This is a genomic window from Bradyrhizobium sp. BRP56, from assembly GCF_020194035.1.
In the GTDB taxonomy this organism is placed as follows: domain Bacteria; phylum Pseudomonadota; class Alphaproteobacteria; order Rhizobiales; family Xanthobacteraceae; genus Bradyrhizobium; species Bradyrhizobium australafricanum.
This window is the reverse complement of record NZ_JADYVV010000047.1, coordinates 1-56,203: the sequence shown is the minus strand read 5'-3', so window position 1 is coordinate 56,203 and position 56,203 is coordinate 1. Positions and strand designations below refer to the sequence as shown.

53 protein-coding genes (1 of these 53 cut by a window edge) are annotated in these 56,203 nt (G+C 65.3%); 28 read left to right on the top strand and 25 right to left on the bottom strand.

Translation table 11 applies throughout. The features are described 5' to 3' along the window. Together I6F38_RS28585 and I6F38_RS28580 are read right to left on the bottom strand one after the other, a co-directional pair. Positions 1–480: the beginning of a substrate-binding domain-containing protein gene (locus tag I6F38_RS28585; protein WP_225162728.1), read on the bottom strand. It extends 705 nt beyond the left edge of the window; only the first 480 of its 1,185 coding nucleotides appear in the window; its start codon is at positions 478–480; its stop codon lies beyond the left edge, outside the window. A 79-nt stretch (positions 481–559) separates the two neighbouring features. After that, entirely contained in the window at positions 560–1,741 is a 1,182-nt protein-coding gene (locus tag I6F38_RS28580) for a substrate-binding domain-containing protein (protein ID WP_225162717.1), read from the bottom strand. A gap of 178 nt (positions 1,742–1,919) precedes the next feature. Between I6F38_RS28580 and I6F38_RS28575 the strand changes: the two genes are divergently transcribed. Beyond that, entirely contained in the window at positions 1,920–2,363 is a 444-nt protein-coding gene (locus I6F38_RS28575) for a MarR family transcriptional regulator (protein WP_016847408.1), read from the top strand. 165 nt (positions 2,364–2,528) lie between these two features. Next, positions 2,529–2,963, top strand: coding sequence for a VOC family protein (locus I6F38_RS28570; protein WP_225162716.1), 435 nt, complete (start codon positions 2,529–2,531; stop codon positions 2,961–2,963). Between the two features lie 57 nt (positions 2,964–3,020). Here I6F38_RS28570 and secA read toward each other — a convergent pair whose 3' ends face one another. Then, complete coding sequence (gene secA / locus I6F38_RS28565) at positions 3,021–5,885, bottom strand: preprotein translocase subunit SecA (RefSeq protein WP_225162715.1); 2,865 nt, start codon at positions 5,883–5,885, stop codon at positions 3,021–3,023. Positions 5,886–6,277: 392 nt separating this feature from the next. On the opposite strand from secA, the gene I6F38_RS28560 reads away from it, so the two are divergent. Then, positions 6,278–7,204, top strand: coding sequence for a peptidylprolyl isomerase (locus I6F38_RS28560; RefSeq protein ID WP_225162714.1), 927 nt, complete (start codon positions 6,278–6,280; stop codon positions 7,202–7,204). Positions 7,205–7,486: 282 nt separating this feature from the next. After that, positions 7,487–8,746 carry a bifunctional glutamate N-acetyltransferase/amino-acid acetyltransferase ArgJ gene (argJ, locus tag I6F38_RS28555; protein ID WP_225162713.1) on the top strand — a complete coding sequence of 420 codons (1,260 nt, stop codon included), beginning with the start codon at positions 7,487–7,489 and terminating at the stop codon, positions 8,744–8,746. 297 nt (positions 8,747–9,043) lie between these two features. Here the strand turns inward: argJ and I6F38_RS28550 are convergent, their stop codons facing one another. Next, positions 9,044–10,372: a TadE/TadG family type IV pilus assembly protein gene (locus I6F38_RS28550; RefSeq protein WP_225162712.1), complete on the bottom strand. Its 1,329-nt coding sequence runs from the start codon at positions 10,370–10,372 to the stop codon at positions 9,044–9,046. A 174-nt stretch (positions 10,373–10,546) separates the two neighbouring features. Here I6F38_RS28550 and I6F38_RS28545 point away from each other — a divergent pair, with 174 nt between their 5' ends. Both I6F38_RS28545 and I6F38_RS28540 read left to right on the top strand, forming a co-directional pair. Then, positions 10,547–10,957, top strand: a complete 411-nt coding sequence (locus I6F38_RS28545) for a (deoxy)nucleoside triphosphate pyrophosphohydrolase (RefSeq protein ID WP_028337314.1) — start codon at positions 10,547–10,549, stop codon at positions 10,955–10,957. Between the two features lie 395 nt (positions 10,958–11,352). Next, positions 11,353–12,528: an IS481 family transposase gene (locus tag I6F38_RS28540; RefSeq protein ID WP_225162711.1), complete on the top strand. Its 1,176-nt coding sequence runs from the start codon at positions 11,353–11,355 to the stop codon at positions 12,526–12,528. 98 nt (positions 12,529–12,626) lie between these two features. Here I6F38_RS28540 and I6F38_RS28535 read toward each other — a convergent pair whose 3' ends face one another. Continuing rightward, positions 12,627–13,469 (bottom strand): methyltransferase domain-containing protein, encoded by an 843-nt coding sequence (locus tag I6F38_RS28535; protein ID WP_225162710.1) that lies wholly within the window; start codon positions 13,467–13,469, stop codon positions 12,627–12,629. A 77-nt stretch (positions 13,470–13,546) separates the two neighbouring features. On the opposite strand from I6F38_RS28535, the gene I6F38_RS28530 reads away from it, so the two are divergent. From I6F38_RS28530 to I6F38_RS28510, 5 genes are all read left to right on the top strand, one after another. Continuing rightward, entirely contained in the window at positions 13,547–14,356 is an 810-nt protein-coding gene (locus tag I6F38_RS28530; RefSeq protein WP_225162709.1) for a ComF family protein, read from the top strand. 29 nt (positions 14,357–14,385) lie between these two features. Beyond that, positions 14,386–14,658, top strand: a complete 273-nt coding sequence (grxC, locus tag I6F38_RS28525) for a glutaredoxin 3 (protein ID WP_057015554.1) — start codon at positions 14,386–14,388, stop codon at positions 14,656–14,658. After that, positions 14,658–15,533 carry a carbon-nitrogen hydrolase family protein gene (locus I6F38_RS28520; protein WP_225162708.1) on the top strand — a complete coding sequence of 292 codons (876 nt, stop codon included), beginning with the start codon at positions 14,658–14,660 and terminating at the stop codon, positions 15,531–15,533. Before grxC ends, I6F38_RS28520 begins: the two co-directional genes overlap by 1 nt. Further along, positions 15,530–16,000 carry a DUF1178 family protein gene (locus I6F38_RS28515; RefSeq protein WP_225162707.1) on the top strand — a complete coding sequence of 157 codons (471 nt, stop codon included), beginning with the start codon at positions 15,530–15,532 and terminating at the stop codon, positions 15,998–16,000. Before I6F38_RS28520 ends, I6F38_RS28515 begins: the two co-directional genes overlap by 4 nt. A 113-nt stretch (positions 16,001–16,113) precedes the next feature. Continuing rightward, positions 16,114–16,554, top strand: coding sequence for an EamA family transporter (locus I6F38_RS28510; RefSeq protein WP_225162706.1), 441 nt, complete (start codon positions 16,114–16,116; stop codon positions 16,552–16,554). A gap of 59 nt (positions 16,555–16,613) precedes the next feature. Here I6F38_RS28510 and I6F38_RS28505 read toward each other — a convergent pair whose 3' ends face one another. The 3 genes from I6F38_RS28505 to I6F38_RS28495 all read right to left on the bottom strand — a co-directional run bounded on the left by I6F38_RS28505 (position 16,614) and on the right by I6F38_RS28495 (position 19,022). Continuing rightward, positions 16,614–17,513 carry a DMT family transporter gene (locus I6F38_RS28505; RefSeq protein ID WP_092083108.1) on the bottom strand — a complete coding sequence of 300 codons (900 nt, stop codon included), beginning with the start codon at positions 17,511–17,513 and terminating at the stop codon, positions 16,614–16,616. 256 nt (positions 17,514–17,769) lie between these two features. Further along, complete coding sequence (gene ubiG, locus I6F38_RS28500; RefSeq protein ID WP_225162705.1) at positions 17,770–18,540, bottom strand: bifunctional 2-polyprenyl-6-hydroxyphenol methylase/3-demethylubiquinol 3-O-methyltransferase UbiG; 771 nt, start codon at positions 18,538–18,540, stop codon at positions 17,770–17,772. Between the two features lie 14 nt (positions 18,541–18,554). Then, positions 18,555–19,022 (bottom strand): PH domain-containing protein, encoded by a 468-nt coding sequence (locus tag I6F38_RS28495; RefSeq protein WP_057015559.1) that lies wholly within the window; start codon positions 19,020–19,022, stop codon positions 18,555–18,557. Positions 19,023–19,231: 209 nt separating this feature from the next. On the opposite strand from I6F38_RS28495, the gene I6F38_RS28490 reads away from it, so the two are divergent. From I6F38_RS28490 to prfA, 3 genes are all read left to right on the top strand, one after another. Then, a complete protein-coding gene (locus I6F38_RS28490; protein WP_225162704.1) occupies positions 19,232–20,488 on the top strand; it encodes an aspartate kinase in 1,257 nt (418 codons plus the stop codon). A gap of 495 nt (positions 20,489–20,983) precedes the next feature. Then, positions 20,984–23,251, top strand: a complete 2,268-nt coding sequence (gene ptsP / locus I6F38_RS28485; RefSeq protein WP_028343590.1) for a phosphoenolpyruvate--protein phosphotransferase — start codon at positions 20,984–20,986, stop codon at positions 23,249–23,251. Positions 23,252–23,308: 57 nt separating this feature from the next. Then, entirely contained in the window at positions 23,309–24,388 is a 1,080-nt protein-coding gene (gene prfA / locus I6F38_RS28480; RefSeq protein ID WP_225162703.1) for a peptide chain release factor 1, read from the top strand. Positions 24,389–24,422: 34 nt separating this feature from the next. Here prfA and I6F38_RS28475 read toward each other — a convergent pair whose 3' ends face one another. Beyond that, a complete protein-coding gene (locus tag I6F38_RS28475; protein ID WP_225162702.1) occupies positions 24,423–24,893 on the bottom strand; it encodes a helix-turn-helix domain-containing protein in 471 nt (156 codons plus the stop codon). Between the two features lie 145 nt (positions 24,894–25,038). Next, positions 25,039–25,479, bottom strand: coding sequence for a hypothetical protein (locus I6F38_RS28470; protein ID WP_225162701.1), 441 nt, complete (start codon positions 25,477–25,479; stop codon positions 25,039–25,041). Between the two features lie 292 nt (positions 25,480–25,771). Between I6F38_RS28470 and I6F38_RS28465 the strand changes: the two genes are divergently transcribed. The 4 genes from I6F38_RS28465 to I6F38_RS28450 all read left to right on the top strand — a co-directional run bounded on the left by I6F38_RS28465 (position 25,772) and on the right by I6F38_RS28450 (position 30,683). After that, entirely contained in the window at positions 25,772–27,127 is a 1,356-nt protein-coding gene (locus tag I6F38_RS28465) for a substrate-binding protein (RefSeq protein ID WP_225162700.1), read from the top strand. Between the two features lie 114 nt (positions 27,128–27,241). Beyond that, positions 27,242–28,117: a branched-chain amino acid ABC transporter permease gene (locus I6F38_RS28460; protein ID WP_225162699.1), complete on the top strand. Its 876-nt coding sequence runs from the start codon at positions 27,242–27,244 to the stop codon at positions 28,115–28,117. A gap of 14 nt (positions 28,118–28,131) precedes the next feature. After that, positions 28,132–29,988 carry a branched-chain amino acid ABC transporter ATP-binding protein/permease gene (locus I6F38_RS28455; protein ID WP_225162698.1) on the top strand — a complete coding sequence of 619 codons (1,857 nt, stop codon included), beginning with the start codon at positions 28,132–28,134 and terminating at the stop codon, positions 29,986–29,988. Then, complete coding sequence (locus I6F38_RS28450) at positions 29,985–30,683, top strand: ABC transporter ATP-binding protein (protein WP_038387064.1); 699 nt, start codon at positions 29,985–29,987, stop codon at positions 30,681–30,683. Before I6F38_RS28455 ends, I6F38_RS28450 begins: the two co-directional genes overlap by 4 nt. A gap of 239 nt (positions 30,684–30,922) precedes the next feature. On the opposite strand, the gene I6F38_RS28445 is transcribed toward I6F38_RS28450, so the two are convergent. Next, the gene (locus tag I6F38_RS28445) at positions 30,923–31,348 is read right to left on the bottom strand and encodes an HIT domain-containing protein (protein WP_225162697.1); all 426 of its coding nucleotides are present in this window, start codon (positions 31,346–31,348) and stop codon (positions 30,923–30,925) included. A gap of 105 nt (positions 31,349–31,453) precedes the next feature. Here I6F38_RS28445 and prmC point away from each other — a divergent pair, with 105 nt between their 5' ends. Further along, on the top strand, positions 31,454–32,341 hold the full coding sequence (prmC, locus tag I6F38_RS28440) for a peptide chain release factor N(5)-glutamine methyltransferase (RefSeq protein WP_225162696.1): 888 nt from the start codon (positions 31,454–31,456) through the stop codon (positions 32,339–32,341). Positions 32,342–32,854: 513 nt separating this feature from the next. After that, positions 32,855–33,625: a DUF4167 domain-containing protein gene (locus I6F38_RS28435; RefSeq protein WP_076824705.1), complete on the top strand. Its 771-nt coding sequence runs from the start codon at positions 32,855–32,857 to the stop codon at positions 33,623–33,625. A 219-nt stretch (positions 33,626–33,844) separates the two neighbouring features. Here I6F38_RS28435 and I6F38_RS28430 read toward each other — a convergent pair whose 3' ends face one another. Next, complete coding sequence (locus I6F38_RS28430) at positions 33,845–34,597, bottom strand: class I SAM-dependent methyltransferase (protein WP_028343579.1); 753 nt, start codon at positions 34,595–34,597, stop codon at positions 33,845–33,847. Between the two features lie 185 nt (positions 34,598–34,782). Between I6F38_RS28430 and gloB the strand changes: the two genes are divergently transcribed. Beyond that, the gene (gloB, locus tag I6F38_RS28425; RefSeq protein ID WP_225162695.1) at positions 34,783–35,550 is read left to right on the top strand and encodes a hydroxyacylglutathione hydrolase; all 768 of its coding nucleotides are present in this window, start codon (positions 34,783–34,785) and stop codon (positions 35,548–35,550) included. Then, positions 35,547–35,981, top strand: a complete 435-nt coding sequence (locus tag I6F38_RS28420) for a cupin domain-containing protein (RefSeq protein WP_225162694.1) — start codon at positions 35,547–35,549, stop codon at positions 35,979–35,981. Before gloB ends, I6F38_RS28420 begins: the two co-directional genes overlap by 4 nt. Positions 35,982–36,248: 267 nt before the next feature. On the opposite strand, the gene I6F38_RS28415 is transcribed toward I6F38_RS28420, so the two are convergent. The 3 genes from I6F38_RS28415 to I6F38_RS28405 form a co-directional block, all read right to left on the bottom strand. Next, positions 36,249–37,121: an EamA family transporter gene (locus I6F38_RS28415; protein ID WP_225162693.1), complete on the bottom strand. Its 873-nt coding sequence runs from the start codon at positions 37,119–37,121 to the stop codon at positions 36,249–36,251. A gap of 187 nt (positions 37,122–37,308) precedes the next feature. Next, on the bottom strand, positions 37,309–38,034 hold the full coding sequence (gene phbB, locus I6F38_RS28410; protein WP_016841131.1) for an acetoacetyl-CoA reductase: 726 nt from the start codon (positions 38,032–38,034) through the stop codon (positions 37,309–37,311). A gap of 169 nt (positions 38,035–38,203) precedes the next feature. Continuing rightward, positions 38,204–39,382: an acetyl-CoA C-acetyltransferase gene (locus I6F38_RS28405; protein ID WP_092083091.1), complete on the bottom strand. Its 1,179-nt coding sequence runs from the start codon at positions 39,380–39,382 to the stop codon at positions 38,204–38,206. 312 nt (positions 39,383–39,694) lie between these two features. Between I6F38_RS28405 and phaR the strand changes: the two genes are divergently transcribed. Continuing rightward, complete coding sequence (gene phaR / locus I6F38_RS28400; protein WP_016841133.1) at positions 39,695–40,285, top strand: polyhydroxyalkanoate synthesis repressor PhaR; 591 nt, start codon at positions 39,695–39,697, stop codon at positions 40,283–40,285. Between the two features lie 125 nt (positions 40,286–40,410). Here phaR and I6F38_RS28395 read toward each other — a convergent pair whose 3' ends face one another. From I6F38_RS28395 to I6F38_RS28370, 6 genes are all read right to left on the bottom strand, one after another. After that, positions 40,411–40,797 (bottom strand): RidA family protein, encoded by a 387-nt coding sequence (locus tag I6F38_RS28395; RefSeq protein WP_225162692.1) that lies wholly within the window; start codon positions 40,795–40,797, stop codon positions 40,411–40,413. A gap of 96 nt (positions 40,798–40,893) precedes the next feature. Continuing rightward, positions 40,894–43,230 (bottom strand): acetamidase/formamidase family protein, encoded by a 2,337-nt coding sequence (locus I6F38_RS28390; protein WP_225162691.1) that lies wholly within the window; start codon positions 43,228–43,230, stop codon positions 40,894–40,896. An 82-nt stretch (positions 43,231–43,312) separates the two neighbouring features. Continuing rightward, entirely contained in the window at positions 43,313–44,554 is a 1,242-nt protein-coding gene (locus I6F38_RS28385) for an acetamidase/formamidase family protein (RefSeq protein ID WP_225162690.1), read from the bottom strand. 40 nt (positions 44,555–44,594) lie between these two features. Continuing rightward, entirely contained in the window at positions 44,595–46,205 is a 1,611-nt protein-coding gene (locus I6F38_RS28380) for an amino acid ABC transporter permease/ATP-binding protein (protein WP_225162689.1), read from the bottom strand. A 33-nt stretch (positions 46,206–46,238) separates the two neighbouring features. Next, the gene (locus I6F38_RS28375) at positions 46,239–47,132 is read right to left on the bottom strand and encodes an ABC transporter substrate-binding protein (RefSeq protein ID WP_076824695.1); all 894 of its coding nucleotides are present in this window, start codon (positions 47,130–47,132) and stop codon (positions 46,239–46,241) included. A gap of 204 nt (positions 47,133–47,336) precedes the next feature. Further along, positions 47,337–49,028 (bottom strand): bifunctional diguanylate cyclase/phosphodiesterase, encoded by a 1,692-nt coding sequence (locus tag I6F38_RS28370; RefSeq protein ID WP_225162688.1) that lies wholly within the window; start codon positions 49,026–49,028, stop codon positions 47,337–47,339. A 219-nt stretch (positions 49,029–49,247) separates the two neighbouring features. On the opposite strand from I6F38_RS28370, the gene I6F38_RS28365 reads away from it, so the two are divergent. Further along, a complete protein-coding gene (locus I6F38_RS28365; protein WP_092090498.1) occupies positions 49,248–49,532 on the top strand; it encodes a hypothetical protein in 285 nt (94 codons plus the stop codon). Positions 49,533–49,539: 7 nt separating this feature from the next. Here the strand turns inward: I6F38_RS28365 and I6F38_RS28360 are convergent, their stop codons facing one another. The 3 genes from I6F38_RS28360 to mtgA form a co-directional block, all read right to left on the bottom strand. Beyond that, positions 49,540–50,175 carry a hypothetical protein gene (locus tag I6F38_RS28360; RefSeq protein ID WP_225162687.1) on the bottom strand — a complete coding sequence of 212 codons (636 nt, stop codon included), beginning with the start codon at positions 50,173–50,175 and terminating at the stop codon, positions 49,540–49,542. A gap of 143 nt (positions 50,176–50,318) precedes the next feature. After that, positions 50,319–50,504: a 50S ribosomal protein L32 gene (rpmF, locus tag I6F38_RS28355; RefSeq protein ID WP_021077536.1), complete on the bottom strand. Its 186-nt coding sequence runs from the start codon at positions 50,502–50,504 to the stop codon at positions 50,319–50,321. 157 nt (positions 50,505–50,661) lie between these two features. Continuing rightward, entirely contained in the window at positions 50,662–51,333 is a 672-nt protein-coding gene (gene mtgA, locus I6F38_RS28350; protein WP_225162727.1) for a monofunctional biosynthetic peptidoglycan transglycosylase, read from the bottom strand. A gap of 199 nt (positions 51,334–51,532) precedes the next feature. On the opposite strand from mtgA, the gene I6F38_RS28345 reads away from it, so the two are divergent. Next, positions 51,533–52,453 (top strand): polyprenyl synthetase family protein, encoded by a 921-nt coding sequence (locus tag I6F38_RS28345; RefSeq protein WP_076824685.1) that lies wholly within the window; start codon positions 51,533–51,535, stop codon positions 52,451–52,453. Between the two features lie 18 nt (positions 52,454–52,471). Next, positions 52,472–53,152 (top strand): DUF1345 domain-containing protein, encoded by a 681-nt coding sequence (locus I6F38_RS28340; protein ID WP_225162686.1) that lies wholly within the window; start codon positions 52,472–52,474, stop codon positions 53,150–53,152. Positions 53,153–53,230: 78 nt separating this feature from the next. Here the strand turns inward: I6F38_RS28340 and I6F38_RS28335 are convergent, their stop codons facing one another. Next, positions 53,231–53,665 carry a GFA family protein gene (locus I6F38_RS28335; protein WP_225162685.1) on the bottom strand — a complete coding sequence of 145 codons (435 nt, stop codon included), beginning with the start codon at positions 53,663–53,665 and terminating at the stop codon, positions 53,231–53,233. Between the two features lie 201 nt (positions 53,666–53,866). Here I6F38_RS28335 and I6F38_RS28330 point away from each other — a divergent pair, with 201 nt between their 5' ends. Further along, positions 53,867–54,241, top strand: a complete 375-nt coding sequence (locus tag I6F38_RS28330; RefSeq protein WP_016847513.1) for a nuclear transport factor 2 family protein — start codon at positions 53,867–53,869, stop codon at positions 54,239–54,241. A gap of 108 nt (positions 54,242–54,349) precedes the next feature. Beyond that, the gene (locus I6F38_RS28325; protein ID WP_225162684.1) at positions 54,350–55,957 is read left to right on the top strand and encodes a Na+/H+ antiporter; all 1,608 of its coding nucleotides are present in this window, start codon (positions 54,350–54,352) and stop codon (positions 55,955–55,957) included. The last annotated feature ends 246 nt before the right edge of the window (positions 55,958–56,203 follow it).

The following is a 56,203-nucleotide window of genomic DNA, read 5'->3' as shown; positions in this document are numbered from 1 at the left end:
CGCTATGACGCCCGGCGTCCGTTCGCCGCCCTCATAGACCGGCGTGTAGATGTAGGGGATCTTGCTGCGGGTGATGAGGCCGCGCAGCGCGACGCGCACCGCGCTGGTGTGCATACCCATGATGAGATCGACATCGTCGGATGCGATCGCCTGCTCGGCGCGATCGAGCACCTCCTCGATCGGTCCGCCGGCGTCGTAGACCGAGAACTCGATCTCGCGGCCGAGGATGCCGCCGCGCCGGTTGATGTCGGCGACTGCGAGCTGCGCGCTCGAGGTCGCAGCCGGCCCCCACATCCCGGGCGAGCCGGTGCAGCAGACGAAGCCGGCGATCCGCAGCCGGCTGCGCGCGCCGCGCGGACCGAAACCGTCCCGATCCATCGGGGAAAATACCCGATCGGACCGCACCGACGTCAGGTTCCGGAACAGCAGGGATGGCGGGCATGGAAGGCCGCCATACCTGTTGCTCGAGGTTCGGGCCATGACGTAGGGCGTCGAATGCACACCTGCTCCTGTCTGGCACCGGCAAGCCGCGCGGCGAGCGCGGCATCGCCCGGTCCATCTAGATCGTCCTGATCACATTGAAGTCGAGACCGTCGGCCTCGGCAAGATAGATCGGCATCTCGGCGCGGCCGTCGCGGATGGTGACGGTGCCGCGCGCGCCGCTGTAGACGAGGTTGTGCGCTGCGGCGGACAACGGTCCGATCGACAGCGAGCGCGCCTGATTGGCCGCCGCCTCGAGAAAGCGCATCCCCTCATAATTGGACTGCCCGACCGAGCCGATCGGCGGCGCATGCGCCCCGAACATCGCACGGTAGCTGGTCCGGAAGTCGTCATTGGCGCGCGAATCGACGCAGCCGAAATAGCCGGAGGCGCAGAACAGGTTTTGGGTCGAGTCGGGGCCGATGCCGAGCATCACGGTCTCGTCCATCGCGCCGGCGTAACGCAGCGTGGTCGCGGCAAGCCCTGCCTCGGCGAAGGCGCGGTTGAAGGTGATGCTGTCGGTGCCGATCAGGGTGATCAGCACGACATCGGGCCGTGCGGCGCGAATCCGCGCCAGATGCGGCTCGTGATTGTCCTCGCCGAGCGGGACGAATTCCTCGCCGACGACATGGCCGCCGGCCTCCTTGATGTAGCGCTTCACCGCGCGATGCGACTGCCAGGGCCAGACGTAGTCGCTGCCGATCAAATACCAGCGCTGCGCCTTCTTGACCTCGGTGAGCCAGTGGATCGCCGGCCGGCTTTCCGCGCGCGGCGTCTCGCCGATCGCCATCACCCCGGGCGTTCGCTCGCCGCCCTCATAGACCGGCGTATAGACATAGGGGATGCGGCCGGCCGTGACCTTGCGCAGCGCGAGGCGCACTGCCGAGATATGCGAGCCCATGATCACGTCGATCTCGTCGAACGCGATCGCCCGCTCGGCGCGGCGCACCACCTCCTCGATCGGGCCGCCGGCGTCGTACATCGACAATTCGACCTCGCGGCCGCGGATGCCGCCGCGCCGGTTGATCTCGGCCACCGCGAGCATGACGCTGTTGGCGGAGATCGGCCCCCAGATCCCGGGCGCGCCGGAGAAGGTGATGAAATTGCCGATTCGAAGCTTGCTGTCGGTGCCGCGACGGCGCGACGAGCCGGGCTTGAGGGTCAAAGCGAGATCGGCCGCGCAGGACGACGGATTTCGAAACAGCAGCGGCGGCGGGACGGGCATGCCGCCATACGCCTGGAAAGAGACCGTCGAGAGCACGCCAACTCCTGTCTGGGAAGCAGTACGCAACGCAGCCAGCGGGCGGTCGCGGCATCCGCCCCTTGGTTGGGGGAATATCCTAGGTGAAAATATTGAATATTCAACAATTGAAGTGCATATAGAAACGGCATGAGTTGCCGGACATTCATTCACCGGGTCAGGAACCAGGTCTCACGCCGTGGCTAAACCGCCGAAAGAAAATTCCCCGATCACCGAACATCTCGCCTACCTGCTGGCGCAAGCCAACCGGGAGATCAACCGGCAGTTGGAGACGCGGCTCGCCAAGGAAGGCGTGCCGGTCGAGCAGTGGCGCATCCTGAAGGTGCTGTCCGACGGCAACGGCCACTCGATGGGCGAGCTTGCGGATGCTGTGCTGCTCAACCATCCGACGCTGACCAAGATGATCGACCGCATGGTGTCGGACGCCCTGGTCTACCGCGTCCAGGACCCGAAGGATCGCCGCAAGGTGCTGATGTTCGTCTCCGACCGCGGCAAGGCGCTGTGCCGCCGGCTCAACTCGCTGGCGGTGAGCCAGGAGGAGCACATCGTCGAGAGCTATGGCGACAAGTCGACCACCGAGCTCAAGCGCCTGCTGGAAAGCCTGATCGGCAGCGCCAATTAAGGCCGCGCCGGCCCGGCGCGCTCCTACCGAAACCATCGAAAAAAGACCGGCAGGAAATGTCGGGATGCAGCGGTTTGGTGCGTCCTCGGGGCGCGCCCAGCGGCGCAGCCTTCGCGCTTGGCCGCGCAGGTCCACCCGATTACTCGTTAGCGAGGATTTCCCGTCATGACTTCGATCACGCCGTTCCTCTGGCTCGATAACAACGTCCGCGATGCCGTCGCCTTCTACCAATCGGTGTTTCCGAACGCCAAGATCGAGACCGTCAGCGATTTCATGGCGACCATCGAGCTCGAGGGGCAGCGGTTCCACGCGCTCAATGGCGGGCCGCAGCACAAGTTCAACGAGGCGGTGTCGTTCTTCCTGAGCGTCGAGACCCAGGAGCAGGTGGACTACTTCTGGGAGAAGCTCACCGACGGCGGCCAGGAATCGCGCTGCGGCTGGCTCAAGGACAAATTCGGCCTGTCCTGGCAGGTGATCCCATCAGCGCTCGGCCGCTATCTCAGCGCCCCCGATCGCAAGGCAGCCGACCGCGCGATGCAGGCGATGCTGAAGATGCAGAAGATCGTGATCGCCGATCTCGACAAGGCGTTCGCTGGCTGAGAGCGATGCGGCTCGACGGGCGGGCCAGTCGCCCGCCGCCTCAGCGCGTGCGACGGCTTACGCGTACCGGCCGTGGCAGTGCTTGTACTTCTTGCCTGACCCGCAGGGGCAGTCCTCGTTGCGGCCGACCTTGCCCCAGCTCGCCGGGTCGTTCGGATTGCGGTCGGTGGCAATCATCCCGGGCGCCAGCGAGGCCTGGGCGTAGGTGGCCTCGGTCAGGCGCGCCTGCGCGAACTCGTCCTCGCCGGTGTTGGGATCGAGCTTGTGCGCCTCCATCAGCGGCAGCGGCTCCGGCGGCTCCTCCGGCGGCACGATCTCAACCCGCATCAGCTGCGCGGTGACGGCCTCGCGCAGATGCGCGCTCATCTCCTGGAACAGGTTGAAAGCCTCGGTCTTGTACTCCTGCAACGGATCGCGCTGGCCATAGCCGCGCAGGCCGATCACCTGGCGCAGATGGTCGAGCATGATCAGGTGCTCGCGCCAGAGATGGTCGAGCGTCTGCAGCAGGATGGTCTTCTCGACGTAACGCATCACGTCGGGACCCCATTGCGCGACCTTGGCCGCCATGCGCTCGTCGACATGGGTCTCGATGCGGGTCAGCAGTTCCTCGTCGGCGATGCCCTCTTCCTTCGCCCATTCGTCGACCGGCAGATCGACATCGAGCACGCGCTTCAGCTCGTCCTTGAGGCCCGCGGTGTCCCACTGTTCGGCATAGGCGTGCTCGGGAATGTATTTGGTGACCACGTCCTCGACGAAGGCATGGCGCATGTCGGTGACGGTCTCGACGACGCTGTCGTCCTTCATCAGGTCGACGCGCTGGTCGAAGATCACCTTGCGCTGGTCGTTCTGGACGTTGTCGAACTTCAAGAGGTTCTTGCGGATGTCGAAGTTGCGCGCCTCGACCTTCTGCTGCGCCTTCTCGAGCGCCTTGTTGATCCAGGGATGGATGATGGCTTCGCCTTCCTGCAGGCCGAGCCGCTGCAGCATGCTGTCGAGCCGGTCGGAGCCGAAGATGCGCATCAGATCGTCTTCCAGCGACAGGAAGAACTTCGAGCGGCCGGGGTCGCCCTGACGGCCGGATCGGCCGCGCAGCTGGTTGTCGATACGGCGGGATTCGTGACGTTCGGAGCCGATGATGTAGAGGCCGCCCGGCTTCTTCACGGTCTTCGCGGGCTTGTTGCCCTTGGCGGGCTCGACCTCGAAATCCTCTTCCGCCTTCAGCACGATCTCGCGGAAGCGCTCGATGTCGGCCTTGATCTGCTCGATCTTCTTGGCCTTCTCGGCCTCATCCGTGATCCCGGCGGTCTCCTGCTGAATCCGCATCTCGAGCGAGCCGCCGAGCTTGATGTCGGTGCCGCGGCCGGCCATGTTGGTCGCGATCGTGATCGCGCCCGGCACGCCGGCTTCCGCGACGATATAAGCTTCCTGCTCGTGGAAGCGCGCGTTCAGCACCGCGAACAGCTTTGCCGGCTTGCCGGCGCGCGCCGCGGCATAGAGCTTCTCCATGCCGGATTCGGACGTGAAGTCGATCTGCTTGTAGCCGTGCTTCTTCAGGTACTCGGCCAGCACTTCCGACTTCTCGATCGAGGCCGTGCCGACCAGCACCGGCTGCAGCCGCTTGTTGGCGCGCTCGATCTCGGCAAGGATCGCAGCGTATTTCTCGTTCTGGGTGCGGTAGACCTCGTCGTCCTCGTCGAGGCGCGCCACCGGCAGGTTGGTCGGGATCTCCACGACCTCGAGCTTGTAGATGTCGAACAGTTCGTCGGCTTCGGTCAGCGCCGTGCCGGTCATGCCGGACAGCTTCTGGTACATCCGGAAATAGTTCTGGAAGGTGATCGAGGCCAGCGTCTGGTTCTCGGGCTGGACCGTGACGTGCTCCTTGGCTTCCAGCGCCTGGTGCAGGCCTTCCGAATAGCGGCGGCCCTGCATCATGCGTCCGGTGAACTCGTCGATGATGATGACCTCGTCGTCGCGGACGATGTAGTCCTTGTCGCGCGTGAACAGCGTGTGCGCGCGCAGCGCCTGGTTGACGTGATGCACGACGGAGACGTTCTCGACGTCGTACAGCGAGTCGCCCTTGAGCTGGCCGGCGTCGCGCAGCAGGTTCTCGAGCTTCTCCATGCCGGCTTCGGTCAGCGTCACCGTGCGCTGCTTCTCGTCGACCTCGTAGTCGTCCTTCTTGGCGAGATTCGGCATGAAGGTGTCGATGGTGTTGTAGAAATCCGACCGGTCGTCGAGCGGTCCGGAGATGATCAGCGGCGTCCGCGCCTCGTCGATCAGGATCGAGTCCACTTCGTCGACGATCGCGTAGTAGTGCTCGCGCTGGACCATGTCCTCCAGGCGGTACTTCATGTTGTCGCGCAGATAGTCGAAGCCGTATTCGTTGTTGGTGCCGTAGGTGATGTCGCAGGCATAGGCGGCCTTGCGCTCGGCGTCGTCGAGGCCGTGCACGATCACGCCGGTGGTCAGCCCCAGGAAGGCGTAGATCTGGCCCATCCAGCCGGAGTCGCGGCGGGCGAGGTAGTCGTTGACGGTGACGACGTGGACGCCCTTGCCAGCGAGCGCGTTGAGGTAGACCGCAAGCGTCGCGACCAGCGTCTTGCCTTCGCCGGTCTTCATCTCGGCGATGTCGCCCTCGTGCAGCACCATGCCGCCGATCAGCTGAACGTCGAAATGGCGCTGGCCGAGCGTCCGCTTGGCGGCCTCGCGCACCGTGGCGAAGGCCGGAACCAGGATGTCGTCCAGCGTCTTGCCGCTGGCGAGCTGCTGCTTGAATTCGGCGGTGCGGGCCTTGAGCTGATCGTCCGTCAGTTTGACGAGCTCGCCCTCCAGCGCGTTGATGGCGTTGACGCGGGACTGATACCCCTTGACCCGACGGTCGTTGGCGGAGCCGAAAAACTTGCGGGCGAGCGCGCCGATCATGCGAAATTCCTGTTCTTCGGTCTCGAGTTCGGTCTTCGTTCAGTGTTGGAATTCAACTTGGAATTCAGTCTTGGATTACAGCCTGAGATGGTCCGCCGGATCGCCTATCAACTCACCGTGACGCGCTACGGTTCGAGCCCCGGCCCGGGGGCTCCTCCGCCAATTGAGTGGGAAACAGGCCATCCTGGGTTCAACGGCGAAAAACGCAGCAAAATAAGCGCTCTCGCCGCTGACGCGGTTGGCCAGAGATATGGCCCGGTCGGGGGGTTGTCAACGCTGGCAAGATGTCAAGGAATTCATCATTTTGACAAGACTTTCGCGTTGCCAATGTAACACGATTGGGCGAGTGTCCGCCCCGCTCGAGCTTCCCCCCTTTGAGACAAGGATTTTGCATGACCACCTCGCCCCCGGAAACCAAAACCGGCCTGCGCCTCGGCCTCGCCACCCTGGCCGCGACGGGCTGTCTTGTCGCAGTGCTGGCTGCCGGCCTCCCGGTCCGGGCCGCGGAATCCGATCCGGTGCTGGCGAAGGTCAACGGCTCGGAGATCCACGCCAGCGACGTGGCGCTCGCCGAGGAGGAACTCGGCCCGAGCCTGCAGCAGATGGACCCCTCGACCCGCAAGGACAACGTGCTGTCCTTCCTGATCGACATGAAGATCGTGTCCAAGGCCGCCGAGGACAAGAAGATCGAGAACAATGACGACTTCAAGAAGCGGCTCGCCTTCACCCGCAACCGCCTGTTGATGGACAGCCTGCTTGCCAGCGAGGGCAAGGCCGCGACCACCGACGACGCCATGAAGAAGGTCTATGAGGAGGCCGCCAAGCAGATCACCGGCGAGCAGGAGGTGCGCGCCCGCCACATCCTGGTCGAGACCGAGGACGAGGCCAAGGCGATCAAGGCCGAGCTCGACAAGGGCGCCGACTTCGGCGAGCTCGCCAAGAAGAAGTCCAAGGACCCCGGCGCCTCCGACGGCGGCGACCTCGGCTTCTTCACCAAGGAGCAGATGGTGCCGGAATTCTCCGCGGTCGCCTTCTCGCTCGAGCCGGGCAAGATCTCCGATCCGGTCAAGTCGCAGTTCGGCTGGCACATCATCAAGGTCGAGGAAAAGCGCAACCGCAAGGCGCCCGACTTCGAGCAGGTGAAGGCCCAGATCGAGACCTATGTGACCCGCAAGGCGCAGGCCGACTATGTCGCCAAGCTGCGCGAGGCCGCCAAGGTCGAGCGCATGGACAAGCCGGCCGACGCCGCCGCGCCGGCGGATGCCGCCAAGGACGCTCCGAAGCCGGCCGACAACAAGATGGCGCCGCCGAAGAAGTAAGCTTCGCGACGTCAATAGCTTCAATGCGCGATGGCCGGGCATGTCCCGGCCATTTTGCTTTTTACAGCTTCCTCGTAGCCCGGATGAAGCGCAGCGAAATCCGGGGTCTGTTGCCGCGGAGGGACCTGTCCCGGATTGCGCTTCGCTCCATCCGGGCTACGCATTCGTCGCGCTACCGCTTCCTTGAACAATTCATGACAGCGCGTTCGCATCGCGCCCTCTCCCGCTTCTCGCGGCGAGATGTTATGGAGCGCTTCCCTCCCCGTAGCCGGAAACTTGCCGATGTCCACCGCCGTCTCCCCCCTCGCCCCGCCCGACGTTCCCGAGATGCCCGTGATCGCGGGTGTGCGGCTTGCGACCGCTGCCGCCGGCATCCGCTACAAGGGGCGCACCGACGTGCTGCTTGCGCTGCTCGACAAGGGCACCACGGTGGCCGGCGTCTTCACCAAGTCGAAGTGCCCGTCGGCGCCGGTCGAATGGTGCCGCGCCAAGCTGAAGGGCGCAGGATCTTCTAAAAAAGGATCGGCGCGCGCGCTGGTGGTCAATTCCGGCAACGCCAACGCCTTCACCGGCAAGACCGGCAAGGCATCCACCGCGCTGACCGCGCAGATCGCGGCGAAGGCGGTCGGCTGCGCGACGTCGGACGTGTTCCTCGCCTCCACCGGCGTGATCGGCGAGCCGCTCGACGCCACCAAGTTCGACGGCGTGCTGGCGCAGCTCGCTGAGACCGCCACCCCCGATCTCTGGATGGACGCAGCGAAGGCGATCATGACCACCGACACCTTTCCGAAGGTCGCCACCGCGACCGTCAAGCTCGGCAAGGCCAAGGTGACGATCAACGGCATGGCCAAGGGCGCCGGCATGATCATGCCCGACATGGCGACCATGCTGTCGTTCGTCTTCACCGACGCGCCGCTGTCGGCCTCGGTGCTGCAATCGCTGCTCAAGGCCGGCGTCGAGGACACCTTCAATGCGCTGACCATCGACGGCGACACCTCGACCTCGGACACGCTGCTCGCCTTCGCGACCGGCGCCGCCGCTGCCAACGGCGCGCCGAAGATCTCGCGCGCCGGCGACCCGCGGCTGAAGGCCTTCACCAAAGCGTTCCAGCAGATCCTCGCTGATCTGTCCGAGCAGGTGGCGCGCGACGGCGAAGGCGCCCGCAAGCTGGTCGAGGTCGTGGTCGAGGGCGCCACCACCAAACCGTCGGCGCGCAGAATCGCGATGTCGATCGCCAATTCGCCGCTGGTGAAGACTGCGATCGCCGGCGAGGACGCCAATTGGGGCCGCGTGGTGATGGCGGTCGGCAAGGCCGGCGAGCCCGCCAACCGCGACAAGCTCTCGATCTCCTTCAACGGCATCCGCGTCGCCAAGAGCGGCGCGCGCGATCCGTCCTACAACGAGAAAGAGGTGTCGGAGGCGATGAAGGCGCCGAAGATCCAGATCAAGGTCGCGCTCGGCCTCGGCAAGGCCAAAGACCGCGTGCTGACCTGCGACCTCACCAAGGAATACGTCGCGATCAACGGCGACTACAGGTCGTAGCAGCCGACATAGCGTCGCCACCTCCGTCATTGCGAGGAGCGAAGCGACGAAGCAATCCATCGTTCCGAGCGTACGGACAGATGGATTGCTTCGCGGAGCCTGTCATCGGGCGCGCGTTCGCGCGACCCGTTGGCTCGCAATGACGGCGTGAGTCCCGTCATCCTGAGGAGCGCGTAGCGCGTCTCGAAGGATGCACGGCCACGAGAGCGCCGCATAGAGAAACCCTGGCCGTCGCCCCTTCGAGACGGCCGCTTTGCGGCCTCCTCGGGGTGACGGTGATAGAGCGTGTGCGCTTCGCTAACTGCTGATCCGCGCGTCGGCGACCGCCTTCTTGAACAGCGCGTTCATCGCGTCCGCGATGCCCTGGGTCGGGCTGACCTCGAAATAGAAGCCCGGCGACGCGCAGGCCTGCATGTTCTGCGCGATCTGGCTGTTCGGCGACGGGCCGAACGGGCCCTGGTTGAACGGATCGATCCAGGTCATGTACCAGCTGTTGGTCGGCAGCTGCAGGTAAGTCGTGTAGAGCACCGCGATCTTGACGCCGCGGTTCTTGATGGCCGTGCACAGCGCTGGATTGATCGGCGACTGGCAGCGATTGCCGCCGCTGATCGGCTTCAGGCAGCTTGAATTCGGCTCGTCGGCCACGCCGTCGGACACGAAGAACAGGTATTTCATCGGCGCCGCCGCCGTGCCCGGGCCCGGCGCGCTGATCGCGTTGCTGATGGCCGGAAGCACCGTCGAGAACTGGCTGTCCTTGTCGGCGGTGTAGGAATCGTTGTTGCCGTAGACGCCCATCAGGTCAATGTTGCCGGCCGCGGACTTGGCGCTCGACAGGCTGGTCGACAGCGAGAACAGCGCGCGCAGGCCGATCGTCTTCGACGAGGCGCCGAAATCGTAGATCGCCATCCGGTACTGGCTGGCATAGGTCGCGGTGTTCGCGGCCGTGTCCATCAATTGCTGGGTCGCGCTGCGCAGCACGTCGATCCGCGTCGTCACGCCGAGCGTCTTGGCGAGATTGTAGTAGTTGTTGGCGTCGTTGTAGTCGTGACAGGCGAAGGCGCACTTGTCGGACGTGTTGTTGACCATCTTGGTCACGTCGGCGGGCGTCGCCGCAACCCCCATCGACGGCGAGTTGTCGAGCAGGAGATAGAAATCGATATAGAGCGGCATGTTCGCGGTCGAGGTCGACGCGCCGGTCACCGTCATCTTGCTTTGTCCGATCACGCCGAGGAACATGGTCGGGACATCGGCGGTGAACTTGACCGTCGAGGTGATGACGCCGCCGGTCTTGGTCATGGTCGGCGTCACGCTGGTCAGCGTGAAGCCGTTCTGGTTGAAGATGTTGCCGTTGAAGATCTTGGTCGCGTCGGCTTCGCCTGCCGATATCTCGCCGTCCGAGGTCATGGCGCCGGCGGCGATGAAGCCGGGCGATGCCTTGGCGATCGATCCGACGCTCGCGGCGTCGGCGGCCGATATCAGCTTGCTGCGGATCTGGTTGGCGCGGGAATAGTCGACCGCGCATCCGACCGCGACGACGAGCGGCAGCACAGCGAGGCCAAAGGTCATTGCGATGTTGCCGGAGCGATCGCGACGGAAACGGCTGATGGTCCGGATCAAGATGCTCATGGGTTATGTCGGCAAAGAATATGATGGGCAGATAAATGAGAACCTTCACCCTGCCGGATACGAATTAAGGCCGGCTTATCGCGATCGCGGAAAGCCGCGCGGGCATAAATCGTTTGGCTGACAGCGCGTTGCTGGTTAATGAAAGCTTGCAGACTGGAAGGAATCCCCCGCCGCATGGCTGACATCAAGCTGACCCTCGTCGTCGCCTGCGCGCTTGTCGATGCCGACAAGCGCGTGCTGCTGGCGCAGCGCCCCGCAGGCAAGGCGCTGGCCGGCCTGTGGGAATTCCCCGGCGGCAAGATCGAGCCCGGCGAGCGGCCGGAGCAGACCCTGATCCGCGAGCTGCACGAGGAGATCGGCATCACCGTGAGCGAGCCGTGCCTCGCGCCGCTGACCTTCGCCAGCCATGCCTACGAGACCTTCCATCTGCTGATGCCGCTCTACATCTGCCGGCGCTGGGAGGGCATCGCGGTGGCGCGCGAGGGCCAGAACCTCGCCTGGGTCCGCGCAAGCAAGCTGCGCGACTACCCGATGCCGCCCGCGGACATCCCGCTGCTGCCGCATCTGATCGATCTGTTGCTGTGATCCTCTTCGCCTCTTCCGCTTGCGCGGGAGGCGCGCTGCCAAAATATCGAAAACAACCCCATGCAAAGCAGGTGGCGGTGGCCGGCGTCCGACCAGGCGGCTTGACACGTCGGGCAACTCAGCGGCATAATTCCATTATTCCGAAATCGTGCAAGCTCCCCTCGCTTTTTCCCGCAAGGACAGGGCAATCGCATATGGCCGTTTGAGGCGATCGGAGTTCCCACAAACTCGTCATGCCCGGGCTTGTCCCGGGCATCCACGTCTTCGTTTCCACGCGGAGAAAAGACGTGGATGGCCGGGACAAGTGTTTAGCCCGGACAGATCACTGACGGGTGTTCGGAGACATAGCTGACACATCAACATTGGCTGGATTGGTCCGATTCGGGAGGCCGTCCATGCCTTGGAGTGAGGTGTCAGTGATGGATCAGCGCCATGAGTTTGTGCGGCTTGCTTTGCAAGAGGGGGCCAACCGGCGCGAGCTCTGCCGTCGGTTCAACATCAGCCCTGACGTCGGCTACAAGTGGCTGCGGCGCTGGCAGGCCGGCGATCGGGAGCTGGCCGACCGTTCGCGGTGCCCGCATGCGATGCCCAAGCGCAGCGAGGCCGCGGTCGAGGCAGGGGTCCTGGCTGTGCGCGACAAGCATCCGGCTTGGGGAGCACGCAAGATCGCCCACTGCCTGAAGCGGAACGGGCAGACGGTGCCTGTGCCGTCGACGGTGCACCGGATCCTGTGCCGGAACGGGCGGGTCAAACCGAGCGAGAATACACCGCCAAATCCAGGGCATCGCTTCGAGAAGGAGGCTCCCAATCTGCTGTGGCAGATGGACTTCAAGGGCCACCTGCCGCTCGCCAACGGGACGCGGTGTCATCCGCTGACGGTCGTCGACGATCACTCGCGCTATGTGCTGTGCCTGAAGGCCTGCGCCGACGAGCAGCGTCTCACCGTGCAGGACCACCTGACGACGACGTTCCGCTGCTACGGCCTGCCGGAGGCGTTCTACACCGACAACGGCTCACCCTGGGGCGATACGTCCGGCATTCGCTGGACCGGACTGAAGGTGTGGCTGCTCAAGCTGGGCGTCAGGGTGGTGCACGCCAGGCCTTGCCACCCGCAGGCCCGCGGCAAGAACGAACGCTTCCATCGCACCCTGAAGGCCGAGGTCTTTGCAATGCGCCGCTTTCGCACCCTCCCGGAAGTCCAGCGTGCCTTCGATGCCTGGCGGCCGGTCTACAATCTGCAGCGTCCCCACCAGGGCCTCGATATGCACGTTCCCGCCGATCGCTTCCGACCGAGTATCCGTGCCATGCCGGCCCGCGTCCCGAACGTCGAATACGACAGCGGCGAGATCGTGCGCAGGGTCTCATCGACGAGACCCTACATCTCCTTCAAGGGACGCTTCTGGAAGGTTCCACAGGCCTTCGCGCGCGAACAGCTTGCCATCCGGCCGCTGGATCGCGACGGTCACTACGGAATCTTCTTCGCCAGCTGGCAGGTCGCATCGATCGACTTGACCAATGGCCAACCTGTCAGTGATGTGTCCGAACAGGTGTCAGCCATGTCTCCGGACTAAACAACAAGCCCGGCCATGACGGCGCGAAAGAATCGGTTCATTCCATATGCGATTGCCCTGCCCGCAAGCGGGAGAGGGAGCCCTTGCATCGTGCGTCCCTAACGCTTCGTCCCCTTCACCGCCGCCTCAAGGCTCGCCTTCGCCGACCCTGGCTTGAGCGGCTTCGGCTGGCTTTCATGCGGCGCCCAGCCGGAGAGCCAGACGATGTCGAAGGTGGCGCGGATGCGGCCGTCGGGATCGGCGAAGCGCTCGCCGTAGATCTGCGCCATCCGCAGCATGGTGGCGCGGCGGGTTAAGGTGTGACGGCGCTCGCGCAGCACATTGGTCGCGCCCATCCGCCGCAAATCGGCCATCAGCGCGAACGCACTGGCATAGCGCACCACGACGCGGTCGACGTCAGTCACCGGCAGCGCGAATCCCGCGCGCTGCAGCAGCGCGCCGATATCGCGTAGATCGGCGAACGGCGCGACGCGCGGCGAGGCCCCGCCCTCGCACTCGGCCTCCGCCGCGGCAAAGCTCTGCCGCAGCTCGGTCAGCGTATCGCCGCCGAGCATCGCCGCGAGCAATAGCCCGTCCGGCTTCAGCCCCCGGCGGATCTGCGCCAGCACGCCCGGCAGGTCGTTGACGAACTGGAAGGCGAGCGCGGAGACCACAAGATCGCGCGACTCCGGCGCCAGGCCGAGCGCTTCCTCCTCGCTGAAGCCGATCGCATCGACCGCGGCGACACGCCCGCGCAGGGCGTCCGCGAGCCCGTTGCCCGGCGTCCAGACATCGGCCGCCGCGGAAAAGCTGCGTGACACCGCCAGCAAGCGGTCCGCCATGTCTTCGCTGGCACGCTCGAGCAGGAATGTCGCCGCGCCCTCGCGCCGCGCGCGTGCCAGCCGCGCGCCGAGCAAGGCGCGGTCGAACAGGATGGGGGCGGTCGGCGGGTTCGGTGTCATGCCGGCTGGTTACGCCGGACCGCCGTCGCAGGCAATGCGCCTTGAGCCTGCATTGATCAAACGCTAGCCTCGCCGCCATGGACGCCGAGGCATCACCGACACGCTCCATTACCGGTCACGTCCACCGCGCGCTCGGCGCGATCGGGAGCGCGTGGCTGCGCACCGCGCGGCTGGCGCTCGATATCGCGCTGCCGACGCTATGCGTTTCGTGCCGCGAGCCGGTCGATGGCGAGGGGGTGTGCGCGGCCTGCTGGGCCAGATTGTCGTTCATCGCGCCGCCGTTCTGCCCGCGGCTCGGGATTCCCTTCGTCTACGATCCGGGGCCCGAGTTGCTGTCGATGGAGGCGATCGCCAATCCGCCGGCCTACCAGCGCGCCCGCGCCGCGGTGCGCTATGACGACGTCGCGCGCACGCTGGTGCACGCATTGAAATACCAGGATCGCACCGATCTGGCGCCGACAATGGGTCGCTGGATGGCGCGGGCGGGGAAGGAATTGCTCGCCGACGCCGATCTGCTGGTTCCGGTTCCTCTGCATTGGCGGCGCGGCTGGAGCCGGCGCTACAACCAGTCCGGGGCGCTCGCCAAGGTGATCGCGCTCCAGAGCGGCGTCAAAATGGCTGCCGAAGCGCTGCGGCGCATCCGCGCCACCGAGCAGCAGATCGGGCTGTCACGCAAGGACCGCGCCAGCAATGTCCAGGGCGCATTCGGGGTCGCCGATGAACGCAAGGCTGACGTCCAGGGCCGCCGCGTGATCCTGGTCGACGACGTCCTGACCTCGGGAGCGACAGTGGACGCCTGCGCGCGGGCGCTGCTCCGCGCCAAAGCCGCGCAGGTCGACGTGCTGGTGTTTGCCCGGGTTGTCGATACCCACCGCGCTCCCATATAATCTGACATTCTGGTTCAACCGAGCGCACCATGACCGCTGCCATTGAAATCTACACCCGCCCGGGCTGCGGTTATTGCAGCGCGGCCAAATCGCTTTTGACGCGCAAGAACGCCGCGTTCACCGAATTGAGCGTCGCCAGCAACCCGGCCTATCGCGACGAGATGTATGGCCGCGCCGGTGCCGGCTCGACCTTCCCGCAGATCTTCATCGGCAAGACCCATGTCGGCGGCTGCGACGAGCTCTACGCGCTCGACCGCGAGGGCAAGCTCGACGGCCTGCTCAGCAACGGAGGCGGCGCCTGATGACGGAGAACATTTTCACCGCCGCCATGGTGCAGATGCGCACCGGATTGCTGCCGGAGCCGAGCCTCGAGCAGGGCACGCGGCTGATCCGCGAGGCGGCGGCGCAGGGTGCCAAGTACGTGCTGACCCCCGAGGTCAGCAACATGATGCAGCTCAACCGCAAGGCGCTGTTCGAGCATTTGGCGAGCGAAGAAGACGATACGTCGCTCAAGGCGTATCGCGCGCTGGCCGCCGAACTGAAGATCCACCTGCATATCGGCTCGCTGGCGCTGCGGTACTCGCCGGAGAAGGCGGTCAACCGTTCGTTCCTGATCGGGCCCGAGGGCAATCTGCTCGCGAGCTACGACAAGATCCATATGTTCGATATCGATCTGCCGGGCGGCGAAAGCTATCGCGAATCGGCCAATTATCAGCCCGGCGAGACCGCCGTGATCTCCGACCTGCCCTGGGGCCGGATCGGACTCACGATCTGCTACGACGTGCGCTTCCCGGCGCTGTATCGCGCGCTGGCCGAAGCCGGCGCATCGTTCCTCACCGTGCCGTCCGCCTTCACCCGCAAGACCGGCGAAGCGCATTGGCACACGCTGCTGCGCGCCCGCGCCATCGAGACCGGCTGCTTCGTGTTCGCAGCGGCGCAGGCCGGCCTGCATGAGAACAAGCGCGAGACCTTCGGGCATTCGCTGATCATCGACCCCTGGGGCGAGATCCTCGCCGAGGGCGGCGTCGAGCCGGGCGTGTTCCTGGCCGAGATCGATCCGGCCAAGGTCGAGACCGCACGCAAGACCGTTCCCTCGTTGCAGCATGGCAGGCGTTTCGGCATTGCCGACCCCAAGGCCGGCCCGGAGCATCTGCACCTCGTCCGGGGTTCGGCATGATCCGCTACACGCTGCGCTGCGAGCGCGGCCACCAGTTCGAGAGCTGGTTCCAGAGCTCCGCGGCCTATGAATCGCAGGAGCGGCGTCACTTGATCGATTGCCCGTCGTGCGGCTCGAGCAAGATCGAGCGCGCGATCATGGCGCCGCAGGTCGTCAGCAAGAAGGGCCGCGAACCGGCCCAGCCGGCGCCGGCCGCGCCCGTCGAGGCAGCGGCGAGCGAGTCGACGTCGCTGATGATGGCGCAGGAGCGCGAGCTGCGCAGCAAGCTGAAGGAGCTGCGCGACCACATCGTGAAGAACGCCGACAATGTCGGCGACCGCTTCCCGAACGAAGCGCGCAAGATGCACTACGGCGACATCGAGCACCGGCCGATCTATGGCGAAGCCTCGCCCGAGGAGGCCCGCGCGCTGATCGACGAAGGCGTCGAGGTCTCGCCGCTGCCGACGCTGCCGGAAGACCGGAATTGACGCGCAGCGTCATTCCGGGGCACGCGAAGCGTGAACCCGGAATCTCGCGCCGCAACCTCGAGATTCCGGGTTCGGTGCTGCGCACCGCCCCGGAATGACAATCTGGGAAGAGCATGCCCCCCGACTCCTTCTCCTCCTGGCAGGTCTGGGCGTTTCTTTCCGCCGTGTTCGCCGCGCTGACCGCGATCTTCGCTAAGGTGGGCGTCGAGGGCATCAACTCCGATCTCGCCACCCTGATCCGCACCGTGGTCGTGCTCATCACGCTGTCGGCCATCCTGTTCGCGACCGGGCAATTCACCCAGTCCGGGCCGATCTCGGCGAAGAGCTGGCTGTTCCTGCTGCTGTCCGGGCTCGGCACCGGCGCGTCATGGATCTGCTATTTCCGCGCGCTCAAGCTTGGACCAGCCACACTCGTCGCACCGATCGACAAGCTCAGCGTGGTGCTGGTGGCGCTGTTCGGCGCGGTCTTCCTCGGCGAGCGCCCCTCGGCCTATGGCTGGATCGGGATCGCGCTGATCTCCGCCGGAGCGGTGCTGGTCGCGGTGAAAGGCTGATAGCGTTTTCGAGCGAAGTGGGCACCGGTTCGCGCGAAGAAAACGCGTCAAACAAGAGTCTACGCGGCGATCAGCAGCGCGACGCCGATCACGATCAGGACGATGCCGAACACCTCGCGCAGCGAGAACGGCTGCTTGAGCGAGAAATACGCCACGCCCTGCGCGAACAGCACCTCGATCAGCGCCAGCGTGCGCACATTGGCGGCGGCGGTGAGCGCGAACGCCAGGAACCAGAATTGCGATGAGAACGCGCCCATGAAGCCCGCGAACATCGAGGGCCGCCACAGCTTGAGGATCGACCTCAGCACGTCGGGCGCGCGCAGCAACAGATAGACCGACAGGATCAGCGTCTGCACGAGGAGGCTCCACATCAGCGTGTAGGAGGCCGCCGTGACAAATGAGACTGAGGGCACCGCGATGATCGCGCCGCGAAAGCTCACCGCCGAGATCGCGAACACCGCGGCGGCGCCGAGGCCGAGCACGGTCGGGCGCAGGTCGGCAAAGCTCTTCTGCCCGCCGGGCCGCAGCGCGGTGATGACGACGCCGATGGTCGCGATCACGATCGCGATCACCTTGGTCGTGGTGAGATGGTCGCCGAGGAAGATGAAGCCGAAGATCGCGGTCTGGATCGCCTCGGTCTTCATGTAGGCCGTGGTGACGACGAAAGAGCGGTCGTTCATCGCCAGCAGCATGAAGCCGGTGCCGACGATCTGGCTGAGCGCGCCGGTTACCAGCCACGGCCAGAACGCGGCCGCCGGCCACGGCACGCGATCGCCGGTCAGCAGCACCGCCAGCGCGAAGAACACCACCGAGAACGGCAGGCCGAACAGGAAACGGATATTGGTCGCGCCCCAGGTCCCGAGCGGCCCGGTCAGATGCCGCTGCATCGCATTGCGCGCCACCTGCCCGAACGCGGCGACGATGGTGAAGGGAATCCAGAGCGAGGCGATCGTGAACATGGGGGATAAGGAAAGCATGCCGGCGGGAGTACACGCCCAGCGTGCCGATTGCCGCTGACGCGGTCAACCGAGTGGGCGCATGACAGGCCTGCGCGATGTCCACAAACTTCCGTCGCCCGGATGAAGCGAAGCGCAATCCGGGGCCAGCTCATCCGCGGACGAAGCAGTCCCGGATTACGCTACGCTCCATCCGGGCTACGCATTCTGCTTTCGCAGGGACGACACCTGTTGTGTGGCCGAGACCGTGGTATCTAACTCACACCTCTTCCGCCACCACCATGTAGTTCACGTCCATGTCGGTCGACACGGTCCATTTGTCGGCGAGCGGGTTGTAGACCACGCCGGCCTGCTCGGTGACGGTGAGGTTGACGTCGCCGAGATAGCGCTCGAGCTCGGCGGGAGTGACGAACTTGCTCCACTCATGGGTGCCGCGCGGCAGCCAGCGCAGCACGTATTCGGCGCCGACGATCGCCAGCGCGAAGCTCTTCCAGTTGCGGTTCAGGGTCGAGACCACCATCAGCCCGCCGGGCTTGAGCATGACCGCGCAGCGCTTGATGAAGGCGCCGACGTCGTTGACGTGCTCGACCACCTCCATCGCCAGCACGATGTCGAAGCGCTCGCGGGCGTCCATCTCCTCCACCGTGGTGCAGCGGTAGTCGATCGACAGATGGCCCTTGTCGGCGTGCAGTTTCGCGGCAGCGATGTTGGTGGCGGAGGGATCGATCCCGATCACCTGGGCCCCTAACCTCGTGAACGGCTCGCACAACAGGCCGGCGCCGCAGCCGATGTCGAGCAGGCGCAGGCCGGACAGGCAGCTGAGGCTCTTGGCGTTGCGCTCGAACTTGCGGCAGGCGGCGTCGCGGATATAGGTCAGGCGCAGCGGGTTGATCTTGTGCAGCGGCGCCATCTTGCCGCGCGGATCCCACCATTCATCGGACAGTTTCGAGAATTTCGCGACCTCGGCCGGATCGACCGAGCTGGCGGAGGCATTGGTGGAGGAACCGGAAAGAGTTGATTGCGTGGCCATGATTGCGCGCGCCCCTATCGCGCGGTGATCGAATTGCGGAACGACAGCGGCGCGGCGATGGTCCTGATGGTCTCGATGCCCTCGCCGACGCCGCGGATGGTGACGTCGCCATAGTTGAGCAGGCGCCCCATGATGCTCTGGTTGACGTCGACGCTCTCGACCTTGTCGAGGCTCATCTCGAAGGTGCGCCGCTTGATGAAGCCGCTCTTGTGCACCACGCGGAAATTGGTGACGTCGGTTTCGGTGGTCCAGCGGTGGAACCAGGCCGCGGCGGTCCAGTACAGTGCCGCGACCGCAACCACGGCGGCGGCGGCAAAGCAGGCCATCACGAGGCCGTCGACCGTCGTCATCCGCGACAGGATCAGCAGCGCCAGCACCACGATCCAGGCCCCGATCGCCGGCAAATAGAACATCCAGTGCGCATTGGTGGAATACAGCACCTTCTCGCCAGGCTGCAGGATCTCGTCGATATAACGTCCCATCCAATCCGCCTTCGAGTTGCCCCGTGTTACCCGTGCGCCACAACCCGCCCGCAACCGGTCAAAACACCCCCAAAAGACACTCGAGGGCCCCCTACCTACCGGCTTGCCCCCGGGCGCGGCGCTATGTATACGCGCGTTTCGGTCCCCGCGCTTGCGGTTTTCGGCGTGGGTTAACCTACTTATCCTCTTAAAGGAATAGACGCGTCGTCATGGGCCGCCTCGTGATGAAATTCGGCGGTACATCCGTCGCCAATATCGATCGTATCCGCAACGTCGCGCAGCATGTGAAGCGCGAGGTCGACGCGGGCCACGAGGTCGCCGTCGTCGTCTCCGCGATGTCCGGCAAGACCAATGAGCTGGTGGCCTGGTGCACCGATGCCTCGCCGATGCACGACGCGCGCGAATATGACGCGGTGGTCGCCTCCGGCGAACAGGTCACTTCGGGCCTGCTCGCGATCGTGCTGCAGGGCATCGGCATCCAGGCGCGCTCCTGGCAGGGCTGGCAGATCCCGATCAAGACCTCGGAGGCGCATGCCTCGGCGCGCATCGTCGATATCGACGGCACCGAGATCATCACCCGCTTCAAGGAGCGCAAGGAAGTCGCCGTGATCGCCGGCTTCCAGGGCATCAATCCCGATACCGGCCGCATCACCACGCTCGGCCGCGGCGGCTCGGACACCTCGGCGGTGGCGATCGCCGCCGCGCTGCGCGCCGACCGCTGCGACATCTACACCGACGTCGACGGCGTCTACACCACCGATCCCCGCGTGGTGCCGAAGGCGCGCCGGCTCGACAAGATCGCCTTCGAGGACATGCTGGAACTGGCCTCGCAGGGCGCCAAGGTGCTGCAGGTTCGCTCGGTGGAACTCGGCATGGTGCACAACATGCCGATCTTCGTGCGCTCCAGCTTCGACAAGCCAGAGGATATCGACCCGCACGCCAACCAGCCGCCGGGCACGCTGATCTGCAGCGAGGAGGAAATCATGGAAATGCACGTCGTCACCGGCATCGCCTTCTCCAAGGACGAAGCCCAAATTTCCGTGCGCCAGATCGAGGACAAGCCCGGCGTCGCCGCCGCGATCTTCGGGCCGCTCGCGGATGCCAATATCAATGTCGACATGATCGTGCAGAACGTGTCCGAGGACGGCAAGACCACCGACCTCACCTTCACCGTTCCGGCCGGCGACTATAACCGCGCCAAGGACACGATTACCGCCGCCAAGGCCAAGATCGGCTACGCCCGTCTCGACACCGCGACCGACGTCGCCAAGGTCTCGGTGATCGGCAGCGGCATGCGCAGCCATGCGGGCGTCGCGGCGAAGGCGTTCAAGGCGCTGGCCGACCGCAACATCAACATCCGCGCCATCACCACCTCCGAGATCAAGTTCTCGGTCCTGATCGACGCCGCCTACACCGAGCTTGCGGTCCGCACGCTGCACACGCTGTACGGCCTCGACCAGGCGTAGGTCTTTGGGAGCCCTCTCCCCTTGTGGGAGAGGGTGGGTTCGATGCGGGAGCATCGAAACCGGGTGAGGGGCCTGTCTCCGTGGATGGAGACCCCTCGCCCGTCGCGGACCTTGCATAGCCGATGCCCAGCATCGGCGTCTTCCAGGGACGGCGGCCTGTGCGCCGCCTACGGACACCTTCTCCCACAAGGGGAGAAGGGAAGAGGGTCACCTAGCCGCGCCCCGGAGTTAGAATTTCTCTTAGCGGGCGCAGCATTGGGCTGACGCAGACGTTATTTGCTACTGGCAGGCGTTTTGCTTGGCAAAGCAAGCCTCGATTGGCTATACGGCCAGTCAGGTAGGCTGTCGCAAACTGTGGCACAGTTTCGGTGATCGCGAATCGGCGGGAACTGGCGAGCGGCGACACCGAATGACTAAAATTGTTGTTTTTGACGAGTTTTGCGCCAGCGGCCGGCCGCACCGGTGCGCTGGCTTCGCGGGGAGGGACTGAAACACATGCGGAGCGCGTCGGGAGGCCCCCGCATCCTGTTGAGACGGCTCCGCGAGACCATGGCGGAGCAAGTCTCCGCCCAGGAGCGGCTCGACAAGATCGTGGTGCTGATCGCGGCCAACATGGTGGCCGAGGTCTGCTCGTGCTACGTGCTGCGCATCGACAACACCCTCGAGCTCTACGCCACCGAAGGTCTGAACCGCGACGCCGTCCACCGCACCGTGATGAGCGCGCATGAAGGCCTGGTCGGCCTCGTCGCCAGCGAGGCGACGCCGCTCAATCTGTCCGACGCGCAAAGCCATCCGGCCTTCGCCTACCGCCCGGAGACCGGCGAAGAGGCCTACCACTCGTTCCTCGGCGTGCCGATCCTGCGCGCCGGCAACACGCTCGGCGTGCTCGTGGTGCAAAACCGCGCCAAGCGCACCTATGTCGAGGAAGAGGTCGAGGCGCTCCAGACCACCGCCATGGTGCTGGCGGAGATGATCGCCTCCGGCGAGCTTGCTGCGCTGGCGCAGCCCGGCGCCGAGCCCGCCGCGCGGCACTCGCTGCACAAGACCGGCGCGGTACTCTCCGACGGCATCGCGCTCGGCCATGTCGTGCTGCATGAGCCGCGCGTCGTGATCACCAACTACATCGCCGAGGATCTGCCGAAGGAGATCAAGCGGCTCGACACCGCGCTCGCCAATTTGCGCGCCGATCTCGACCGCATGCTGGAGCGCGGCGACGTCGCCGACGGCGGCGAGCACCGCGAGGTGCTGGAAGCCTACCGCATGTTCGCCAACGACCAGGGCTGGTCGCACAAGCTGCATGAGGCGGTCGCCACCGGCCTCACCGCGGAAGCCGCCGTCGAGCGCGTGCAGTCCGACACCCGCGCGCGCATGCTGCGCTCGACCGATCCCTATCTGCGCGACCGCCTGCACGACCTCGAGGATCTCGGCCATCGCCTGATGCGGCAGCTGGTCGGCCAGGACCATGCGCCGTCGCGCGAGCAGCTGCCCGACAACGCCATCCTGATCGCCCGCGCGATGGGCCCGGCGGCGCTGCTCGACTATGACCGCAAGCGGCTGCGCGGCCTGGTGCTGGAGGAAGGCACCGCGAATTCCCACGTCTCGATCGTGGCGCGCGCGCTGGGCATTCCCGCGGTCGGCGAGGTGCCGAACGCGCCAGGCATCGCCGATCCGGGCGACGCCATCATCGTCGACGGCATTTCCGGCGAGATCTATGTCCGCCCCTCGACCGAGATCGAATCCGCCTATGCCGAGCGCGTCCGGTTCCGGGCGCGGCGGCAGGCGCAATATTCGGCGCTGCGCGACAAGGCCTGCGTGACCAAGGACGGCCAGCCGATCGAGCTTCTGATCAATGCCGGCCTGACTATCGACCTGCCGCATATCGACGACACCGGCAGCGCCGGCATCGGCCTGTTCCGCACCGAATTGCAGTTCATGGTGAGCCCAAACCTGCCGCGCTCGAGCGACCAGCTCGCGCTGTACCGCACCGTGCTCGACGCCGCAGGCTCCAAGCCCGTCACCTTCCGCACGCTCGACATCGGCGGCGACAAGGCGCTGCCCTATATGGAGACCGTGATCGAGGAAAATCCCGCGCTCGGCTGGCGCGCGATCCGGCTCGGCCTCGACCGGCCCGGCCTGCTGCGCGGCCAGATCCGCGCGCTGCTGCGCGCCGGCGGCGGCCGCGCGCTGAAGATCATGTTCCCGATGATCTCTGATATCGCCGAGTTCGATCAGGCCAAGGCGATCGTCGAGCGCGAGCTGACCTATCTGCGCCAGCACGGCCATTCGCTGCCCGAGCGGATCGATATCGGCACCATGGTCGAGGTGCCGGCGCTGCTCTACCAGCTCGACGAGCTGCTGAAGAAGGTCGACTTCGTCTCGGTCGGCTCCAACGACCTGTTCCAGTTCCTGTTTGCGGTCGACCGCGGCAATGCCAAGGTCTCCGAACGTTTCGACATCCTGTCGGCGCCGATCCTGCGCGCGCTGCGCGACATCGTGCGCAAGGCCAAGGCGGCGAAGAAGGCCGCCTCGCTGTGCGGCGAGATGGCCTCGAAGCCGATCGGCGCGCTGGCGCTGATCGCGATCGGCTACCGTTCGCTTTCATTGTCGGCAACCGCGCACGGCCCGGTCAAGGCGCTGATCCTCGACCTCGATGCCAAGAAGGCCGAGGCGATGATCAATCCGCTGCTGGATGCGCCGGTCGGCAGCGTCTCGATCCGCGCGGCGCTGACGAAGTTTGCGGAAACCGAGGGGCTGGCCTTGTAGCGACGCTGCCGTCGCCGCTGCCGCCCTTCCGTACCTTCCGCAATTCGAGATACCGCCATGCTACCCGAAGCCAAACTCGACGTCCTGCTCGCCCATCATGCCTCGCTCGAGGCCGAGCTGCTCGGCGAGGTCAAGTCCGAGCGCTATGTGCAGATCACGCGCGAGCTCGCCGAGCTCAACCCGCTGATCGATGCAGTGAAGCTCTATCGTTCTGCGCGTAGTGAACTCGCCGATACCGAGGCGATGCTGGCCGACGCCGGGACCGATCCCGAGATGCGCAGCATGGCGGAAGCCGAGCTGGAAACGCTGCAGGCGCGGCTCGGCGAGCTCGAGCAGGAGATCCGGATCGCGCTGTTGCCGAAAGACGCGATGGACGACCGCAACGTGATGCTGGAAATCCGCGCCGGCACCGGCGGCGACGAGGCCTCGCTGTTCGCCGGCGACTTGTTCCGGATGTATGAGCGCTTCGCGTCCTTGCAGGGCTGGAAGGTCGAGGTGATCTCGGCGAGCGAAGGCACCGTCGGCGGCTACAAGGAAATCATCGCCGAGGTGCAGGGCCGCGGCGCGTTCGCCAAGCTGAAATTCGAATCCGGTGTGCACCGCGTGCAGCGCGTGCCCGACACCGAGACGCAGGGCCGCATCCACACCTCGGCCGCCACGGTCGCCGTGCTGCCGGAGGTCGAGGACGTCGACGTCGATATCAAGGACACCGACTTGAGGATCGAGACCATGCGCGCGGGCGGCGCCGGCGGCCAGCACGTCAACAAGACCGAATCGGCGATCCGCATCACCCATCTGCCGACCGGCATCGTCGTGATGATGCAGGACAGTCGCTCGCAGCACAAGAACCGGGCGTCGGCGATGAACATCCTGCGCTCGCGCATCTACGATGCCGAGCGCCAGCGCGTCGATGCGGCGCGCTCCGCCGACCGCAAGGAGAAGGTCGGCTCCGGCGACCGCTCCGAGCGCATCCGCACCTACAATTTCCCGCAAGGGCGAGTCACCGACCATCGCATCAACCTGACGCTCTACAAGCTGCCGCAGGTGATCGCGGGCGAAGCGCTCGGCGAACTGATCGATGCGCTGACCACCGAGCACCAGGCGGCACAACTCGCCGCGCAGGGCGCCGCGGCCTGACGCGCGCCGCCGCTTGCGCCGGCGGATGCTGCGCTCAGTCCTCTCCGGAAGACGGCGAAGACTTCAGCAAGCGGCGCAACGCCGGGCTCGCGACGCGGCGCAGCTCCTCGATGTTCTTCTTCGAGACCGCCTGGAGCTTCTGCTCACCCTTTGCCGTCAGCTTGAGCTGAACCCGCCGCGCGTCGTCGGGATCGGCAAGGCGGCTGACCAGCCCGAGCTTTGCCATGCGGTTCATCAGCTCGACGGCGGAGTGATGCCGGATCAGCAGGAACCGCGCGATGTCACCGACGGTCGGCGGACCGGGGTCGACGAAACCCTTGATGCCGAGCAGCGCCTGGTGCTGCCGCGGCGTCATTCCGGCCTTCCGGGCGCCCTCCTCGCTGAATGCAAGAAACCGGCGCAGCTCGTAGCGAAACTGCGCAAGCGCCCGGTAGTCCACCGGCGCGGCCGCCGCCTTGCGTTTCGTTGCGCCGGTTGGCGCTCGTCGTTGCTTTGGTTGCGGCATTCAGTCGTCCTGCTGCTGGCTCGCTCCGCCGGACGGCAGACGCCGTGCAACGCTATCAAGCCCGCGCCGGACGCACCATACTACCGGCCGCCCTTCCACTCATGTTTTCAACGGTTTGACGATCGAGCGGCGGGGCCGCGCAAGCTCAGGGCTGCGGCCAGTGATCGTAGGTCGAGCTCAATATTTTCAGCAGCACGATCTGGAACGCGACCGGAATCCGCGGGCTCCTGCGGCGAATGGATTTCTCCAGCGCCTCGGTGATCTCGCTCTTGGTGAGATGCCCGGCCGAGGCACGCGCGACCAGATCGCCCCAGACCTCCGACAACGACTTGCCGGTGTGATGCGGAGACGGGATCGTTATCCCGCGCGTCTCGGCCCAAGCGATGATCTCGCGCATGGTTTGCCGTCCGCAATTTCGCGCGGTCGCGAGATGGCGCGCGGTGAGCAGGCGCAACAGATCGTCCGTCGGTGTCCAGCCGACCTTCGGCGGCACTTCGTCGAGCAGCTCTACCGCCAGCTCCTTCAGGACGTTGATCGCGCGGATGCTCAGGCTGCCCGATTGCCCGGCGCCACCGTGCTCGGACACGGCGTGCTCTCCGGCATTTCCGGTGCGACTTGAAGGCTCCTGGATCATCGCTCCCTCACTTACAGGACCCGCCCCCGGTCGGTAAACCCTCGATACATCGTAGAACGATATTAATTCTATCGTAGGCCGATATGATTCGACGAAAGGTGACATTGACTAAATATGCCGGTGGGGAATTGTAGCTGTGACAGGCTGCTCGATTGCAGCCCGCGCATCGTGCCGCCGATCGATCCGATCAGGCGACGAGTGAGCATGCGCGCCAACAATCAATATAATTGGAGGATACTGAGCGATGAGCACCAAGGATTTTCGGCCGGGCAGTGCCCCGAACGTTTCGCGCCGCACTTTGCTGCAAGCCGGCGCGGGCCTGATCGGCGGCAGCGTGCTGCCGGCCTCGATCGCATCGCGGGCATTCGCCGAGGACCACCCGGCGATCGGAACCTATCCCGCTGGCACGTCGGGCTCTTCGGCGTTCATCGGCATCTCGGTCCCGCGCACCGGCACCTATGCGGTGCAGGGCGAGGATGAACTCAAGGGCTACCAGCTCGCGATCGAGCACATCAACAGCGGCCACGAGCTGATCAAGAAGATCTCGCCGAAGACCAGCAAGGGCGTGCTCGGCAAGGAGTTGAAATTCGGCGTCGCGGATTCCGCGGCGAAGCCGAACGAGGCCGTGCAGGCGCAGCAGCGCTTCATCTCCGAGAACAAGGCGGTGATGATCACGGGCGGCACGTCGAGCGCGGTCGCGGTGGCGCTGAACAAGCTGGCGCAGCGCGAGAAGGTGATCTTCGTCTGCGGCATTTCCGGCTCCAACGACACCACCGGCAAGGATTGCGTGCGCTACGGCTTCCGCCAGAACTTCTTCGGCCAGACCGCCGCGGCGGCGATCGCGCCGGTGCTGATCAAGCAGTTCGGCAAGAACAAGAAGGCCGCCTACCTGACGCCCGACTACACCTACGGCCACACCGTCACCAAGTCGATGCAGGACTACCTCGCCCAGGCGGGCTGGACCACCGTCACCAACCAGGTCTCGCCGCTCGGCGCGCCGGACTATTCGTCCTATCTGCTCAACGTCGCGAACTCCGGCGCCGACGTGCTGATCAACGTCAACTGGGGTCACGATGCCGTGCTGTCGACGCAGCAGGCCAAGCAGTTCGGCGTGCTCGATAAGATGAAGCTCGTGGTGCCCTACCAGGTGCCGTTCATCGCCCGCGAGACCGGCGGCCTGATGCAGGGCGTCTACGCCGCGACCGACTATTGGTGGACCATCGAGGACAAGTATCCGCTGGCCAAGATGTTCAACGAGGCCTTCGAGAAGAAGTACGGCTACAAGCCGGAATGGGGCGCCGAGAACGCCTATGTCAGCTTCGCGCACTGGGCCCGCATGGTCGAGGAAGCCGGCAGCTTCTATCCGCCCGACGTCATCAAGGCCTACGAGAAGGGCGAGACACTGCCTTCGCTGGTCGGCGACGTCCACTATCGCCCCGAGGATCACCAGTGCGTCCGCCCCGTCGTCATCGTCCGCGGCAAGATGGAAAAGGAGATGAAGAACAAGGAGGACTATTACGAGGTGGTCGAGATCGTCCCCGGCGACGGCCTGATGCAGAAGCCGGACGCGTTCGGCTGCCATCTCGGCGACTACACCTGATTAACGTGGGAAGACTCGGCGCCGTGGGCGGGGCGACCCGGCCCGCGGCGCCGCTTTTCTCGGAACGCATCCTCCATCGACTAGGCCAGATATACGGCTGAGTGAACGCGCGCCATGATCAACTGGCCAAATTTCGTCTCGCAACTTTTCAACGGACTGGCGCTCGGCGCGCTGCTAGCGCTGATCAGCTCCGGATTGACGATCATCTACGGCACGCTCGGGGTGCTCAACCTCGCCCACGGCGCCATGTTCATGATCGGCGGCTACGCCGGATATGTGGCCTATTCCTACACCGGCTCGTTCATTCTCGCCGTAATCGCAGGCTCGCTGTTCGTGATGGTGCTCGGGATTGCGATGGAGCGGATCATTATCCGCCACTTCTACCACCGCCCGCATGAGGACCAGCTCCTGGTCACGTTCGGCCTCGGCATCTGCTTCGTCGAGATCGTGCGGCTGATCTTCACCAGCCAGTCGCAGGTGGTGCCGCCGCCGGCGATGCTGCAGGGCATCACCTCGCTCGGCTTCCTGTTCTACCCGACCTATCGGCTTGCGGTGGTCGGCATCGTCGCGGTCGCGCTCGGCGCGCTGTTCCTGATCCTGTACCGCACCCGGCTCGGCATGATCGTGCGCGCCGGCATCGAGGATTCGGTGATGGTCGATTCGCTCGGCATCAACGTCTACCGCGTCTTCATGATCGTGTTCGGCATCGGCGCGATGGCCGCAGGCTTCGCCGGCATCATCAATGCACCGGTGGTGTCGCTGACGCCGGGCGTCGGCGACGACATCCTGGTCGAGACCTTCGTGGTGGTGGTGATCGGCGGCGTCGGCTCGTTTCCCGGCGCCATCCTCGGCGGGCTGATCGCCGGCGAGATCATCAGCATCACCTCGATGTTCAACCCCGGTTACGCCTACGTCATGCTGTTCGCGGCGATGACGCTCGTGCTGGTGCTCAGACCGCATGGCCTGCTCGGCACGCAGGGCCGCGAATGACGACGGATATCTAGATGCTTAAACAGCGCCCATACCTGATCGAATTCCTGACCGCCGCCGGACTGATCGTCGCGCCCTTCGTGCTGCCGTGGCTCGGCTTCGCGCCCAACACGGTGAACCGGATCCTGGTCTGGGGCCTGTTCGGCCTCGGCTTCGACATCCTATTCGGCTTCACCGGCCTGCTGTCGTTCGGCCAGTCGGCCTTCTACGGAACCGGGGGCTTCGTCGCGGCCTATCTGCTGACGCGCGCCGGCTTTCCCTACGTCGTGCTCGCGCTCGTCATCGGCATGATCGCGGCCGCCGCTACCGGCTATCTGATCGGCCTGATCGCACTGCGCCGCACCGGCATCTATTTCGCAATGATCACGGTGGCGATCGCCGAGGTGTTCTTCTTCGTCGAGTTCAATCCGCTGTCGGACTTCACCGGCGGCGAGAACGGGCTGCCGGGCGTGCCGACCCCGAGCTTCAATCTCGGCTTCACCACGCTGCACTTCACCACCGGCTGGTCGCTCTACCAGTTCCTGGCGCTGTGCTACTTCATCGGCGTCGTGATCGCGCTGCGCATCGTGCGCTCGCCGGTCGGCGCCGTGTTCAGCGCGATCCGCGACAATCCGCTGCGCGCCACCGCAGTCGGCCACAACATCCACGGCTACAAGCTCACCGCTTTCGTGATCGCCGCCGCCTATGCCGGCTTTGCCGGCGGGCTGCTCGGCGTGCTGCAGGCCTTCATGCCACCCGACGCGTTCACCTTCGATACGTCGGGCCAGCTCGTGATGCAGACCGCGATCGGCGGCCGCGGCACGCTGTTCGGGCCGCTGGTCGGCGCCGCGGTGTGGCTGTCGCTGCAGGACTTCCTGCAGGCGGCGCTCGGGCTCGGCGCGGCCTGGAAGCTGGTGCTCGGCATCGTGTTCGTGCTGCTGGTGTGCTTCCTGCGCCGCGGCATCATCGGCGGCCTCGCCGATCTCTACCGCCTCCTGACCGGACAGCGCGGCGCCAAGGAGCCGGAGGAGAGCGCACCCGAGGTCGTCGCCGTGGCAAGCGAGCGGCACGCCACGGCGCCCGCCGCGCCGAAGCCGGTGGCGGCTCGTGCCGGCGGCAGTCCGTCCGGCCCGATCCTCCAGGCCAGGGGCCTGACCAAGCGCTATGGCGGCCTGCTCGCCAACAGCGACATCGACTTCACCGTCAATCACGGCGAGCTGCGCGGCATCATCGGCCCGAACGGCGCCGGCAAGTCGACCTTCTTCAAGATGCTGACCTGCGAGGTGCACCCGACCTCGGGCACCATCCTGTTCGAGGGCCGCGACATCACCGGCATGAACGTCACCGACGTCTGTCAGCTCGGCCTGACCAAGAGCTACCAGGTCAACCAGCTGTTCGCCGGGCTGACAGTGCGCGAGAATCTGGTGATCGCGGCGCTGTCGGCGCTGCGCGGCAAGTTCAAGCTCGACCTGTTCCGCAGCATCGACAGCATCCCCGGCCTGTCCGAGCGCGTGCAGCAGACGCTCGAGCTGGTCAATCTGACATCGAGGCCCGATACGCCGGTGTCCGAGCTCGCCTATGGCGAGAAGCGGCGGCTGGAGATCGGGCTGGCGCTGGCGACGTCGCCGAGCCTGTTGCTGCTGGACGAGCCGCTCGCCGGCATGAGCCCGCGCGAACGCGTCGAGACCGTCAAGCTGCTGAAGTCGATCAGCCAGGGCCGCACCATGATCATCATCGATCACGACATGGATGCGCTGTTCGAGCTCGCCGAGCGCGTCACCGTGCTGCAGGAGGGCCGCGTGCTGGTCGAGGGAACGCCGGAAGAGATCAAGACCAACTCGACCGTCCAGGAAGCCTATCTTGGCGGCGTGCATGGAGTGCTCGCCGCATGAGCCTGCTCGAGGTCAATGGACTGAACAGCTATTACGGGGATTCCCACATCCTGTTCGACGTCTCGATGCGCGTCGAGCGCAATGAGGTGGTGGCGCTGCTCGGACGTAACGGCGCCGGCAAGAGCACGACGCTGAAGAGCCTGATGGGCGTCGTCACCCCGCGCCGCGGCTCAGTGATGTTCGACGGCGTCGAGATCTCCGGCCGGAAGAGCCACAAGATCGCGCAGGCCGGCATGCAGCTGGTCCATGAGGAGCGCCGCATCTTCGGCAGCCTGAGCGTCGAGGAGAACCTCGTGATCGCCGGCCTGACCGCCTCGCAGCGCTGGCCGCTCGACCGCATCTACGAGATGTTCCCGCGGCTGCGCGAGCGGCGGAGCAACCGCGGCACCGACCTGTCGGGCGGCGAGCAGCAGATGCTGGCGATCGCGCGCGCGCTGGTGCGCGATCCCAAGATCATCCTGCTCGACGAGCCGTTCGAGGGCCTGGCGCCGGTGATCGTGCGCGACCTGATGAAGGCGTGCCGCGACCTCGCCGAGGCCGGACAGACCATCGTGCTGGTGGAGCAGAACCTCGCCGCGACGCTCGCGCTGGCGCAGCGCATCTACATCATCAACAACGGACACATCGTCCATGAAGGGCCGGCGCAGGAGATCAAGGCGCAGCCCGATGTGCTGCAGCGCTATCTCGGGGTTTAGGGCGCGTCGCTTTCTCCGCCGTCAGCGAGCCAACGGGTCGCGCGAACGCGCGCCCGATGACAGGCTCCGCGAAACAATCCATCGGTCCGCATGCGCGGATGGATGGATTGCTTCGTCGCTACAGCGCAAAATTGCTTTGCAAATTTTGTCGCGAGCTCCTCGCAATGACGAACTCGATATTGCGCATGGCCTCTCGGGATAGGGATTACGGCATTCCCGCGTCGGACCGGGCCACCCGCTCACCCACCCAGCGCCGCGATCATCCGCCTGGCGTGATCGGCGAGCACATCCATCTCCGCCTTGACGGTCTGCGCCGGCAGCAGCGCGACGCCGGCCTTTACCGGCATCACATGCATGTGCAGGTGAAACACCACCTGGCCGCTGGCGGGCTCGCTGAACTGCTGGATGATGATGCCGTCGGCGGCGAACGCCTTCATCGCGGCGACGGCGATGCGCTTGGCCGACCGCGCCACCGCGGCGAGGTCGTCGTCCGCGATGTCGAGGATGCCGCGCGCGGGCGCCTTCGGAATCACCAGGGTGTGTCCCGGCGATCGCGGCATGATGTCGAGAAAGGCAAAGGTCCGGTCGGTCTCGTAGACCTTGAAGCTCGGGACCTCGCCGCGCAGGATCCTGGCGAAGATGTTCTGGTCGTCATAGCCCGTCATGGTCGCGCGTTCCGGATCGATGGGTTGAGATTTCGACCGTGCGCGCCGGCCGCACGGGGCGCAAGTGATATCGACGCCGCATCGACCATCGGCTAACAACGCGCCATGAGCGAACCCGCAGGACATGGCCAGACTGTCGAGAGCATCAGGCGCAGCCTCGCCGCCCGCCTCAAGGCGGCCGGCCACGACGCCGCCGAGCTCGATGCGCGACTGCTGGTCGGCGCCGTGCTGGGGCTCGATCTGACCGGCATGATCACGGGCGCGAAGCGCGCGCTGACGAGGGACGAAGCCGATCGCCTCGAGCACCTCGCGCAGCGCCGCCTCGCCGGCGAACCGATCGCGCGCATCCTCGGCGTCAAGGAGTTCTGGGGACTGCCGCTGCACCTGTCCGCCGCGACGCTGGTGCCGCGCCCGGACACCGAGACGGTGGTCGAGCGCGCACTCGAACTGCTGCGCGCCGACGGGGTGGCCGAGCGCGCCTTGCGGATCGCCGATCTCGGCACCGGTTCTGGCGCGATCCTGCTGGCGCTGCTCTCGGAACTGCCGAACGCGCATGGCTTCGCCACCGACATCTCGACGGAAGCGCTGCAGACCGCGAGCCGCAACGCCACCGCGCTCGGATTCGCCGATCGCACGACATGGATCGAGTGCGACTACGGCCGCGGGCTCGTCGGCGCGTTCGAGCTGATCGTGTCCAATCCGCCGTACATCCCCTCGGCCGACGTCGCCGGACTCGACATCGAGGTGCGCGCGCATGATCCGCGCGCGGCGCTCGACGGCGGTGCCGACGGGCTCGACGCCTACCGCGCGCTGATTTCGCAATCTGCGGGTCTTTTGACCTCAGGAGGATTTCTGGTTGTGGAAGTCGGACAGGGTCAGAGCGGCGACGTTGAAGCGCTGATGACGGCATCCGGGTTATCCCCAACGGGGCCGCCAAAGGCCGATCTGGGGGGCATCCCGAGGGCCGTTTCCGCCCGCCGGCTGCCCCGATAAAGTCCTATTGGAACGAAAAAAAACCTCTTGGATTATCCCCCGGGAACGACTACGTTCCGGGCACAACATCGGTGCTGGCCCCGTAATCCGTTACGGGTGATGACCAGGGTTCAGCAGAGCCCGCCGATCGAAAGGTTCCAGGAACGCAGGTCATATAGAGCGCAATAGCCGAAGCTGTGCTGCTCTCGACCGCCAAGCGAACGAAAGCCTGTTATTGCGCTTGAAGACTTACGCACGAGAACTGAGCCTGTCTCAACGGGCGGAATGATTTGGTCGCCGGCGCGATTGCCGGCGGTTGGGGAACGCGTCTTTGCTGCACGCGACTTTGCTGAACGAGATGGTCGGCGACATCGAAACCACTTCGAACGGTATTGCGATTCCGTGTGCCTAGGCGCGCGCCAAATCGGACTCTGGGAATCGGACTTCTGAGAAATCGGACTTCTGAGAAATCGGACTGCTGAGAAATCGGACTGTGGACTGCAATAACTTCAGGGCTGGAATAAAAGGCGACAGATGAGAAACGGTCAGAACAACAAGCGGATGCGCAACCGGAATAACAACAACAATAACAACAACAATAACCGGCGCGGCCAGAATCCCCTGACACGGGTGTACGAATCGAACGGACCTGACATCAAGATCCGCGGCACGGCCTCCCACGTGGCCGAGAAATACGTTCAGCTTGCGCGCGATGCGCGCTCCTCCGGCGATCCGGTGGCCGCTGAAAACTACTACCAGCACGCCGAGCACTACTACCGGATCATCGCGGCCGCGCAGGAGCAGTTCCGGCAGAATCAGCAGCCGCCGCGCCCCGACGCCGAGGTCACCCCGACCGAAGACGGCGACGACGACAGCGACGGCTATTCGAGCTTCGGCCAGGAGCCGGGCTTCGTGCCGCAGCAGCAGCAACCTTTCATGCGCGACAACGGCCAGCAGCCGTACCAGCGCGAGCAGCAGCAGCCGCGCGAGCATCGCGAGCGCGACCAGCAGCCGCGTGAGCACCGCGAGCGCGAGCATCGTCCGCAGCCGCAATATCAGCCGCAACCGCAGAACCAGCCGCAGCCCGCGATGGCCGATGCCGGCGGCGTCGATCGCCTGCCCTCGTTCATCACCGGCGGCGCGCAGCCACAGGTCAACGGCGCCTATGAAGGCAATAATGGCGGCGCAGAGCGCGGCGAACGGAGCGAGCGCTTTCCGCGCCGCCGCCGCCGTCCGCACGGCCCGCGCCCCGACATGGCGACGCAGCCCGCGCCGAGCGACGACTTCAATCCGGGCAACGAGTAACGCACGTATGCAGCCACCCTCCCCCTCCGGGGAGCAGGGCTATCGCATATGAGCTCGGTCGCTCCACAAACTCGTCATGCCCGGGCTTGTCCCGGGCATCCACGTCTTTGTTTCCGGGCGAAGAAAGACGTGGATGGCCGGGACAAGCCCGGCCATGACGGCGCGGACAAATCCATTTCCTCTCATATGCGATAGCCCTGCTCCGGGGAGGGTGAAATTTCACGACTCTGCGTGAGTCGATTTGCGCGTCGCCGTCGAGGACGGCACCAGCACCGGACGCAATGACGGGATCAGCTGCGTGCGCTCGCGGCGCGCGGGGATCGCGCGATAGACCTGCTTGGTCGCCTCCACGATATGCACGCCGGCGAACGGCATCGACAGCGCAGCGCCGACCCGCTCCCACGCCATCGCCGAGCGCAGGAACCAGCTGCCCTGCACCGGCGGCATGAACAACGCCTCGCCCCACGACGACGGCGTGAACCAGGTCTGCCGCAACAGCTGCGTGATCTGCGCCCGCGAATAGGGCCGGCCATGGCCGAACGGCGTGGCGTCGGTGCGCGTCCAGACGCCGCGGCGGTTCGGGATGATCGCGATCAGCCGCCCCGAGGGCGAGAGCACCCGCCACACCTCGCGCAGCAACCGCTCCGGGTCATCGGACATCTCCAGCGCGTGCACCAGCAGCACCCGGTCGACCGCGGCATCCGGCAGCGGCATCGAGAATTCGTCGATCAGGGTGGCCAGCGCCGGCCGGCCGGTCGGCCATTTCAGCACGCCCTGGGCCGCCGGCATGAAGGCAATGCAGCGCTCGCAGGACTCACGGAACAGGCCGAGATAGGGGGTCGGATAGCCGAGGCCGAGCACGCGCTGGCCTTCCGCGTTCGGCCACCGCGCGCGGATACCCCGGTTGATCAGCTGCCGCGCCACGATGCCGAGGCGCTGCGAATAGAAGTCGCGCAGGTCGATGACGTCCATGGTGTTTAGCCTAACACGCCCCCTGCTGCCCGGGTGCGCCGAAAATTGCATTGCCGCCGGAGCGTTAACGCCATATTTCACCCCTATATTGGGCGCGTTAAAAGCATGACCCGGGAAAGTCGATACCGGTCTTTCGAATACATCATGCTTTGAAAATGTCCGTCCCGTTTGTTCGTGGAGATATCATGACCGCCGAAATTCGCACCTTCAGCTGCCTCACCGACAATTTCGGGTATTTGATCCACGATCCCGCGACCAAGGCGACCGCGTCGATCGACGCGCCGGAAGCCGGCCCGATCATCACGGCGCTGGAGCGCGAAGGCTGGACGCTGACGGATATCCTGATCACCCATCACCACGGCGACCATGTCGGCGGCGTCGCCGAGCTGAAGCAGAAATACGGCTGCCGCGTCGTCGCCCCGCACGACCAGTCGGCCAAGATCGCCAATGTCGATCTGCGCGCCGCCAATGCCGATGTCATCAAGGTCGGCAGCCTGCTCGCACGCGTGGTCGAGACGCCCGGCCATACGCTCGATCACATCTCCTATGTGTTCGACAGCGAGAAGGCGGTGTTCGCCGCCGATACGCTGTTCTCGATCGGCTGCGGCCGGGTGTTCGAGGGCACCTACCCCATGATGTGGGATTCGCTGCTGAAGCTGCGCTCGCTGCCGGACGATTTCCGTCTCTATTGCGGCCATGAATATACCGCTGCGAATGTGAAATTCGCGCTCACCATCGAGCCCGACAATCCGGCCCTGCAGGCGCGCGCAGCAGAGGTCACAAAACTGCGCGCCGAGAACAAGCCGACGATCCCGGTGCTGCTCGGCGACGAGAAGAAGGCCAACGTGTTCCTGCGCGCCGACGAGCCCGCGGTGGCGGCGAAGCTGCACATGAAGGGCGCCGATCCGGCGCTGGTGTTCGGCGAGCTCCGCGAGCGCAAGAACAAGTCGTGACGGCAGACCTCTCGGCGGCCGATATCATCGCGCAGCTTGCGCTGAAGCCGCATCCCGAAGGCGGACATTATCGCGAGACGTTTCGCGACGAGCGCGTCGACGCCAATGGCCGCGCGCATTCGACCGCGATCTATTTCCTGCTCGCGCGCGGCGAGCGCTCGCGTTGGCACCGCATCGACGCGGTCGAGATGTGGCACTATTACGCCGGCGCGCCGCTGACATTGCGGATCGCGCAGGACGGCGGCCCACATTCGATCACGCTCGGGCCGGATGTGGCGCGCGGCGAGCAGCCGCAGGCGATCGTGCCGGCAGACGCATGGCAGGCCGCCGAAAGCAACGGCGACTGGACGCTGGTCGGCTGCACCGTCGCGCCGGGATTCGAGTTCGCGAAGTTCGAGCTGGCGCCAAAGGGCTGGGAGCCCGCTTCGTAAGAGCTTTTTCCCGTCATCCCCGCGCAAAGGCTTTGCCTTTGTCGCTGGAGGTGCGAGCCTTGCGGCGCAATTGCGCCGCTGGGCGAGCCTCGAAGGATGAATCGGCCACAGACGGGGCCGTCGACCCTTCGAGACGGCCGCGTTGCGGCCTCCTCAGGGTGACGGTGAAACAGTAGCAACAATCTTCTTCGTAGGATGGGTAGAGCGCAGCGAAACCCATCATCTTGCCGCGTGGATAGGAGTTGATGGGTTTCGCTGCGCTCTATCCTACGTTCTTTTTCTCAGCACCATGTCCTTTGCCGCGATCAACCCGCCGCCGGCGATCAGGATCGCGGCGATGGCGATGTTGGCACTCGGCTTGGCGAAGCCCGCCAGGATCAGGAACGCGGTCGAGAGCAGCGGCGTCGCATAGGAAGCGGCACCGAGCACGCGGATGTCGCCGCGCTTCATGCCGATGTCCCAGGCGAAGAACGCAGCCCCCACCGGACCGATGCCGAGCGCGATGACGGCCAGCCATTGCAGCGGCGTCGCGGGCCACACCGTGGTCTCCGCCATCATGTGCACCAGCGCCGCAAGCACGGCGGTCGCGAGGCAGAAGCCGGCCACCGCATCGGTCGGCACCGCCTTGAGCCGGCGCGACATCACCGAATAGGACGCCCAGACGAACGCCGCGACGAAGGCGGCCGCGAAGCCTGGAATCTGCTCTTTTGTGAAGGCGCCGGTGTTGCCGGCGAACAGCAGCACGGTGCCGGCGAGGCCAAGCAGCGCGCCGACGATGTGATGCACCGCAAGCCGCTCGCCCGGCAGCAGCGACGAGAACAGCACGATCAACAGCGGCCAGAGATAGTTGAGCAGGCCGGCCTCGGCCGGCGGGGCGAAGCGCAGCGCCAGGAAATACAGCGCATGATAGCCGAACAGCCCGCCGACGCCGACGACCCAGGCGACCAGCGGTTGCTTCAACGCGCCGAAGGCTGATGGGCGCAACAGGAAGCTCGCGAACGCGAACGCGGCGCCGATCGCAAAGGTCATGGCCGCGAGCTGGAACGCCGGGATAGTCCCGGTCGCGACCGTCATGACCGACAGCAGCGACCACATCAGGATGGCGGTCAGTCCGACAAGGGTGGCAGTTCGGGTCGTCATCTCAATTCAATCCGTCGTGGCCGGGCATGACTGTCCAAAGGATGGCGGTCTGCAGCCGCTCGCCGATGTCCCGGCCGGCCACGTCTTCCTTCGCGTGTGGCGCGTTGTAAAGACGAAAATGCCCGGCACAAGGCCGGGCATTCGCTACTTGATTGTGCGCGCCTGCGACGCGACGACGCTGCTCGCGTCAGGCGTGATACTGGCCGCCATTCACGGTCAGCGTCGAGCCGGTGATGAAACCGGCATCGTCTGCGGCGAGGAAGACCACGGCCCGCGCGATCTCTTCGGGTTCGCCGAGCCGGGCGACCGGAATCTGCGGGATCACGTTCTTCTCGAGCACGTCCTTCGGTACCGCCTGCACCATCTCGGTGTTGATGTAGCCGGGGCAGATCACGTTGACGGTGATGCCGCCCTTGGCGTTCTCCAGCGCCAAGGCCTTGGTGAAGCCGATGTCGCCGGCCTTGGCCGCCGAGTAGTTGACCTGGCCGAACTGGCCCTTCTGGCCGTTAATGGAGGAGATCGAGATGACGCGGCCGAACTTGCGGGCGCGCATGCCCTCGATCACCTGGCGCGTCATGTTGAACAGCGAGCCGAGGTTGGTGTTGATCACGGCATTCCACTGCTCGACCGTCATCTTGTGGAACGCGGTATCCTTGGTGATGCCGGCATTGTTGACGAGCACGTCGACCGGGCCGAGATCGGCTTCGACCTGCTTGACGCCGGCCGCGCAGGCGTCGAACGATGCGACGTCCCACTTGTAGACCGGAATCCCGCTCTCCGCCTTGAACTTCTCCGCCGCGGCATCATTGCCGGCGTAGCTCGCCGCCACCTTGTAGCCTGCCGCTTTCAGCGCCTTGCTGATCGCAGCTCCAATACCGCGCGTTCCGCCCGTCACCAATGCAACACGTGCCATGTCCGTTTCCTCCTTGGCCGTCTTTTATAACCGGATAACTCCGGCCTACGCACTCACAACCCCTCGAAAACAAAAATGCCCGGCGCAAAGCCGGGCATCTTATTTATCAGCTCGCTTCGCGGTTGACAGATGATCTTTTCATCACCTAACCGGCCTCACTGCCTTTTGTTCAGTCGCGTGCAACGCACATAGCGATGCCCATGCCGCCGCCGATGCACAGCGTCGCGAGGCCCTTCTTGGCATCGCGCTTCTGCATCTCGTGCAGCAGCGTCACCAGCACGCGCGCACCCGACGCGCCGACCGGATGGCCGATCGCGATCGCGCCGCCATTGACGTTGACCTTGGCCGGATCCCAGCCGAGGTCCTTGTTCACCGCGCAGGCCTGCGCGGCGAACGCCTCGTTGGCCTCGATCAGGTCGAGGTCGGCGATGTTCCAGCCGGCCTTCTTCAGCGCGGCGCGCGAGGCGGGGATCGGGCCGGTGCCCATGATCTTGGGGTCGACGCCGGCCTGGCCCCACGACACAATGCGGGCCAGCACCTTCTTGCCCTGCTTGGCGGCTTCCTTGGCGGTCATCAGCACGACGGCGGCGGCGCCGTCATTGATGCCCGAGGCGTTGCCGGCGGTCACGGTGCCGTCCTTCTCGAAGGCCGCGCGGAGCTTGGCCATCGCGTCGAGCGTGGCGCCATGGCGCGGATACTCGTCGGTGTCGACCACGATATCGCCCTTGCGGGACTTGATGGTGACCGGGACGATCTCGTCCTTGAACTTGCCGGCCTTCTGCGCCGCCTCGGCCTTGTTCTGCGAACCGACCGCGAACTCGTCCTGCTGCGACCGGGTGATCTGGTACTGCTTGGCGACGTTCTCGGCGGTGTTGCCCATGTGGTAGCCGTTGAAGGCATCCCACAGCCCGTCCTTGATCATGGTGTCGATCAGCTGCAGGTCGCCCATCTTGACGCCGCCACGCAGATATTGCGCGTGCGGGGCCATGCTCATGGACTCCTGGCCACCCGCGACGACGATCGAGGAATCACCGTTGAGCAGCGCCTGGTAGCCGAGCGCCACCGTGCGCAGGCCCGAGCCGCAGAGCTGGTTGACGCCCCAGGCCGGGCTTTCCACCGGGATGCCGGCCGCGATCGAGGCCTGGCGGGCCGGGTTCTGGCCCTGCGCGGCGGTCAGGATCTGGCCCATGATGACTTCGGAGACCTGACCACCCTCGACGCCGGCACGCTCCAGCGCCGCCTTGATGGCGATCGCGCCGAGGTCATGGGCCGGCGTGGTGGCGAAAGCGCCGTTGAAGCTACCGACGGGGGTGCGGGCGGCGCTGACGATGACGACATCGTCTGACATGGACATCTCCTATGGTTGTAGCTGGGTTTCTCGACGGCGGGCGGCCGATTTGGCGGGCCTGTCTCTTGACGTCTATCCTGTAAACCTCGTTGAGACATGTCAATCGCACTGTCGGGCAAATCGCGCCGCGACGCACTCAAAATGACGCCCTTGGCACTTTCCTGAGCAAATCCTATGCTTTGGAATTAACCGCACAGCACAAAACTGTAGCCGAACCGCTTTGAAAATGCTTACCTTTGCTGCGATGCGTTGCATTTTGCCCTGCGGCGATGCCGTGGGGTTCCAGGTTCTTCGGTGTTGAAGTGAGAGCCCATGGCAAAATCTGAACAACCGACCACGATCAAGAAATACGCGAACCGGCGGCTCTATAATACCGGGACGAGCACCTACGTGACGCTCGAGGATCTCGCGGCGATGGTGAAGGAAGGCGAGGATTTCCTCGTCTATGACGCCAAGACCGGCGACGATATTACCCGCTCCGTGCTCGCGCAAATCATCTTCGAGCAGGAAAACAAGGCCGGACAGAACCTGCTGCCGACCACTTTCCTGCGCCAGCTGATCCGCTTCTACGGCGACAGCATGCAGATGGTGGTGCCGAAATATCTCGAACAGTCGATCGAGACGCTGACCAAGGAACAGGAAAAATTCCGCAAGCAGATCGCGGGCGCGCTGAGCGGGACACCGTTTGCGCCGCTGGAAGAACAGGTCCGCCGCAACATGGAGCTGTTCCAGCAGACCTTCTCGATGTTCAAGCCGTTCGTGCCGCAACGCGGTGGCGGCGAGGCCGAGAAGGCGCCGGAGCCCACGCCCGATGACGGCAACATCGACGATCTTCGGCGCCAGATGAAGGACATGCAGGAACGCCTCGAGCGCATGTCGCAGCCGACGAAGAAGGACGAGTAGGTCTCGTTCAGGTCCGCTGCCAGCCCGGCCGGACCTCCGGCCGCCATCGCTTCTGAAGTCCTGACGGCGGCTCTCGCCGACGTCGGGCGGTCGCCGTCTGATCGAGCATACCCTCGCGGGCGCGTCTATGCAGGCCGACGGCAGACGAGATCGATTTCGATCAACGCATCATAGGCGAGACCGGTGACGCCGACGCAGGTGCGGGCCGGCAGGCGGTCGGACGGGAAATAGCTGCGATAGGTCTCGTTCATCGCCGCATAATCTTCCTTGAAGCGCGTCAGATAGATGCGCGACATCACGATATGCTCGAGGCCGAGATCGAGGCCCGCAAGCACCACGCGCAGATTCTCCATCACCGCGCGGGTCTGCGCCACGATGCCCTCGGGCAATAGGCCGGGTGCGGCCGGCGTATCCGGCATCTGGCCGGTGACGAAGACGAAGCCGTCCGTCTCGACCGCATGGCTGAACGGCGCGACCGGCTTCGGGCCGCCGGATATCATGTGAAACTGCAACGACGTCTCCTCGCCTGCTCTTTGATGGATCATGATGCGCGTCTACGGAATCGCATCATGATCTCATGTCTTTGTTCGAGCATGATCTTTCATGCTCTAGTTTTGCGGCGCGTGATCGAAGACGCGCTTGCTGAGAATGGCATGGACGCCCCAATTGCCGTCCACCACCTGCGTCACGCCGAAATCCACCGCCACCGACATCAGCGCGATCGCCTCGTCCTCGGTGAGGCCTTTGATGTTCATCAGGAAGCGGCGCATCTTGCGGAACGCATCCTTCATCGCGAGATCGAGCGACGAGGTCGCATAGACCTCGCTCTGCCCCTTGGCGCCGAATTCGGCGAGATAGTTGGGATGACTGAAGCCCATCAGCACCCAATCGGCTTCAGTCTCGATCAGCGGATAGGTAAGATCGGCGAAGGGCTGATTGGTAAGCTCGTTCTTCTTGTGCAGGATGACCTGGAACGTGCCGGTCATCGAACATTCGATGGCGGTGCCACCGAGTTCGCCGTCGCCCTGCGCAGCATGGGGATCGCCGACCGACAATAGCGCGCCCGGCACCGACACCGGCAGATAGACCGTCGAGCCCTTGCCGAGCCGCCAGTTGTCGAGATTGCCGCCGAAATATGCGGGCGGGACGGAATCGACAAGCTCGGCCTCGCGCGGCGCAAGCGCGATGACTCCGAAATGCGGGCGCAGCGGAATGCGGATGCCGTCGAGCACGTCGTGGCGGCGCCGCACCGATGACGGCGGGATCGGAATGCCCGGATAGTCGTAAGTCTTGTGCAGCGTCCCGAACGGATCGGTCTGCGGCTCCCAGCGATAGGAATACAGCGCACGGGCATGCGGCGCGTCATCGTCGTCGACGATCTCGTAGATCGTCACCGCCTCATGGGCATTCTGCTCGGCGAGGAACTCCTTGTAGTGATAGCCCCACCAGGCCGCGACGCTGCTGCCGAACACGCGGCCCTCGAAGTCCGGATTGCGGCTCGCGCGCGGCACGATGTCGAGGATGCGGATTTCCAGTACGTCCCCTGGCTCCGCGTCCTTCACGGCCACCGGCCCGGTGCAAATGTGAACGCCGAATCCCTCGCCGGCGCCGCGGCCGTAGATCGAGGCATCGAGCGGGCCGGCGCCGCGGCGATCGACGTTCTTCCGATCGCGCGTCCAGTGGAACACGCTCTCGGCGCCTGGATCACCCTTGATCATGCGCTCGGGATCGTCGGAGGCGTGCTGGGTCAGCGTCTCAATGGTGATGGTGTCGCCGGAGCCGATCTCGACCTGCGGCGGCAACGAATGGCTGAAATAGCCCCAATGCACGCGCGAGGCATCCGCGGCGAGATGGTGATGGCGCGGCGCGTCCGCGATCTCCACGTCGTGCGCGTTGAATGGCGCAGCCGTCCTGCGCACCAGCGCTGCGCGCCGGCTGCACATTTGCGCCAGCGCCTGTTGAGGCCAGCCGCGTTGCACGGTGGCCGCGGATGCGGTCTGCCGCTCGGCTTCATGCTGGCGGAATTCGCGCGGCGACAGACCGAAGCGCTGGCGAAACGCGCGGCTGAAATGGGCAGAGTCGTTGAAGCCGACGCGGAACGCGATCTCGGAAATCGAACGATGCGCCTCGGCGGGATTCGACAGATCGGCCCAGCTGCGCTGCAGCCGCCGTTCGCGCAGGTAATGCGTGAAACTGGTGCCGGCCCCCTCGAACAGCTTTTGCAGATAGCGTTCAGAAATGCCCTCGGCGCTGGCGATTTTGACCGGCGTCAGATCGGGTTCCTCGAGGCTGCGTTCGACGGTCTGGCACAGGCGATGCAGCGTCGCTGCCTTGGAAGCGCCGCCGCCGCCGCGATCGCCCGCCGTCTCGCCGTGCTGACGCATGAAGGTCGGCAGCAGATCGGCGAGACTTCGCGCCAGCGCCGTCCATTCGACATCGGACAGCGCGTCGAGATCGCGCGCGGCGAGCTCCATCATCTGCGCGAATACGCTGCCAAAGCCGCCGGGCTGGAGCACCCGCACCTCGCCGCCTTGCAACGTGGCGCGATGGCGATGTGCCGGTTCGGACGTCACCGACAGCACTACCGCGCGCATCTCGCGCTGGAACGACACGCTCCAGTCCCCTGCGCGTGGCAGCAAGAGAAGATGCCGCGCAGCAACGATCTGATAACCGGTGGTCGTCTTCAGCGCCACCCCGTCTTCGAGCGGCAGCAGCACCAGCGGATGATCGGCCACAGCATCCGTGCGCGGCGACACCGATTGTGGCCCTGCCGAAAGCCTGGCCAGCGTCACGCCCTGAAAGCTGCGCCGCACCGCGATGGCATGGCCGGCATGGGTGCTCGTGGCGACCGTGGGCTGCAAGCCGACCGACGCCAGGACGTCCCGCCACGCCTCGGGGCGGTCGCCTTCGGAGTAGGATTCACTCGTGAACGGACGCAACCTCATGCATCGACCTTTATGGCCGAAGCGAAGCAATCTCCGTGCCATCCCCAAGGATGACACGTCCTGCCCAGTGGCCGGCGCGTGATCAGTCACACTGGAACACGTTCTTGCGGATGGTCCCGTGCACGCCCCAATTGGCGTCGACCACCTGCGTCACGCCAAAATCTGCCCCCACCGACATCAGCGAGATCGCCTCGTCCTCGCTGAGCTTGTGCACCGTCATCAGGAAGCGCCGCATCTTGCGAAAGGCGTCGCGCATGGCGCGGTCGAGGCTGGAGTGATTGGCGATTTCGAGCTGCGCATTGGCGCCGAGCTCGGCGAGATAGTTCGGGTAGGTGAAGCCGTAGACCGACCAGGCGTCAGGGGTTTCCAGCATCGGATGCGTCAGTCCTTCGAGCTGTGTGCCGCCGAGATCGCGATGCTTGTGCAGGATGAATTCGAAATCGCCGGTGAGCGAGGTCTCGATCGCCGTGCCGCCGAGCTCGCTGTCGCCCTGTGCGGCATGCGGATCACCGACCGAAAAGAACGCACCGGGCACCGCAACCGGATAGAACATCTTGGCACCCTTGCCGACGCGCCAGTCGTCGATGTTGCCGCCAGTATAGCTCGGCGGGATCGAGGAGACGAAATCCTGCTCCGACGGCGCGAGGCCCATGGTGCCAAAATGCAGCCGCGCGGGCACACGGACATTGCTCAGAACATTCTCGCGCTTGACGACGGTGGCGTGATCGACGCGGACGCCGGGATAATCGATGGTCGGGTGCACGATGCCATCAGGATCGGTCTGCGGCGTCCAGACATAATTGTAGACCGCTTTGGCGAAAGGCTCACCCGACGCGTCGAGCTCGAAGATCGTCACCACTTCGCGCGGCTTCGGCTCTTCGATCAGGTCGTGATAGTGAAAGCCCCAATTGGCCGCGACGTTGGAGCCGAAGCATTTGCCGGCATGGCAGGCCTTGCAGGCCGGCCTCGGTCGCACGTCAAGTATGCGAACCTCCAGCACGTCGCCCGGCTCGGCGCCTTCGATCGCCACCGGACCGGTGAGCAGGTGCACGCCGACGCCTTCGCCGGAGCCGCGGATGAACGGCCCTTCGATGGGCCCCGAACCGCGCCGCACCACCGCCTTGTGCTCGCGCGTCCATTTGAACACGCTCTCGGCACCCGGATCGCCCTCGATCATGCGCTCGTAATCGTCATTGGCGTGATGCGTCAGCGTCTCGATGGTCGCGCGGTCGCCGGACTTCAGCGTCAATGCCGGCGCCACGACCTTGCTGAAATAGCCCCAATGCACAGTCTTCGCAGATACCGGCAGCAGATGATGTTTCACGCAGGGGTCCTCACGCGGATGGAAACGGAACGGGTTCTATTCATGCGACCTCGGCCTCCATGGCATTGAGGAAACGCTGCGCGACCGGATTGCGCGGATTGCTCAGCACCTCGTCGGCCGGGCCCTCCTCGGCGATCGCGCCATCCGCCAGCAGCACTACGCGATCAGCGACTTCACTGGCGAAGCGCAGTTGATGGGTTGAGATGATCATGGTGAGGCCGTCTTCCACCGCGAGGCGACGGATCACTTCAAGGACCTCATTGACGAGTTCGGGATCGAGCGCGGAGGTCGGCTCATCCAGCAACAGCACGCTGGGATTCGGCGCAATCGCACGGGCGATGGCGACGCGCTGCTGCTGGCCGCCGGAGAGATGCCGCGGCAGCGCATCGGCGCGGTGGCTGAGGCCGACGCGCCCGAGCAGTTCGGTCGCCCGGCGATCCGCATCGATGCGTGACACGCCATGCACCCAGCGCAGCGGCCCGGCGATGTTCTCCTTCGCGGTGAGGTGACCGAACAGGTTGAACTGTTGGAACACCATACCGACACCGACCTCGGCGCGCGCCTGCGCCAACAGTCGCGGCGACAGCGCCTTGCCGCTGTCGCTGAAGCCGAGCCGGCGACCGCCGACCTTGATGCTGCCGTCGTTCCAGAGTTCGAGATTGTTGATACAGCGGAGCAGCGTGCTCTTGCCGGAGCCGGACGGCCCGAGCAGCGCGACCACCTCGCCGATCCGCACCGTGAGATCGACGCCGGCGAGCACCATTTGCTTGTCATAGCTTTTGCGCAATGCGGCAACATCAACCGCCACATTGTTCCGCTTCAGGATCTCGTTGCGTTTGGCGCGATCGACACGCTCGGTCTGCGCCCGCGGCGGCGGCAATTCGGCGACACCGGCATCGGGCAAGATCTCGGGCGGCGCGTCCTCGGCCGCAATCAACGGATCATCGAGTCCCTGCGCGCGATACCACGGCATCATCCGCATCAGTTTGATCTGCTTCGATGCGCGGTCGAGATCGAACAGCCATTCGAGGAACAGCTGAATGCCGGCGATCGCCGCGGTAAGGAACAGATAGATCAGGCCCGAGGCGAAGAAGATCGAGAAGAAATCGAAAGTTGCCGACGCCATCTGGGTCGAACGCAACGTCAGCTCCTGCACGGCGATCACCGACGCCAGCGAGGAATTCTTCAGCGCGCTGACGGTCTCGTTGCCGAAAGCGGGGATCATCGAGCGGATCGCCTGCGGGGCGATGATCCGGCGCATCAGGACGCCGGGCGTCATGCCGAGCGCCTGCCCGGCCAGCACCTGGCCGCGATCGACGCCGAGCACGCCGGAGCGCAGCATCTCGGCGATGAACGGAGCTTCGTTGCAGGCCAGCGCGAGGCCGGCGGCGAGAATGGCCGGTAGCTTGATGCCGATCTGCGGCAGGGCATTATAGGCGAACACCATCTGCAGGATCAGCGGCGTGCCGCGAAAGATCACGGTGTAGACCCGGGCGAAGGACGCCAGCGCCTTGAAGCGGCTGAGTTGCATCCACGCCAGGATCACACCGAGGATCAGGCCGCCGAGCAGACCGAGGGCGGTGACTTGCAAGGTCGCCTGAATGCCCTCGATCATATACGGCATGGTCAAATAGTGGAGGAACAGCTCCATGGAGCATGTCGTCCTTTTTGCCGGTGCTGGGGCCTACTTGACCGTCAGCAGACCGGGCTCGATCAGGTTCTCCGGATCGAGATTCCACTTCTTCAGCAACGCGAGCTGATCGCCCGATTTGTAGATCTCGGTCAGCGCCGCCTTCACGGCATCGCGGAAGGCCGGTTTGTCCTTGGGCACGCCGATGCCGACCTTGTACGGGATCGTCACCGCGATAGCTTTTTCGAGCTTGTCCGGATAGGCCTTCACCGCATTGTCGACGGTGTTGACGTCGTTGACATAGGTGTCGGCGCGTCCGGCCAGAATCGCCTGGATGCAGTTGGCGTTGTTGTCGTAGAGCTGAATGGTCGGCTCAGGCTTGCCCTCCTTCTTGCACTCCGGCACGAGCGCCTGGATCAGCGGAACTTCAACGTAGCCTGTGTTCTCGGCCGCTGCCGCGCCGCACATCGAGGTGTTGATGCCGGAGATCTTCTTCGGATTGCCCTTGGCGACCAATACGCCGTCGAACACCTTCGAATAGGTGATGAAGTCGGCCGCCTTGGCACGCTCTTCCGTGGCGTAGATGTCGGAGATCACAATGTCGGCCTGACCACTGGACAGCGTGGTCAGGAGTGCGGCGAAGGTCACCGCCTTGTAGGTCAGCTTGAAGCCGAGGCATTCGCCGATCTGCTCGCCGAGATCGATATCGAAGCCGACATATTTGCTCGGATCCTTCGGATCGATCGACTCGTAGCCCGGCGTATGCGGATTGATTGCGTTGACGAGGGTCTTGCCCTTCCAGTCCGGATACTTTGCCTGCAGCTCCGCACAGGCGGCCGGCGCAGCTGCCCTGGCGTCGGTTGGAGCACCGACGCCCACAACGAGCAATGCCCCTAACGCTGCGATGTGCATGAGTTTGTACGCGCGCGGAAAAGATAACGTGACCATTCGATCCTCTTTCGACGTTGTCATGGCGCAAGCCACGGTCCAAACCTCGAAGAAGTAAACGGCGGTCTCCGGCGGAAAACTTGTCTGGGGACGCACAATTAATTGGATGAACTCCCGCCAAACCTTGGGCAGGACGCGCTCATATTTTGAGCAATCCCTTTGGCGGGTATCACGACCGATATTGTGAAACGGCCTATGGCCGCTTCAGCCCGTGGCGGGCACGGGCTTCTCCGCCGACGCGTTCCACGGGCGGTCCGGCGAAGCGAGGCCGATCAGGCGGCCCTGGATGAAGTCGCAGCCCCATTCGCGCAGCATCACGGCGGCTTCCTCGTCCTGCACCCATTCGGCGACCGTCTTGATCTCGAGGCGGCGGGCGAGATCGATCAGCGTCTGCACGAAAGCGCGGTCGTCGGCCGAACGCACGATGTTCTGCACGAAGGCGCCGTCGATCTTCACGATGTCGACGCCGAGCTTGCGCAAATTGCGGAACGAGGTGTAGCCGGCGCCGAAATCGTCGATCGCGATCCGGCTGCCGAAGTTCTTCAGGCGCGTGACAAAGCCGCGCACGTCGTCGATATCCTGGATCGCCACCGTCTCGGTGATCTCGACGATCAGCCGCTCGCCGACGCCGGGATGCGCGCGCATCAAGGATTCGATGGTGGCCCACCAGTCCGGATCCATCGTGGTGTCGGGCGAGATGTTGAGGCTGAGCTGTACACCGGGCGCGGCGGCGAGCTCGGCGATGGCGAGCTCCAGCACGCGGTGATCGACCAGCCGGATCAGGCCGAGCCGCTCGGCGACGGGCACGATATCGGGCGCGAGCAGCGCGCGGCCGTCGTCCTGCTCCATCCGGACCAGGCACTCGTAGAACGCCGGCTGCCGCAGGCGCGCATCGACCACGGGCTCGAAGCCGATCACGATGCGGCGCTCGTTCAGCGCGGTGACGATCTCGTCGGTGACGCGGATGTTGACGCGGCGCTGGGCGTCGCGCTCGACATTCGGCTTCCACAGCGCGAACGATCCGGCGCGGCGGCTCTTGGCCGCGTCCAGCGTCTCCTGGGCGCGATTGACCGCCTCCTCCGCCGACCGCGCGTGGCGGGGAATGGTGACGGCGCCGATCGAGACCGTCACCGACACCGGGCCGGACTTGGTCGGCACCACCTCGTCGCGCACCGCGGCCAGGAAGCGCTCGGCCGCGACATTGGTGTCGTCGACGGTGCAGTTGCGCAGGATCAGGCCGAACTTGTTGCCGGAGAAGCGGCCGAGCATGTCGCCGCTGCGCAGCCGCGCACGAATCCGCTTCGCGACCTCGGCGATGACGGCGTCGGCGACATCGAAGCCGAAGGCATCGTTGACGCGCGCCAGATGATCGATGCCGATCAGCATGAAGGCGCAGGAGGAACGGAAGCGCGCGCACTCCTCCATCGTCTCGGCGAGCGAGGCGATCAGATGGGTGCGGTTGAGCTCGTTGGTCAGCGGATCGTGCCGCGACAGCTTGAGCAGCTGCTCGTCGCGGGCATGCCGTTCATTGTTGATGCGGACGACGCCCTGCACGCGTGCCGGCCTGCCGTCGGCGCCGGCGAACCAGCAGCCGGTCTCCTCGATCCAGATCACCGGCGCCGAGGTGACGGCCCGCACGCCATATTCGATCCGGTAGGGAACGCCCTGCCCGCCGCGTACCGGCGCCGGCGCGCCGAGCGCATCGGATCGCACCGAGCGCGATGGCTCGATCAGCTTTGCAAGCTCGGCACCGCTCGCCAGCGCCGCAACCGGGATATCCGGGAAGACCGCCGCCACATTGTCGCTCCAGGCAATCGCATCGCTCGCCAAGTCCCAGGCGAATGTCGCTTGGCCGAGCGAGGCGAGGATGCTGGCAGCTGGCGGGACAGGGGGCATCGAACATGTCTCGATTTGGGACGGCGCCCGGTGATTCTACACGCTCTCAAGATAGTGGTTCCGGCGAATCCAACGCTAGGTGAAGTTGATAAATAATCTGGAAACCACGTTTTCGACTGCCCGGGAACGAACTGGGGACGGCGGGCATGACCCTTGCCACGGGGGTGTTGCGGAGGGACGCGACGTCCCAAACTATGACGCTCCAACGGGTCGCAGACGATGCCGGATATCGATCAATCGGAAATCCTCGACGGTGAGTTCACCGGCGATACCGCGGCGGCCAGCACGGCGCTGGTGCCGCTGGCCGCGACCACCCATTGGGCGCCCAAGATCCCGCTGCCGCATGCCGATCCGTCGTTTGTCGCTCATCTGATCGCGACCGCCGCACACGAACCGCAAACGCGCGGGCAGCGGCGTGGGTCATTGGCCGACGCGCAGAGCGCTTACGGCCCGCATGTCGACGAACGCCGCAGCGTGGCGCGGCGGACCCGGCAGATCATCTAGGAAAATATCAGCGCTGCGGCGCGTCCGACGGCGGATGGCCGCCCGGCTGCAAATCCGGCGAGGTCACCGTCGGCTTTGGCGCGGACTGATCGAGCAGCACGGATTCCGCAACCGACGTCGCCGAGGGGACCGGTGCGGCCGGCAGCGGCGCGGCAGGCGCCGGTGCTGCGACAGGCGCGGGCTCGGAACGCGGCGTGGGCGCCTCTGCCGGCGGCGCGGGCTGCGGCGCCTCGGGTTGCGGCCTGCTGACGCTCGGTGCCGCAGGCGCGACCATCGCACGGCGGCGGGTGCGCAGCGCAATTCCGGAAATGAAATCGACCAGCGCCAGCAGCGTGAGGAGGCCATAGGTCGAGTTGCCGAATTTCGGCCAGAGCACGAATTCGGCAGCGGCGGCGCCGAACACGATCAGCGACAGCAGATGGTCGGTGAGATATTTCGCGCCGGGGCGCGCGCCCTTGATGACCTCGAGCAGCAACAGCAGCACGGCGGCCGCGAGCAGCATGTCGCTGAGCGTGATCTGCCACTGCTCGCCCGACAGCAATGTCAGCCTGATCAGCGGGTCCGTGAACGACACGCCGGGCATCAGGAAAGCGATGATGTTGTAGACCGCGAGCGGAACGAGCAGCAGCGGAAAACCGACCATCGGGGCTTGCGCCTTATTCAGGGAGAACCAGCAATGCGGCGACGCTCATTGGCCTCGCCGCAGACGCGCCCGTCTTGGCCGCACTCGTTGACCGAATTCAGGCGCCGCGCCGCATGGCTGCGGCGCGTGGACCGAATGTCCGATCAGGACTCTTTCTTGGCCTTCAGGACCTGACGGCCCTTGTACATGCCGGTCTTCAGGTCGAGGTGGTGCGGACGGCGCAGTTCGCCGGAGTCCTTGTCCTCGACATAGGTCGGGGTCTTGATCGCATCGGCCGAACGGCGCATGCCACGGCGCGACGGCGAGGTTTTTCTTCTGGGAACGGCCATGACGGTGTCCTCTAGGGGTGTTGCGGAGGCATCGTCCGAAATGCGGACGGCTCAGCGCTTCGAAGCGCAAGCTGCGATGCCGGTAAGGCCGCGCTTATAGAGGAAGGCACTGCGTAAAGCTAGGGCCGGAGACAGCAAAAAGCGCCCGAAATCGGCCTCAGGAGCTGCGATTTTCGCGCCAGCAGCGCGTCACGGAGTTGGCCCGGACCATATAGGTGGCGGACAGCCTGCGGACGCCCGGGCCCGGGTTCCGGGCGCTCCTCTTGACCGGATTCGGCAGGATCGCGGCCAAAAGCGCGGCCTCGCGGGCTGACAGCCCAGCGGCGGACCGGCCGAAGGCATATTGGGCGCCGGCTTCGGCGCCGAACTGGCCGGACGGGCCCATTTCCGCGATATTGAGGTAGATTTCCAGGATCCGCTGCTTGGGCAGCACGAGATCGATCCAGAGCGCCAGCGGCAGTTCCAGCCCCTTGCGGATCACGCTGCGGCCGGACCACAGGAACAGGTTCTTGGCCACCTGCTGGGTGATGGTCGAGCCGCCGCGGGCCACCTCGCCATCCTCGGCGTCGTCGAGCACCTCGCGCAGCGCGCCCCAGTCGATGCCCCGATGCTTGCAGAAATGGGCATCCTCCGAGCCGACCACGGACCGCGCTAAGTAGGGCGACATGGCGCCGAAATCGATCCAATGCCGCGTCACCGGGGCCCCGCGCAGCGTCCGCCACGCCATCAGCGCCGAAACCGGATGGCCGGTGCGGTAGAACGGCGCCACCAGATACGGCAGCAACAGCAGGGCCAGCAAAAGCAGCAATAAAATTCGGACGATGCGCAAAGCAGGGGTTTCCGGGGAGGACCATTCCAGGAAGGATTTGGGACCCGCCCGCCAGAACACGGCCGGCGCCGTCGACGTCTGCGGGATAATTCACGGTTTTTCCAGCACTTTTAAGGCGCATTCCGTCGCAGGGCGGGAATTGACGAAGCCGATGCCATCAACGATTGTCCGGCCGAAAATCGATCTGGAGCAATTCTTAATGACGACCGGTACTGCAGAGTTTTCCAAGCGGCTGGACCAGACCGCGGAGGATACCGAAGCCCTGCTCGCCAAACTGCTGTCCGACGCGACCGAAAGCGACGAAATCGTGCGCCCGAAGCGGCTGATCGAGGCCATGCGCTATTCGAGCCTCGGCGGCGGCAAGCGGCTGCGGCCGTTCCTCGCGGTCGAGAGCGCGGCGGTGTTCGGCATCCCGCGCGAATCCGCGCTGCTGGTCGGCGCCGCGCTGGAATGCATCCACTGCTACTCGCTGATCCACGACGATCTGCCGGCGATGGACAATTCCGATCTGCGCCGCGGCCGCCCGACCCTGCACAAGGCCTATGACGACGCCACCGCGATCCTCGCCGGCGACGCGCTGCTCACGATCGCCTTCGACATCATCACCCGCGATGCGATCCACAAGGACGCCCAGGTCCGCCTGCTGTTGACCCGCGCGCTGGCGCGCGCCTCCGGCGTCGGCGGCATGGCCGGCGGCCAGATCCTCGACCTTGCCGGCGAAGGCCGCTTCGGCGACCGCGAGCCGGTCGACGTCGCGCGCCTCCAGCAGATGAAGACCGGCGCGCTGCTCCGCTTCGGCTGCATCGCCGGCGCGATCCTCGGCCAGTCCTCACAAAAGGAATATCAGGCGCTCGACGATTACGGCAAAGCGCTCGGCGAAGCCTTCCAGATCGCCGACGATTTGCTCGACGTCGAGGGCGATGCTGCCGCGCTCGGCAAGCCGGCCGGCGCTGACGCCGCGCTCGGCAAGACCACCTTCGTCACCCAGCTCGGCATCGATGGCGCCAAGCAGCGCGTCCGCGATCTCCTGGCGCGTGCCGACGCCGCGCTGTCGGTGTTCGGCGACCGTGGCGACGTGCTGCGCGCGGCCGCCCGTTTCGTCGCCGAGCGCAAGAACTAGCCGAGAGCACAGCGCGAAATGAACAAGGAGATCGACGACCGCCTTGTTCGCTTCCGCAAGCTGCCGCTGCCGGTCCGCGTCGTCGTGGGCCGGCCGCGCACCTTCGGCTCGATCGCTTTCGGCATTCTGGCTGCGCTGCTGGTGCCGGGAGCACCGCGCATCGTCACGCGCCTGCTCGCGGGCTGGGATGCCTTCGCCGCGCTGTATCTCGTGCTTGCCTATGTGATGATGCTGCGCTGTGGCGTCGCCCATATCAAGCGAAGCGCCATCCTGCAGGACGACGGACGTTTCCTGATCCTGCTGCTGACCGCGTTCGGCGCGCTGGCGAGCCTCGCCGCCATCGTGTTCGAGCTCGGCGCATCCAAAGGCAGCCCGGCCGGACTGGCGCTGGCAATCGTCACCATCACGCTGTCATGGGCCTTGGTGCACACCGCGTTCGCGCTGCACTACGCCCATGAGTATTACCGCGGCAAGACGCCCGGCGGATTGCAGTTTCCGAGCGGCGAGGAACATGCCGACGCCGATTACTGGGACTTCGTCTATTTCTCGTTCGTGATCGGCATGACGGCGCAGGTCTCAGACGTCGGCATCACCGACAAGATCATCCGCCGCACCGCGACCGTGCACGGCATCATCTCGTTCGTGTTCAACACCGCGCTGCTCGCCCTGATGGTGAACATCGCCGCGAGCGCAATCTAGCTGCGCGGCATGATGAGGTGCCGTGCGCAAGGCGGTCGGCAAGGGCTACAAGCAGCACGCCGATGACGTCGCGCGAATTTATTCCCCGCCTTGCGTCACGTGCTCCTGATATTGCGGCAGATCGTCCGATATCGCGTACCACGGCGCCTTGGAGCCGACGAAGATATGAGCGGTCGGCCGGATCGCCGGCGCATCGCGCAGCGTGCCCATCGCGACATGGACATAGGCGCCGTCGCGGACCAGCGAATAGAGCAGCGAGCCGCAGCGGCCGCAATGCGCGTCGTGGGTGAGTTCATCGCCATAGATCAGGAGCTCGTCAGCGCCGCTGACCACGGTGAATTTGTCGCGCGCGATTCCCGCGAACGGCTTGAACGCCGATCCCGTGGTGCGCCGGCAGTTCGAGCAGTGACAATTGAGCGCATAGGCAAACGCGTCGGCCACCTCGTAGCGCACGTCGCGGCAGAAGCATTCGCCGGTCAGGATATGTTCGTTCGAATTTGCAGATGCGGTCACAACTCGTCCCTCACGCAGAATTTTGTCGCCGGCCATGGCGCAATCTAGCGGTTCATGGCTAAATCCTGGAGCCCTTTCCGTTCCGATTGAATCGGAACGGGGGCTCTAGATTCGAGCCTGACGCGTTTTCTCCACGCGAACCGGCACCCGCTTCGCTCGAAAACGCTCCAGCCGATCCAATCCTGCCGGGAGGACCAACCGATGAGCCAAGATCGATCCAGCGTCGAAAGCGTCGTGCAAACCTATTTCGACGGTCTCTACGAGAGCAATGCCGACAAGCTCGCCGAGGCTTTTCATCCGAGCGCCGATTTGCGCTGGGTGGAGAAGGGCGAGCTGAAGGTCCTGACCGTGCCGGACTGGCTTGCCTTGGTGCGCAAGCGCACCTCGGCGAAGGCCGAAGGCAAGCCGCGCGAGGATTTTATCGTCACCATCGACCGCTCCGACGACAACACCGCCTTCATCAAGGTGCGCTGCCAGCTGCCGCCGCGCTATTTCACCGACTATCTGGTGGCGATGAAGCTCGCCGACGGCTGGCAGATCGTCTCGAAGTCGTATCGCTACGACCTCAGGGATTGATCGACCGGGCGCGGCGCGCCCGCGACGGCTTTGTGACACGCCCCCTGCGGTCCGGCTCCGGCCGGACCGCATTGACTGGCACCGGTTTCCGGGCGAATTGAGCCCGTTATGGAAGCCAAGTTTCAGATTTTTCTCACTTTGCTCGGCGTGCTGGCGGGAACCGCCCTGGTGGCGCGGCGGACCGATATCGCGCCCGCGATCCTGCTGCTGCTGGTCGGCATCGTGCTCGCCTTCGTGCCGGGCATGCCGTCGCTGGAACTGCCGCCCGAGCTGGTGCTGCTGGTGGTGCTGCCGCCGCTGATCTATTCGGCGAGCGTCGCGATGAGCTGGCGCGAGTTCAAGGCCAATCTGCGGCCGATCATCCTGCTTTCGGTCGGCTGCGTGATCTTCACCGCCTTCATGGTCGCAACCGCGACCCATTATCTGATCGGCCTGCCCTGGAGCATCGGCTTCCTGCTCGGCGCCATCGTCGCGCCGCCGGACGTGGTCGCGCCGCTGGCGATCGCCCGCAAGCTCGGCATGCCCCGCCGCATCCTGGTGGTGCTCGAGGGCGAAGGGCTCGCCAATGACGCGACCGCGCTGATCCTCTACCGCTTCGCGCTCGCCGCGATCACCACCGGGCTGTTCTCGCTGCCGAAGGCGACCGGCACTTTCCTCGTCATCGTCGCCGGCGAGATCGCGTTCGGCACCGCGGTCGGCTGGCTCAGCCTGCGCGCCCGCCGTCGCGCCCGCGATCCGCAGGTCGAGATCACGCTGTCGCTGATCACGCCCTATCTCGCCTACTGGATCCCCGAGCATTTCGGCGGCAGCGGCGTGATCGCGACCGTCGCCTGCGGCCTCTATATGAGCTGGAACGGACCGCTGCTGATCTCGGCCGCGACGCGCCTGCAGGGCATCTTCTTCTGGGACCTGATCATCTATCTGATCGAGGGCCTGCTGTTCCTCTTGACCGGCTTCCAGATGCGCTCGCTGTACGAGAAGTCGAAGTCGTTCCCGCTGCACGACATCCTCACCGCCACCGTGCTGGTCGCCGTCATCGTGATCGTGGCGCGTTTCGTCTGGGTGTTTCCCGGCACCTATCTGCCGCGCTGGATCAGCGCCCGCGTGAGCGAGCGCGATCCGCTGCCGTCGTGGCGGGCGGTGTTCGTGGTCGCCTTCACCGGCGTGCGCGGCGCGGTCTCGCTCGCCGCAGCGCTGGCGCTGCCGCTGACATTGCCGAGCGGAGACGCCTTCCCGTATCGCGACCTGATCCTGTTCGTCGCCTTCGGCGTGATCTTCGTGACGCTGGTCGGGCTCGGCCTCACCTTGCCGCCGGTGGTGCGCTGGCTCGGCCTCGCCAGGGACGGGCGCAGCGAGCACATCGCCGAGCACGAGCAGGAGATCGCGGCGCGGCGCGAGGCGCTGAACGCCGCGCTGAAGTCGCTCGATGCCATCACCGACGACCGCGAGCTTTCCGACGAGGTGATCAAGCTCTTGCGCTCACGGCACGAGATCCGCATCAACCAGCTGCCAGACTCGCTCAATCCCGACACGCACGACGTCTCCGCCACCGGCACCGAGCTGACGCGGGAGCTGATCGCCTCCGAGCGCAAGTTCATCCATATGCTGCTGCGCGACGGCAAGATCACCGACGAGACAAGGCGCCGCATCGAGCGCGACCTCGACCTGGAGGAAGCCAGCCTCGCCAACCGCGAGTATCGCAGGATGCCGTTGTAGCCCCGATGTCGTCCCGGGCAAGCGAAGCGCGACCCGGGACCCATAGCCACCGTTGCCGGTTTGGCGAAGGTTGGGGGCCACAGCGTGGCACAACAACGAACACCTGTGGTTATGGGTCCCCTGAGTTCACAAACGAAGTGCAACACTTCCTTGAGGAGGTGTTGCCATGGGGCGGACTTACAAGCAGCTCTCTCTGGACGACCGATGCGAGATTGCCTGCCTATCGGCCAATGGCAGCTCGGTCCG

Excerpts from the sequence above, each read along its gene's own strand:
- I6F38_RS28530 (WP_225162709.1), top strand. The coding sequence starts at position 13,547 with ATGGACGCCGAGGCATCACCGACACGCTCCATTACCGGTCACGTCCAC.
- I6F38_RS28390 (WP_225162691.1), bottom strand. The coding sequence starts at position 43,230 with ATGAGGTTGCGTCCGTTCACGAGTGAATCCTACTCCGAAGGCGACCGC.
- I6F38_RS28455 (WP_225162698.1), top strand. The coding sequence starts at position 28,132 with ATGCTTAAACAGCGCCCATACCTGATCGAATTCCTGACCGCCGCCGGA.
- I6F38_RS28370 (WP_225162688.1), bottom strand. The coding sequence starts at position 49,028 with ATGCCCCCTGTCCCGCCAGCTGCCAGCATCCTCGCCTCGCTCGGCCAA.
- I6F38_RS28465 (WP_225162700.1), top strand. The coding sequence starts at position 25,772 with ATGAGCACCAAGGATTTTCGGCCGGGCAGTGCCCCGAACGTTTCGCGC.
- I6F38_RS28365 (WP_092090498.1), top strand. The coding sequence starts at position 49,248 with ATGCCGGATATCGATCAATCGGAAATCCTCGACGGTGAGTTCACCGGC.
- I6F38_RS28330 (WP_016847513.1), top strand. The coding sequence starts at position 53,867 with ATGAGCCAAGATCGATCCAGCGTCGAAAGCGTCGTGCAAACCTATTTC.
- I6F38_RS28560 (WP_225162714.1), top strand. The coding sequence starts at position 6,278 with ATGACCACCTCGCCCCCGGAAACCAAAACCGGCCTGCGCCTCGGCCTC.
- I6F38_RS28430 (WP_028343579.1), bottom strand. The coding sequence starts at position 34,597 with ATGGACGTCATCGACCTGCGCGACTTCTATTCGCAGCGCCTCGGCATC.
- ubiG (WP_225162705.1), bottom strand. The coding sequence starts at position 18,540 with ATGGCCACGCAATCAACTCTTTCCGGTTCCTCCACCAATGCCTCCGCC.
- secA (WP_225162715.1), bottom strand. The coding sequence starts at position 5,885 with ATGATCGGCGCGCTCGCCCGCAAGTTTTTCGGCTCCGCCAACGACCGT.
- I6F38_RS28570 (WP_225162716.1), top strand. The coding sequence starts at position 2,529 with ATGACTTCGATCACGCCGTTCCTCTGGCTCGATAACAACGTCCGCGAT.
- I6F38_RS28535 (WP_225162710.1), bottom strand. The coding sequence starts at position 13,469 with ATGACACCGAACCCGCCGACCGCCCCCATCCTGTTCGACCGCGCCTTG.
- I6F38_RS28415 (WP_225162693.1), bottom strand. The coding sequence starts at position 37,121 with ATGACGACCCGAACTGCCACCCTTGTCGGACTGACCGCCATCCTGATG.
- I6F38_RS28460 (WP_225162699.1), top strand. The coding sequence starts at position 27,242 with ATGATCAACTGGCCAAATTTCGTCTCGCAACTTTTCAACGGACTGGCG.
- I6F38_RS28325 (WP_225162684.1), top strand. The coding sequence starts at position 54,350 with ATGGAAGCCAAGTTTCAGATTTTTCTCACTTTGCTCGGCGTGCTGGCG.
- phbB (WP_016841131.1), bottom strand. The coding sequence starts at position 38,034 with ATGGCACGTGTTGCATTGGTGACGGGCGGAACGCGCGGTATTGGAGCT.
- I6F38_RS28435 (WP_076824705.1), top strand. The coding sequence starts at position 32,855 with ATGAGAAACGGTCAGAACAACAAGCGGATGCGCAACCGGAATAACAAC.
- I6F38_RS28505 (WP_092083108.1), bottom strand. The coding sequence starts at position 17,513 with ATGTTCACGATCGCCTCGCTCTGGATTCCCTTCACCATCGTCGCCGCG.
- I6F38_RS28445 (WP_225162697.1), bottom strand. The coding sequence starts at position 31,348 with ATGACGGGCTATGACGACCAGAACATCTTCGCCAGGATCCTGCGCGGC.
- I6F38_RS28360 (WP_225162687.1), bottom strand. The coding sequence starts at position 50,175 with ATGGTCGGTTTTCCGCTGCTGCTCGTTCCGCTCGCGGTCTACAACATC.
- phaR (WP_016841133.1), top strand. The coding sequence starts at position 39,695 with ATGGCAAAATCTGAACAACCGACCACGATCAAGAAATACGCGAACCGG.
- rpmF (WP_021077536.1), bottom strand. The coding sequence starts at position 50,504 with ATGGCCGTTCCCAGAAGAAAAACCTCGCCGTCGCGCCGTGGCATGCGC.
- I6F38_RS28545 (WP_028337314.1), top strand. The coding sequence starts at position 10,547 with ATGGCTGACATCAAGCTGACCCTCGTCGTCGCCTGCGCGCTTGTCGAT.
- I6F38_RS28495 (WP_057015559.1), bottom strand. The coding sequence starts at position 19,022 with ATGGGACGTTATATCGACGAGATCCTGCAGCCTGGCGAGAAGGTGCTG.
- argJ (WP_225162713.1), top strand. The coding sequence starts at position 7,487 with ATGTCCACCGCCGTCTCCCCCCTCGCCCCGCCCGACGTTCCCGAGATG.
- grxC (WP_057015554.1), top strand. The coding sequence starts at position 14,386 with ATGACCGCTGCCATTGAAATCTACACCCGCCCGGGCTGCGGTTATTGC.
- prmC (WP_225162696.1), top strand. The coding sequence starts at position 31,454 with ATGAGCGAACCCGCAGGACATGGCCAGACTGTCGAGAGCATCAGGCGC.
- I6F38_RS28405 (WP_092083091.1), bottom strand. The coding sequence starts at position 39,382 with ATGTCAGACGATGTCGTCATCGTCAGCGCCGCCCGCACCCCCGTCGGT.
- I6F38_RS28550 (WP_225162712.1), bottom strand. The coding sequence starts at position 10,372 with ATGAGCATCTTGATCCGGACCATCAGCCGTTTCCGTCGCGATCGCTCC.
- I6F38_RS28520 (WP_225162708.1), top strand. The coding sequence starts at position 14,658 with ATGACGGAGAACATTTTCACCGCCGCCATGGTGCAGATGCGCACCGGA.
- I6F38_RS28515 (WP_225162707.1), top strand. The coding sequence starts at position 15,530 with ATGATCCGCTACACGCTGCGCTGCGAGCGCGGCCACCAGTTCGAGAGC.
- I6F38_RS28380 (WP_225162689.1), bottom strand. The coding sequence starts at position 46,205 with ATGGAGCTGTTCCTCCACTATTTGACCATGCCGTATATGATCGAGGGC.
- I6F38_RS28375 (WP_076824695.1), bottom strand. The coding sequence starts at position 47,132 with ATGGTCACGTTATCTTTTCCGCGCGCGTACAAACTCATGCACATCGCA.
- I6F38_RS28510 (WP_225162706.1), top strand. The coding sequence starts at position 16,114 with ATGCCCCCCGACTCCTTCTCCTCCTGGCAGGTCTGGGCGTTTCTTTCC.
- I6F38_RS28540 (WP_225162711.1), top strand. The coding sequence starts at position 11,353 with ATGCCTTGGAGTGAGGTGTCAGTGATGGATCAGCGCCATGAGTTTGTG.
- ptsP (WP_028343590.1), top strand. The coding sequence starts at position 20,984 with ATGCGGAGCGCGTCGGGAGGCCCCCGCATCCTGTTGAGACGGCTCCGC.
- I6F38_RS28490 (WP_225162704.1), top strand. The coding sequence starts at position 19,232 with ATGGGCCGCCTCGTGATGAAATTCGGCGGTACATCCGTCGCCAATATC.
- prfA (WP_225162703.1), top strand. The coding sequence starts at position 23,309 with ATGCTACCCGAAGCCAAACTCGACGTCCTGCTCGCCCATCATGCCTCG.
- I6F38_RS28475 (WP_225162702.1), bottom strand. The coding sequence starts at position 24,893 with ATGCCGCAACCAAAGCAACGACGAGCGCCAACCGGCGCAACGAAACGC.
- I6F38_RS28340 (WP_225162686.1), top strand. The coding sequence starts at position 52,472 with ATGAACAAGGAGATCGACGACCGCCTTGTTCGCTTCCGCAAGCTGCCG.
- I6F38_RS28345 (WP_076824685.1), top strand. The coding sequence starts at position 51,533 with ATGACGACCGGTACTGCAGAGTTTTCCAAGCGGCTGGACCAGACCGCG.
- gloB (WP_225162695.1), top strand. The coding sequence starts at position 34,783 with ATGACCGCCGAAATTCGCACCTTCAGCTGCCTCACCGACAATTTCGGG.
- I6F38_RS28450 (WP_038387064.1), top strand. The coding sequence starts at position 29,985 with ATGAGCCTGCTCGAGGTCAATGGACTGAACAGCTATTACGGGGATTCC.